The organism is Myceligenerans cantabricum, from assembly GCF_054777735.1.
Genome location: NZ_BAAHAJ010000009.1, coordinates 340,248 through 396,840 on the forward strand (window position 1 = coordinate 340,248; position 56,593 = coordinate 396,840).

52 protein-coding genes and 1 riboswitch (2 of these 53 only partly in view) are annotated in these 56,593 nt (G+C 72.5%); of the genes, 32 read left to right on the plus strand and 20 right to left on the minus strand.

The features are described from left to right. A protein-coding gene (locus tag ACYU96_RS10690; RefSeq protein ID WP_460754572.1) for an MFS transporter crosses the window boundary here: on the minus strand, positions 1 to 519 show its start. 867 nt of this gene lie to the left of the window's left edge; 519 of the gene's 1,386 nt are visible here — the first part of the coding sequence; it begins with the start codon at positions 517 to 519; its stop codon lies off the left edge, out of view. Between the two features lie 261 nt (positions 520 to 780). On the opposite strand from ACYU96_RS10690, the gene ACYU96_RS10695 reads away from it, so the two are divergent. Further along, positions 781 to 1,683: a helix-turn-helix domain-containing protein gene (locus tag ACYU96_RS10695; protein WP_460752797.1), complete on the plus strand. Its 903-nt coding sequence runs from the start codon at positions 781 to 783 to the stop codon at positions 1,681 to 1,683. An 80-nt stretch (positions 1,684 to 1,763) separates the two neighbouring features. On the opposite strand, the gene ACYU96_RS10700 is transcribed toward ACYU96_RS10695, so the two are convergent. The 6 genes from ACYU96_RS10700 to ACYU96_RS10725 form a co-directional block, all read right to left on the minus strand. Next, positions 1,764 to 2,939, minus strand: coding sequence for an acyltransferase family protein (locus ACYU96_RS10700; protein WP_460752800.1), 1,176 nt, complete (start codon positions 2,937 to 2,939; stop codon positions 1,764 to 1,766). Further along, the gene (locus ACYU96_RS10705; protein ID WP_460752802.1) at positions 2,936 to 4,669 is read right to left on the minus strand and encodes an FAD-dependent oxidoreductase; all 1,734 of its coding nucleotides are present in this window, start codon (positions 4,667 to 4,669) and stop codon (positions 2,936 to 2,938) included. Before ACYU96_RS10705 ends, ACYU96_RS10700 begins: the two co-directional genes overlap by 4 nt. A gap of 1 nt (position 4,670) precedes the next feature. Then, positions 4,671 to 5,939 (minus strand): FG-GAP repeat domain-containing protein, encoded by a 1,269-nt coding sequence (locus ACYU96_RS10710; RefSeq protein ID WP_460752805.1) that lies wholly within the window; start codon positions 5,937 to 5,939, stop codon positions 4,671 to 4,673. 18 nt (positions 5,940 to 5,957) lie between these two features. After that, the gene (locus ACYU96_RS10715) at positions 5,958 to 7,160 is read right to left on the minus strand and encodes an MFS transporter (RefSeq protein WP_460754575.1); all 1,203 of its coding nucleotides are present in this window, start codon (positions 7,158 to 7,160) and stop codon (positions 5,958 to 5,960) included. A 14-nt stretch (positions 7,161 to 7,174) separates the two neighbouring features. After that, positions 7,175 to 8,341, minus strand: coding sequence for a non-hydrolyzing UDP-N-acetylglucosamine 2-epimerase (gene wecB, locus ACYU96_RS10720; RefSeq protein WP_460752809.1), 1,167 nt, complete (start codon positions 8,339 to 8,341; stop codon positions 7,175 to 7,177). A 138-nt stretch (positions 8,342 to 8,479) separates the two neighbouring features. Further along, a complete protein-coding gene (locus ACYU96_RS10725; RefSeq protein WP_460752810.1) occupies positions 8,480 to 9,172 on the minus strand; it encodes a hypothetical protein in 693 nt (230 codons plus the stop codon). Between the two features lie 380 nt (positions 9,173 to 9,552). Between ACYU96_RS10725 and ACYU96_RS10730 the strand changes: the two genes are divergently transcribed. From ACYU96_RS10730 to ACYU96_RS10755, 6 genes are read left to right on the plus strand one after another with little or no spacing between them, the layout of a single operon-like run. Further along, entirely contained in the window at positions 9,553 to 10,338 is a 786-nt protein-coding gene (locus ACYU96_RS10730; protein WP_460752813.1) for an SDR family NAD(P)-dependent oxidoreductase, read from the plus strand. Positions 10,339 to 10,346: 8 nt separating this feature from the next. Beyond that, positions 10,347 to 11,123, plus strand: coding sequence for an alpha/beta hydrolase (locus tag ACYU96_RS10735; protein ID WP_460752816.1), 777 nt, complete (start codon positions 10,347 to 10,349; stop codon positions 11,121 to 11,123). Then, entirely contained in the window at positions 11,120 to 11,650 is a 531-nt protein-coding gene (locus ACYU96_RS10740) for a hypothetical protein (protein ID WP_460752818.1), read from the plus strand. Before ACYU96_RS10735 ends, ACYU96_RS10740 begins: the two co-directional genes overlap by 4 nt. Further along, a complete protein-coding gene (locus ACYU96_RS10745) occupies positions 11,647 to 12,594 on the plus strand; it encodes an MsnO8 family LLM class oxidoreductase (RefSeq protein WP_460752821.1) in 948 nt (315 codons plus the stop codon). Before ACYU96_RS10740 ends, ACYU96_RS10745 begins: the two co-directional genes overlap by 4 nt. A gap of 9 nt (positions 12,595 to 12,603) precedes the next feature. Next, entirely contained in the window at positions 12,604 to 13,569 is a 966-nt protein-coding gene (gene fmt / locus ACYU96_RS10750) for a methionyl-tRNA formyltransferase (protein ID WP_460752824.1), read from the plus strand. Then, complete coding sequence (locus tag ACYU96_RS10755) at positions 13,566 to 15,158, plus strand: RsmB/NOP family class I SAM-dependent RNA methyltransferase (protein WP_460752826.1); 1,593 nt, start codon at positions 13,566 to 13,568, stop codon at positions 15,156 to 15,158. Before fmt ends, ACYU96_RS10755 begins: the two co-directional genes overlap by 4 nt. Positions 15,159 to 15,225: 67 nt before the next feature. Here the strand turns inward: ACYU96_RS10755 and ACYU96_RS10760 are convergent, their stop codons facing one another. Next, on the minus strand, positions 15,226 to 15,771 hold the full coding sequence (locus ACYU96_RS10760) for a DUF421 domain-containing protein (RefSeq protein WP_460752829.1): 546 nt from the start codon (positions 15,769 to 15,771) through the stop codon (positions 15,226 to 15,228). Between the two features lie 74 nt (positions 15,772 to 15,845). On the opposite strand from ACYU96_RS10760, the gene rpe reads away from it, so the two are divergent. The 7 genes from rpe to ACYU96_RS10795 all read left to right on the plus strand — a co-directional run bounded on the left by rpe (position 15,846) and on the right by ACYU96_RS10795 (position 21,276). Further along, positions 15,846 to 16,508, plus strand: a complete 663-nt coding sequence (gene rpe, locus ACYU96_RS10765) for a ribulose-phosphate 3-epimerase (protein ID WP_460752832.1) — start codon at positions 15,846 to 15,848, stop codon at positions 16,506 to 16,508. Positions 16,509 to 16,612: 104 nt separating this feature from the next. Next, a riboswitch (FMN riboswitch) is annotated at positions 16,613 to 16,748 on the plus strand. Between the two features lie 152 nt (positions 16,749 to 16,900). Further along, the gene (locus tag ACYU96_RS10770; RefSeq protein WP_460752835.1) at positions 16,901 to 17,626 is read left to right on the plus strand and encodes a riboflavin synthase; all 726 of its coding nucleotides are present in this window, start codon (positions 16,901 to 16,903) and stop codon (positions 17,624 to 17,626) included. Next, positions 17,623 to 19,074, plus strand: a complete 1,452-nt coding sequence (ribB, locus tag ACYU96_RS10775) for a 3,4-dihydroxy-2-butanone-4-phosphate synthase (RefSeq protein WP_460752838.1) — start codon at positions 17,623 to 17,625, stop codon at positions 19,072 to 19,074. Before ACYU96_RS10770 ends, ribB begins: the two co-directional genes overlap by 4 nt. Further along, entirely contained in the window at positions 19,071 to 19,559 is a 489-nt protein-coding gene (gene ribH / locus ACYU96_RS10780; RefSeq protein ID WP_460752841.1) for a 6,7-dimethyl-8-ribityllumazine synthase, read from the plus strand. Before ribB ends, ribH begins: the two co-directional genes overlap by 4 nt. Beyond that, complete coding sequence (locus tag ACYU96_RS10785; RefSeq protein ID WP_460752843.1) at positions 19,556 to 19,819, plus strand: phosphoribosyl-ATP diphosphatase; 264 nt, start codon at positions 19,556 to 19,558, stop codon at positions 19,817 to 19,819. Before ribH ends, ACYU96_RS10785 begins: the two co-directional genes overlap by 4 nt. Positions 19,820 to 19,887: 68 nt before the next feature. Next, positions 19,888 to 20,736 carry an ATP phosphoribosyltransferase gene (hisG, locus tag ACYU96_RS10790; protein ID WP_460752846.1) on the plus strand — a complete coding sequence of 283 codons (849 nt, stop codon included), beginning with the start codon at positions 19,888 to 19,890 and terminating at the stop codon, positions 20,734 to 20,736. A gap of 12 nt (positions 20,737 to 20,748) precedes the next feature. Next, positions 20,749 to 21,276, plus strand: a complete 528-nt coding sequence (locus ACYU96_RS10795; RefSeq protein ID WP_460752849.1) for a PH domain-containing protein — start codon at positions 20,749 to 20,751, stop codon at positions 21,274 to 21,276. On the opposite strand, the gene ACYU96_RS10800 is transcribed toward ACYU96_RS10795, so the two are convergent. Continuing rightward, a complete protein-coding gene (locus ACYU96_RS10800) occupies positions 21,215 to 23,320 on the minus strand; it encodes a DEAD/DEAH box helicase (protein ID WP_460752851.1) in 2,106 nt (701 codons plus the stop codon). The genes ACYU96_RS10795 and ACYU96_RS10800 overlap by 62 nt on opposite strands. Before the next feature lie 393 nt (positions 23,321 to 23,713). Between ACYU96_RS10800 and ACYU96_RS10805 the strand changes: the two genes are divergently transcribed. From ACYU96_RS10805 to ACYU96_RS10840, 8 genes are all read left to right on the plus strand, one after another. Further along, positions 23,714 to 24,286, plus strand: a complete 573-nt coding sequence (locus tag ACYU96_RS10805) for a CDP-alcohol phosphatidyltransferase family protein (RefSeq protein ID WP_460752854.1) — start codon at positions 23,714 to 23,716, stop codon at positions 24,284 to 24,286. Between the two features lie 59 nt (positions 24,287 to 24,345). Further along, complete coding sequence (locus ACYU96_RS10810; RefSeq protein ID WP_460752857.1) at positions 24,346 to 25,242, plus strand: DUF881 domain-containing protein; 897 nt, start codon at positions 24,346 to 24,348, stop codon at positions 25,240 to 25,242. Then, entirely contained in the window at positions 25,239 to 25,571 is a 333-nt protein-coding gene (locus ACYU96_RS10815; RefSeq protein ID WP_460752860.1) for a small basic family protein, read from the plus strand. Before ACYU96_RS10810 ends, ACYU96_RS10815 begins: the two co-directional genes overlap by 4 nt. A gap of 3 nt (positions 25,572 to 25,574) precedes the next feature. Then, positions 25,575 to 26,879 carry a DUF881 domain-containing protein gene (locus ACYU96_RS10820; protein WP_460752862.1) on the plus strand — a complete coding sequence of 435 codons (1,305 nt, stop codon included), beginning with the start codon at positions 25,575 to 25,577 and terminating at the stop codon, positions 26,877 to 26,879. A gap of 132 nt (positions 26,880 to 27,011) precedes the next feature. Continuing rightward, the gene (locus ACYU96_RS10825; RefSeq protein WP_460752865.1) at positions 27,012 to 27,503 is read left to right on the plus strand and encodes an FHA domain-containing protein; all 492 of its coding nucleotides are present in this window, start codon (positions 27,012 to 27,014) and stop codon (positions 27,501 to 27,503) included. After that, positions 27,500 to 28,261 (plus strand): transcriptional regulator FtsR, encoded by a 762-nt coding sequence (gene ftsR / locus ACYU96_RS10830; RefSeq protein WP_460752867.1) that lies wholly within the window; start codon positions 27,500 to 27,502, stop codon positions 28,259 to 28,261. Before ACYU96_RS10825 ends, ftsR begins: the two co-directional genes overlap by 4 nt. A 39-nt stretch (positions 28,262 to 28,300) precedes the next feature. Continuing rightward, positions 28,301 to 28,783 (plus strand): bifunctional nuclease family protein, encoded by a 483-nt coding sequence (locus ACYU96_RS10835; RefSeq protein ID WP_460754577.1) that lies wholly within the window; start codon positions 28,301 to 28,303, stop codon positions 28,781 to 28,783. Between the two features lie 75 nt (positions 28,784 to 28,858). Further along, the gene (locus tag ACYU96_RS10840; protein ID WP_460752870.1) at positions 28,859 to 29,494 is read left to right on the plus strand and encodes a MerR family transcriptional regulator; all 636 of its coding nucleotides are present in this window, start codon (positions 28,859 to 28,861) and stop codon (positions 29,492 to 29,494) included. Positions 29,495 to 29,502: 8 nt separating this feature from the next. Here ACYU96_RS10840 and ACYU96_RS10845 read toward each other — a convergent pair whose 3' ends face one another. From ACYU96_RS10845 to ACYU96_RS10875, 7 genes are all read right to left on the minus strand, one after another. After that, positions 29,503 to 30,783 (minus strand): phospholipase D-like domain-containing protein, encoded by a 1,281-nt coding sequence (locus tag ACYU96_RS10845; RefSeq protein ID WP_460752873.1) that lies wholly within the window; start codon positions 30,781 to 30,783, stop codon positions 29,503 to 29,505. A gap of 95 nt (positions 30,784 to 30,878) precedes the next feature. After that, on the minus strand, positions 30,879 to 31,907 hold the full coding sequence (locus tag ACYU96_RS10850) for a tyrosine-type recombinase/integrase (protein WP_460752876.1): 1,029 nt from the start codon (positions 31,905 to 31,907) through the stop codon (positions 30,879 to 30,881). Positions 31,908 to 32,458: 551 nt separating this feature from the next. Next, positions 32,459 to 33,514, minus strand: a complete 1,056-nt coding sequence (locus ACYU96_RS10855) for a proline racemase family protein (protein WP_460752879.1) — start codon at positions 33,512 to 33,514, stop codon at positions 32,459 to 32,461. Then, positions 33,501 to 34,613, minus strand: coding sequence for an alcohol dehydrogenase family protein (locus tag ACYU96_RS10860; RefSeq protein ID WP_460752881.1), 1,113 nt, complete (start codon positions 34,611 to 34,613; stop codon positions 33,501 to 33,503). Before ACYU96_RS10860 ends, ACYU96_RS10855 begins: the two co-directional genes overlap by 14 nt. A 46-nt stretch (positions 34,614 to 34,659) precedes the next feature. Beyond that, complete coding sequence (locus ACYU96_RS10865) at positions 34,660 to 37,068, minus strand: ATP-binding cassette domain-containing protein (protein ID WP_460752884.1); 2,409 nt, start codon at positions 37,066 to 37,068, stop codon at positions 34,660 to 34,662. 178 nt (positions 37,069 to 37,246) lie between these two features. Further along, positions 37,247 to 37,657, minus strand: coding sequence for a VOC family protein (locus ACYU96_RS10870; protein WP_460752887.1), 411 nt, complete (start codon positions 37,655 to 37,657; stop codon positions 37,247 to 37,249). A gap of 10 nt (positions 37,658 to 37,667) precedes the next feature. Further along, positions 37,668 to 38,168, minus strand: a complete 501-nt coding sequence (locus tag ACYU96_RS10875; RefSeq protein ID WP_460752890.1) for a helix-turn-helix transcriptional regulator — start codon at positions 38,166 to 38,168, stop codon at positions 37,668 to 37,670. Positions 38,169 to 38,447: 279 nt separating this feature from the next. Between ACYU96_RS10875 and ACYU96_RS10880 the strand changes: the two genes are divergently transcribed. Genes ACYU96_RS10880 through ACYU96_RS10890 form a run of 3 tightly spaced genes read left to right on the plus strand, consistent with a single transcriptional unit; the run spans position 38,448 to position 40,981 of the window. Beyond that, entirely contained in the window at positions 38,448 to 39,107 is a 660-nt protein-coding gene (locus ACYU96_RS10880; RefSeq protein WP_460752893.1) for an ABC transporter permease, read from the plus strand. 21 nt (positions 39,108 to 39,128) lie between these two features. Beyond that, positions 39,129 to 40,154: an ABC transporter ATP-binding protein gene (locus tag ACYU96_RS10885; protein WP_460752896.1), complete on the plus strand. Its 1,026-nt coding sequence runs from the start codon at positions 39,129 to 39,131 to the stop codon at positions 40,152 to 40,154. Next, positions 40,151 to 40,981 carry an ABC transporter permease gene (locus ACYU96_RS10890; protein WP_460752899.1) on the plus strand — a complete coding sequence of 277 codons (831 nt, stop codon included), beginning with the start codon at positions 40,151 to 40,153 and terminating at the stop codon, positions 40,979 to 40,981. Before ACYU96_RS10885 ends, ACYU96_RS10890 begins: the two co-directional genes overlap by 4 nt. Before the next feature lie 87 nt (positions 40,982 to 41,068). Here the strand turns inward: ACYU96_RS10890 and ACYU96_RS10895 are convergent, their stop codons facing one another. After that, positions 41,069 to 42,016 (minus strand): glycine betaine ABC transporter substrate-binding protein, encoded by a 948-nt coding sequence (locus ACYU96_RS10895; RefSeq protein WP_460752902.1) that lies wholly within the window; start codon positions 42,014 to 42,016, stop codon positions 41,069 to 41,071. A gap of 449 nt (positions 42,017 to 42,465) precedes the next feature. Between ACYU96_RS10895 and ACYU96_RS10900 the strand changes: the two genes are divergently transcribed. Then, complete coding sequence (locus ACYU96_RS10900) at positions 42,466 to 42,672, plus strand: hypothetical protein (protein ID WP_460752905.1); 207 nt, start codon at positions 42,466 to 42,468, stop codon at positions 42,670 to 42,672. A 51-nt stretch (positions 42,673 to 42,723) separates the two neighbouring features. Here ACYU96_RS10900 and ACYU96_RS10905 read toward each other — a convergent pair whose 3' ends face one another. Further along, positions 42,724 to 43,101, minus strand: coding sequence for a hypothetical protein (locus ACYU96_RS10905; RefSeq protein ID WP_460752908.1), 378 nt, complete (start codon positions 43,099 to 43,101; stop codon positions 42,724 to 42,726). 328 nt (positions 43,102 to 43,429) lie between these two features. Here ACYU96_RS10905 and ACYU96_RS10910 point away from each other — a divergent pair, with 328 nt between their 5' ends. Further along, entirely contained in the window at positions 43,430 to 44,590 is a 1,161-nt protein-coding gene (locus ACYU96_RS10910) for a hypothetical protein (RefSeq protein ID WP_460752911.1), read from the plus strand. A gap of 4 nt (positions 44,591 to 44,594) precedes the next feature. Here the strand turns inward: ACYU96_RS10910 and ACYU96_RS10915 are convergent, their stop codons facing one another. Then, positions 44,595 to 45,911 (minus strand): hypothetical protein, encoded by a 1,317-nt coding sequence (locus ACYU96_RS10915; protein WP_460752914.1) that lies wholly within the window; start codon positions 45,909 to 45,911, stop codon positions 44,595 to 44,597. A gap of 64 nt (positions 45,912 to 45,975) precedes the next feature. Then, positions 45,976 to 46,998 carry a UDP-glucose 4-epimerase GalE gene (gene galE / locus ACYU96_RS10920; protein ID WP_460752917.1) on the minus strand — a complete coding sequence of 341 codons (1,023 nt, stop codon included), beginning with the start codon at positions 46,996 to 46,998 and terminating at the stop codon, positions 45,976 to 45,978. Positions 46,999 to 47,238: 240 nt separating this feature from the next. Between galE and ACYU96_RS10925 the strand changes: the two genes are divergently transcribed. The 5 genes from ACYU96_RS10925 to ACYU96_RS10945 all read left to right on the plus strand — a co-directional run. Beyond that, the gene (locus ACYU96_RS10925; RefSeq protein ID WP_460752920.1) at positions 47,239 to 48,621 is read left to right on the plus strand and encodes a malic enzyme-like NAD(P)-binding protein; all 1,383 of its coding nucleotides are present in this window, start codon (positions 47,239 to 47,241) and stop codon (positions 48,619 to 48,621) included. A 171-nt stretch (positions 48,622 to 48,792) separates the two neighbouring features. Next, positions 48,793 to 50,292: a tyrosine-type recombinase/integrase gene (locus ACYU96_RS10930; RefSeq protein WP_460752922.1), complete on the plus strand. Its 1,500-nt coding sequence runs from the start codon at positions 48,793 to 48,795 to the stop codon at positions 50,290 to 50,292. Positions 50,293 to 50,833: 541 nt separating this feature from the next. Then, positions 50,834 to 54,034, plus strand: a complete 3,201-nt coding sequence (locus tag ACYU96_RS10935) for a discoidin domain-containing protein (protein WP_460752925.1) — start codon at positions 50,834 to 50,836, stop codon at positions 54,032 to 54,034. A gap of 325 nt (positions 54,035 to 54,359) precedes the next feature. Further along, a complete protein-coding gene (locus ACYU96_RS10940) occupies positions 54,360 to 55,394 on the plus strand; it encodes a DNA-binding protein (protein WP_460752928.1) in 1,035 nt (344 codons plus the stop codon). 9 nt (positions 55,395 to 55,403) lie between these two features. Then, positions 55,404 to 56,593, plus strand: partial view of a CehA/McbA family metallohydrolase gene (locus tag ACYU96_RS10945; protein ID WP_460752930.1) — the 5' portion only. The gene runs 49 nt beyond the window's last position; the window shows 1,190 of its 1,239 coding nt (coding positions 1-1,190); it begins with the start codon at positions 55,404 to 55,406; its stop codon lies off the right edge, out of view.

Here is a 56,593-nt window from a genome sequence, read left to right on the forward strand (position 1 = left end):
GACGGCGATCGGGACGTTGATGAAGAACGCCCACCGCCAGGACAGCAGATCCGTGAGCAGGCCGCCGAGGATCGCACCCGTGGTGAACCCGGCCGCCATGAGGGACCCGTTCAGCCCCAGCGCCTTGTCTCGTGCGCGGCCCTCCGCGAAGGTCCCGATGAGCAGGGCGAGCGCGGCAGGGACCACGATGGCGGTGGCGAAACCCTGCGCCACGCGCGCGACGAGCAGTACCGCGGGGCTCGTGGCCAGCCCGCCGGCGAGGGAGCCCGCGCCGAGGAGCACCATCCCGACCAGGAACATGCGACGGCGCCCGGCGATGTCGGCGACGCGCCCCATGAGCAGGGTGAAGCCCGCGGCGCAGAGGGCGAAGGCGGTGGCGATCCACTGCAGGTTGGCGATGCCGAAGCCGACGTCGGCGCCGATGGTGGGCAGAGCGACGTTGAGGATGGAGAAATCGACGGCGAGCGTGAAGCTCGCGGTGAGCAGTACGACGAGCGCGGTGCGCTGCCGGCCGGTCATCCGCGTGCTTCCGGTCGAGGTGTCCTCGCCGGCGGTCTCGGATGCGGGTGCTTGGTCCGTAGTCACGATGCCTCTTTCGATGCGGTGTATTCGATGCGGTGTACGAGTGGGTTCGTCCGTGGCGGACGGGTGCGGTCTCCACCATGCGGGGGTTCACTATCGACAACCACACCCCCTGGCTCCTGTCACCGGCAGTGACAGGAGCCAGGCAGTCACTGAGGGGGACAGGACGAACGCTGCGATCCGGGTGAGAATGGTCGTATGAGCGGCTCGAACGAACTGGGAGAATTCCTTCGTTCCCGGCGTGCGGTTCTGCGGCCGGAGGACGTGGGTATCCAGGGTTATGGTGTCCGGCGGGTTCCCGGCCTGCGGCGGGAGGAGCTCGCGATGCTGGCCGGCGTGAGCCCCACCTACTACGCCCGGCTGGAACAAGGACTGAGCACGAACGCGTCGGAGGCGGTGATCGCCTCGCTCGCCCAGGCCCTGCAGCTCGGGACCGACGAGCAGGCGCACCTGTTCAACCTCGCCCGGCCGAAGCGGTCGGCACGGCGGCGCGCGCCGATCAAGCACGACCATGCCCGCGAGGGCATGCTGCGGCTGGTCCACTCGATCTCCGACACGCCCGCCGTCATTCTCGGACGGCGCAGCGAGGTGCTCGGGTGGAACGAGCTCGGGCACCGGCTCGTGGCCGGGCACCTCGCCTTCGACGGCCCCGAGCACGTCCCGGACCGCCCGAACATGACCAGGATGCTGTTCCTCGACGAGCACACGAAGGAGCTGTACCGGGAGTGGGACGAGGAGGCGGAGCGTGCCGTCGCCTCGCTGCGGGTCCTGAGCGGCAGGAACCAGGACGACCCGGAGCTCGCCGCACTCGTCGGTGAGCTGACCGTGAAGAGTCCCGAGTTCTGCCGGCTGTGGGCCCGCCACCCGGTGGACCGCTGCGTGTCGGGCATGAAGCTCTTCCAGCATCCCGAGGTGGGGGAGCTCGACCTCGGTTTCGAGGTGCTCACGCCGCCGGACGACTCCGGCCACCGGATCCTCATGTACACGGCCGTGTCGGCCGTGGCCGCGAGCGCCCTCGAGCTGTTGGCCCGCGAGGGGGCGCAGCGGTCGGTGCGGTCCGCGGCCGGGGCGTCGCACGGGATCCGCCGGTTCCGCTCGTGATCCGCTGATCCGCGCTCGGGCGGGTGGCCCCCACGGGGTGCGTGGGAGCCATCCGCCCGAGCGTGGTACCGGCACGGGGGTCAGACGAGCTGTCCGGCGCGGTCGCCGGGCCGGAGGGTGGGCTTGCGCCGCGGTCTGGCGAACCGGTCCATCATGGGCTTCTCGACCAGCGTGTACAGCGCCCATCCGCCGCCCAGGGTCAGCAGGAGGTGCCCTGCGATGACGAGCAGTGCGACCGGGGTGGAGAAGGTCGCGTTGTCCATCATCTGGCGCATCCAGAAGATCGTCACGCCCTGGCACAGGTAGAACCCGAACGACGTGTCACCCAGCCACTGCATCGGGCGGGACCGCAGGAAGGTGTGCTCTCCGGCGTGGTCGGCGGCTGCGACCGCGGTGACGAGCATCGCGATCGGGATGATCGTGGCCACGTTGAACGTCCACACGAACGGCACCACGTTCGCCAGTGCGTAGCCGGCGACGCAGGCGACCAGGGCGTGCCAGATCCGGATGGCCGGCCACCGTCCTTCGAGGACGATGCGGGCCATGATCGACCCGAGCACGAACTCGAACAGCCGCGAGGGCGGGAAGATGTAGCCGAACCAGAACTGGTACGAGGACACGGGCGTGAGCGCGGACCGTGGCGTGTCGGGGATGACGGTGAGGACTGCCACCTGCACCAGGACCATCCCGGCCAGCATGAGTCCTGCCCAGAGCCAGAGGCTGCGCACCGGGATGCGCCGGATGCCGGCGATCAGGAACGGGAACAGCATGTAGAACAGCAGCTCCACGCTCAGGGTCCAGGACGGGGGGTTGACCGCGACGTTGACCGCGCCGTCGGGGGAGTAGGCGCTCAGCAGGAAGAAGTTCAGCGCCCACGCGTGTGCGGGGGTGATCGCGGCGGCGAACAGCACCATCGCCAGCACCCACATCACCAGGTGGTTCGGGAAGATCTTCACGATGCGACGGCGCCAGAAGGACACCAGGCCGTCGCCCGGCTTGGACGCCCAGGCGAGGAGGAACCCGCTGAGGACGAAGAAGAAGGAGACTCCGATGTATCCGGTGGTCAGGAAGATCTTCTCGGAGGCCGCGGCGACCGACTCGTGCGCGAACGGGTTGATCGGGTCGTTCGGCGGGATCGGTGAGGCCGAGAGGGTGATGTGGAACCCGAAGACCAGCAGCGCGGCGAAGAAGCGCAGTCCGGTCAGTGAGGGCAGGCGGGACGGTGCGCCGGGTGGGGGGACGGGGGTGCTGGTCATCGTCGCGCCTCCTCGGGCAGTTCGACGCCGAGGCTGTGCGTGAAGAAGTTCCTGGGGTCCCACTGCTGCTTGGCGCGCTGCAGCCGCGGGTAGTTGTCCTTGTAGTAGAGCGTCGACCACGGGACGCCGGAGCGGTTGCGTTCCGGGTCGGCCATGTCGGTGTCGGGGTAGTTGATGTAGCAGCCGTCCACGGTGTCGTCCGGGACGGGCACGCCGCCGGAGTGGGCGAACATGGCCTCGAACGTCTCGCGCTCCCATCCCAGGTAGAACTCGTCGTCCGACCGGTCCTGCCAGAAGGTCTGCAGGCAGATCTTGAAGATCGAGTCGCGCTGCACGTTCGCCGTCGCGTCGCGGGGCACGGCGTTCACCTGCCCGCCGAACGAGAAGACGACCATCATCGTGTCGGGGTTGGTGAAGTCCGGGCGGGTGAGCTGCTCCCACATCACGTCGAGCTGGCGGGGCGTGAAGCCCTTCCGGAAGTAGGCCGACTTGTGCATGCCGCGGCTGGTCGGGCTGTTGATCGTCGGGTTGTTCGTGGCGACCGTCCGGGTGGCCTGCATCCAGGACAGCTCCTGGGTGTCGTAGAACTCGGGCATCGCGGCGAGCTCGCCGGACGGGGCGGTCATGGGAGCGGTGGCGACCTCGACGCCGTCGGTGATCTTCGCGATGAACCGCCGCAGCACCCCCGTGGCGTCGGGGGCGTCGGCGTCGATCTGGGTGAACATGCCCAGGCTGCCGTGCGCCTTGTGGTTGAGGTTGAACAGGCTGGACAGGTGCGACTCCGGCGTGCCGGGTGAGCGGTGCCGCTCGTGCCACTCGTTCCAGTTCGTCATCAGGCGGTCGAACGCGGTGCGGTCGACCTCGTCCCACGGGAAGCTCAAGGCGCTGACGAGCACCCGTGACGGCGCCTTGACGAGCTGCTCGGCCGCGTCCGTGCCGCGTGCCTGCGGGGAGCGGAACCAGTACTTGGTGACGATCCCGAAGTTGCCGCCGCCGCCGCCGGTGTGCGCCCACCACAGGTCGCCGAGCGCGCCGCGGGAGTCCCGCCGTGCGACGTGGGTCCGTACCCGGCCGCGCGCGTCCACGGTGACGACCTCGACGGCGTACAGGTGGTCCACCACCAGGCCGTGCGAGCGGGACAGCAGGCCGTAGCCTCCGCCGGCGATGTGTCCACCGGCGCCGACGCCGTAGCAGATGCCGCCCGGGATGGTGACTCCCCATCCCTTGAACAGCTTCTCGTACACCTGCAGCAGCCGTGCACCGGGCTCGACGGCGAAGGCACGCATGTCGTCGTCGTAGTAGACGTCCGTCATGGTCGACAGGTCGAGGATGACCTCGACGTCCGGGTTGCAGACGAAGTCGGCGAAGCAGTGCCCGCCGCTGCGGACCGAGACCTTCTTGCCGGCCCGTACGGCCGCGCGGACCGCGTTCTCGGCGTCCCGCGCGTCGCTGATGAGGCGCACGTAGTCGGGCTCGGCGACGAACCGCGCGTTGTTCCCGGTCATCAGGTCGAGGTAGCGGGAGTCCTCGGCGGTCACGATCGGGTCCGAGGGCGGTGCGGCGCGGCCGCCCGTCATCGCGGTGCCGGCCGCGACGGCGGGCAGGGCGGGGTCGAGTGCGACGACGGCACCGGCCGCGACGGTTCCCGCGGCGCCGAGCAGGAAGCTGCGGCGCCCGGCTGTCGGCTGGTCCTGTGCCTCCGGAGGCACGCTGGTGGGGTTGCTGGCCATGTCAGTCGTCCTCCGGGGTGATGAGGTTCGGGTGCAGCGTGATCTCCGCCTTCGGTGCGACGAAGTAGTGCTGCACGGAGTAGGAGATGGTGGCGTAGTCGTCCACGCCCCGGTTGCCGAAGTCGCCCGCGACGATGCGGGCGATCGACTCGCCCGACACCTTCCACTTGACGAACAGGCCCTTCTCGAGGTCGACCACCTTGTAGTAGTAGGCGCCCTGCCACGGCTCGGGGCCACGCAGGCCGATGAGGAACTCGTCGTCCCCGTCACCGTCGAAGTCGCGGCACATCACCGTGTGCCCCGGGCCCTCGCCGTTCTCGTTCGGGTCGCCGTAGACGTCCAGCAGGTGGCGGCGCCAGCCGGGCCCCTCCACGTCGTCGGAGCCGCGTGTGTAGACCGCGACGGTGTTGCCGTGGAACGGCTCGATCGCGGCGACGTAGGCGAGCGGGTCGTCGCCGACCCGACCGCCGTCGATGTCGCCCGAGCCCTTGAAGCCGGTCTGCTCGAACTGCCCGTTCTCGCCGTCGCCGATGTGCTCCCAGGTGAAGGTTCCGGCGGCCTCGTCGTAGTAGAGCCACGTGGCGCCCTCGTCGGACGCCATGAGGATCGAGTCGAGGTCCGAGCCGGCGACGAGACCGGGCTTGCGGGCCACACCGTGGATCATGCGGAAGTCGGTCCGGGAGATCACCTCGGCGTCCCACTCCTGCGTCGGGTCGTCGGGCTGGGTGAACAGCATGACCGGAAGGACGGCGTGCACGTCCTCGACCGCCACGATGGGGAAGCCCATGATCTGGACGCGGTCCGTGCGGGAGAAGTGCCCGACGCGCAGGCGGTGCATCCCGGTGGCACGGCCCACGTAGTGCCGCTTCCAGTTCTCGCCGGAGGTGGCGGGGTCGCCCGGGTTCTCCAGCCAGTCGATCTTGCCGCCCTCGCCGTCGGCGTGGTGGATCGTGCCGCCGGGGCCGTAGAGCTGGTAGCAGACCACGAGGTCGGGCAGGCCGTTGCCGGTGATGTCACCGAAGTCGGCGCCCACCGGCTCCTTGATCTTGTCGAGCACGAGGTGCTTGCGCCAGGTGGGGTTCTGGTACCAGTAGATCTCGCCGACCTTGAGGCCGTAGCCCACCAGGTCGAGGTTGCCGTCCCCGTCGATGTCGCAGGCCTCGAGCCAGTACCCGTCGCGCAGGTGGTCGGTGACGGTCTCCTGGCCGAACGTCGGCTCGGTGACGTCGAGCGTCGGTGCGGGGCGGTGGTGCAGTGCTGGAGTGGTCATGTCAGGTCCCTTCGGTGATCAGACGGTGGTGCCGGTCAGGGAGGTGGGTTCCAGGGATGCCGGGTCGGGTCGCGACCGGCGGTGGGAGAGCGTGGCCGTAGCCATCAGCACGAGGGCCACGAGGGCGAGCGCCGTGCCTACCAGGAGGGGTGAGCGGTATCCGAACCCGGCGGCGATCGTCAGACCGCCGAGCCATGCGCCGATCGCGTTGCCGAGGTTGAAGGCGCTGATGTTCACCCCGGAGGCGAGCGTCGGCGCCGAGGAGGCGAAGCGGAGCACGCGCATCTGCATGCCGGGTACCGAGGCGAAGCCGACCGAGCCGAGCAGGAACAGCGCCCCCGCGGCGGCCCACGGGTGGCCGGCGACCAGGGCGAAGCCACCCAGGACGACGGCGAGCGAGCCGAGCAGCGTCAGCAGCGTCCGGTCGAGGTGCCGGTCCGCCGCCTTGCCACCGGCGAGGTTGCCGGCGAACAGCCCCACCCCGAACACGACCAGCAGCCAGGGCACGGCGCCCGACGGGAAGCCGGCGACGTCGGTCAGGAGTGGTGCGACGTAGGTGAAGGCGCCGAACATCGCGCCGAACCCGAACACCGTGACCAGGATCGACAGCCACACCTGGCCCGAGGCGAAGGCCGCCAGCTCGCGCCGGAGCTGGCCGGGCTGCCGGTCGTGGGCCGCGCGGTCGGGGATGAACAGCAGGAGCCCGGCCAGGGCGGCGACGCCGATGACGGTGATCGTCCAGAACGTCGAGCGCCACCCGAGGTTCTGTCCGAGCAGGGTGCCCAGCGGGACGCCGAGCACGTTCGCGAGCGTGAGTCCGGCGAACATGATCGCGATCGCCTGTGCCGCACGGCGGGGCGGGACCAGGGAGGTGGCGAGCACCGAGCCGATCCCGAAGAACGCCCCGTGGCAGAGAGCGGCCACGACTCGGCCGGCCATCATCACCGCGTAGGTGTCCGCGATCGCCGACAGGAAGTTCCCCGCGATGAAGAACACCATGAGCCAGACCAGGACCCGCTTGGGGCGCATCGCGGCAGTTCCCGCGGTGACCAGCACGCCGCCGACGGCGACGCTCAGCGCGTACCCGGACACGAGGTGCCCCGCCTGGGGGATCGTCACCCGGAAGTCCGTGGCAATCTCCGGGAGGAGGCCCAGGATGACGAACTCGGTCAGCCCGATGCCGAACCCGCCCAGGGCCAGCGCGAGGAGCCCGGCCGGCAGGCCGCGAGCGCTGCTCATGCGACGGACCGCACGGGTTCGGCACCCGGGACGAAGGGCAGGACGGCGGGGCCGAGCCCGAAGAAGTGCGCGATCGCGGCCACGGTCCGGTCGGTGGCGCGCCCGTCGCCGTAGGGGTTGATCGCCCCGGCCATCTCCGCGTAGGCCTCGGGGTCGTTGAGCAGGCGCTGCACCTCGGCCACGATCTGCCCACGGGACCGGCTGACCAGACGCGCGGCACCGGTCAGCACCGATTCGCCGCGCTCGGTGATCTCCCGGAGCACGAGGGTGGGCTTGCCGAGCGCCGGCCCCTCCTCCTCGGCCCCCGAGCTGTCGGACAGGATGAGGTCGCTGCGGCGCAGGAGGCGGCAGAACGACAGGTAGGGCAGGGGCGCGACCAGGTCGACGTTGGCGATGCCCGAGAGCACGGGGCGCATCACGGCCTGGACCTTCGGGTTCAGGTGCAGGGGGACGACGATCCGCACGTCGTCGCGCGTGGCGATGTCGGCCAGGGCGTCGGCGATCTCCTGCATGGGGCGGCCGTGGCTCTCGCGCCGGTGGGTGGTCGACAGGATGACGCGGCGCGGGTCCTCGTCGAGGTCCTCCAGCCGGGGGTCGCCGTAGCCGCCGAGGTTGCGCATCCCCTGGCCGAGGGCGTCGACGATGGTGTTGCCGGTCACGACGATCGAGTGTTCGCGCACTCCCTCGCGGATCAGGTTCGCGTGGTTGCCCGGTGTCGGTGCCAGGTGCAGCGCGGCGATCTGCGCGACGAGCTTGCGGTTCGCCTCCTCCGGGTACGGCGAGTGGTTGCTCCCGCTGCGCAGGCCCGCCTCGACGTGGATGATCGGGACCTGGGCGTGCAGGCCGGCCAGGGCTCCGGCGAGCGTCGTGGCGGTGTCGCCGTGCACGAGCACGGCGTCGAGGCCCTCGAGGTGCCGGCCGGTCGACATCCCTTCCAGGATGCGGTGGGTGACGTCGGCCAGGGTCTGGCCCTCGCGCATGACCCGGAGGTCGACGTCGGGCGCGATCGAGAACTCGCGCAGCGTGCTGTCGAGCATCTCCCGGTGCTGGCCGGTGGAGATCAGGACGGTCTCGAAGCGCGGGTCGTCCTGGAGGGCGTGGATGAGCGGGGCGAACTTGACGGCTTCGGGACGGGTCCCGAAGACGATGCCGATGGTCTTCATGGGGTTTCTCCTGGGCTGCTTGTCGTGGGCATGCCGAGCAACCGGCGTCGCCGGTCGGCGGGTCGGTGGAGAGAGATCGGGTGGAGGGCAGCAGCGGCTCACCCGGTCACGGGACCGGGCCGGTGGCCGTCCGCGGTGTCAGGGGCGCTGGGCCCGGTGGTACTCCACGGCGAGCCAGACGCAGTCGGTGTCGGCGCGGTACTGGTGCCATGGGTAGACCAGCTCGCCGTCCCGTTCGCGACAGAACGGGACCGGGTTGGTCACGCCCGGGCTCAGCTGCTGGTCCTCGTAGAGGGTCGTGAGGTCCTTCGAGGCGAACTTCTGCATGCGGCCGAGCCCGGAGATCTGCGTGTGCACCTCGATGAAGGGGTGCATGTTGTGCAGGCCGCAGTCGGTCCCGGCCGGGCTGTACCAGAGGTTGACCTTGACGTCGTGCGGCTCCGCGCCGGGCGCGAGCTCCTCCTGGTGGAGGACCGCACGGCGGTCGAGCAGGACGGTCCCGGCCGTGTCCTGGGGAGACCTGAGCAGGACCGGACCGTCGCTGCCGTAGAAGTCCTCCCAGCCGTGCTCCCGCGCGAGGGGGCCCGGGTCAGCGGCCTCGTCGGTGGTGATCACCAGCACGAGGGCGCCGGTCACGGTGCCGCCGGTGACGACGGTGGAGCTGAGCGGCGGCAGCGGTGACGGCTGGGTGAGCTCGGTGAAGGCGTCGGTGGTGCCGAGGTTGACGATGACGCTGCGTGTCGTGACGGGCTCGTCCACGGCCTCGTGCAGGACGGTGGCTCCCGCGACGTGGCCGTCGAAGCCTGGTCGGCGGGTGGTGAGGGTGCTCATGGGGTTCCCCAATGCTCGTTCTGGGTCGGGCAGGATCTCAGAGCAGCCACCTCGTTGTGGTCAGGCGAGCAGGTGCCGCCGCCGAGCGCGCACCTCCCCGTTCCTGACCCGTATCTCAGCAGGTTCGGGACGAACCCAGCCACACCCTGACAAGGTGCGGGTGAAACGATGTGAGAACGCTGGAATTTCCTTGACACTCGCCGCGAGAAACCTGTATTTGTCCGAAAGGTCCCCTTCCGTGTGGCATCCCTCCGGTGCCTCACCAGGGTGTCCTCGCCGGTGATAGGCAGCCCAGGGGGATGGCTACCCGCCGGCTCCTGTCCGAGCCTGGGAGTGCCCGCGGGACTCCGTGGGTGCCGACCGGCATGCTGAGGAGCGTCATGGATCTGGACCTTGCGGGGAAGGTCGTCGTCGTCACCGGAGGGACCAGCGGCATCGGGCTCGCCGCCGCCCGGGAGCTGGCGGCCGAGGGAGCCCGGGTCGTCGTCGCCGCCCGGACCGCACCTGCCGAGGGGACCCTTCCCGGCGACTCGGTCCTCGTCGCCGTCGACCTCGCCGACGGCGACGGCGCGGACACGCTCGTCGCGCAGACCCTGGACCGCTACGGGCGCATCGACGGACTCGTCAACAACGCGGCGTACTTCACGACCCGGCCCACCTTCGCCGACCTCGACGACGACGTGTGGCGCGCCACCTTCGAGCTCAACGTGCTCGCGGTCGCACGGCTCTCCCGTGCCGTGATCGCCCCGATGCGGGCGGGCGGCGGGGGGAGCATCGTCCACGTCGCGAGCGAGGCGGCGCGGATGCCCGACCCGACCATGGCGGCGTACGCCGCCTCCAAGGCGGCCGTCCTGTCGATCTCGAAGTCGCTCGCCGCGGACCTCGGTCCCGACGGCGTCCGCTCCAACGTGGTCTCCCCGGGACCGACCCGGACCGCACTGTTCGACGCCCCGGGCGGGTTCGCCGAGCAGCTCGGCGCGCGCTTCGGCACCGACCCCGACACGGCGGTCCACCGCTTCGTCACGGAGGAGCGCCGGCTGCCCACCGGCAGGATCGGCACCCCGCAGGACGTGGCCGGAGTGATCGCCTACCTGCTCTCGCCCCGTGCGGGACAGGTCACCGGCGCCGAGTGGGCGGTCGACGGGGGCGCCCTGCGGCAGCTCTGAGCACTGCGATGACACACGTGGTGAACGACCGGTGGAGCACCGTCCGCGCCGACGACGGCGTCGCGGTACAGGTGCTGACGCACGAGCTGGACGCCCCGCCGCGGGGGCGGCTCGTCTGGGCGCACGGAGGCTCCTGGCAGCGCGGCGGCGCCGCCCAGTGGGCACCGGTGACGCGCAGGCTCGCCGCGGCGAGCGGCTGGGCCGTCAGCTCGGTGGACTACCGGCTCGCCCCGCAGCACCCGTTCCCGGCGGCCGTCCATGACGTGCTCGCCGCCGTGGACCAGGTGGCGGGAGCGGCGCCGGACGCCCCGCTCGCCGTCGGCGGCGACAGCGCCGGCGGCACGATCGCGGCGGCGAGCGCCCTGGTCCGCCGGGACCGCGGGGAACGGGTCCCCGTGCAGCTCCTTGCCTACCCGCCCCTCGACCCCACCTGCTCACGGCCGTCCTACGGGCCGGGCGACTTTCCCCGGCCCGGCGAGCTGCGGCGTGCCTGGCAGCTCTGGCTGCGCCACGCCGACCCGCACACCGCGCTGCGCCCCTCGCCGCTGCAGGTCCCCGACCTGTCGGGCCTGGCGCCGGTGGCCCTGGCGGTCGGCGACCACGACCCCGTGCGTGACGACGTGGCCGAGTACGCCCGCCGTCTCGCCGCCGACGGCGTGCTGGTGACGCACCGCGTGCTGCCGGGCGTCCCGCACGCCGAGCTGCTGCGCTCGTCGAGCCGCGTCCTGGGCGCGCTCGCCGAGGCGCTGAACGAGTACACCGACCACGAGAGGACGACGCCATGACGCAACCACCTCCGATCGACGCGCTGATCCGGCACTTCGCAGACCTTCGCGACGGCAACCACTTCGGGCACGTCACCCGCGGCGCGAAGGAGCAGGCGTTCGGCCGGGCCGTCGGGCTCCTGGACCCGGTCGCCCGGCGGGTCCTGGCCGAGTTCGACCAGGGGCTGCTGCGCGGGACGGGCACGATCGACGTCCAGGACCTCACCCGCGACGAGCACGGCGGGCTCGTCGCGACCTGGCTCCTGACCTGGCCCGAGCAGCGTGCCACCGGTATTCCGCCCATCAGCCTCATCGCCACGTTCGGCGCCGGCTTCCATCACCCGCACCTGCGCGGCGCGACGATCGGCGAGTGGCCCCTGAACGTGGCCACCCCTGAGCATGCCGAGGAGCTCCTGCCGACGCTGCGCGCGGTCGCCGGGTCGGACCTGCACAACCTCGTCTTCTACCGCGACTGGCGGATCGTCCCGGAACTCACCGCGACGAGCGGCCAGGACGCGGGGACCGTCGCGCCGGGGACCCCCGGATGAGGCTCTCGATCCTCGACCAGGTCCCCGTGACCGAGCACACGCCACGATCCTCGGCCGTCACCAGCGGGCTCCGGCTCGCGGCCGAGGCCGAGGAGCTCGGCTACCACCGGATCTGGTTCGCCGAGCACCACCTGTCCTCGGCCTTCGCCGGCACGGCGCCCGAGATCATGACCGCCCTGGCGCTGGAACGGACCCGGACCGTCCGGGTCGGCACCGGCGGCATCCTGCTGCCGCTGTACCCGGTGAGCAAGGTGCGCGAGGTCATGACCCTGCTGGACGAGGCCCACCCCGGACGCGTCGATCTCGGCGTCGGCCGGGCTGCGTTCGACGACCCGCAGTACGGCGAGAAGATCGCCCTCCTGTCCTCGCTGCTGCCGGCGCACGCCACCGCCGGGGACCAGCCCGCAGGACGCGTGTGGGTGCTCGGCGCCGGCGGGACCGCGGCCGGGCTCGCCGGCGCGCTCGGTACCGGCTACGCCCACGGACACTTCTTCGTCCCCGACGGCGGCGAACGGGCCACCGGTGCCTACCACCAGGCCGCGGCACAGGCCGGGCACCGCACCCACACCGTCGTCGCCGTCCGTGCCGTCACCGCACCCAGCGATGCCGGAGCCACCGCCCTCGGCCATGCGATGCTGCTGTGGCGGGCGCGCAAGGACCTCGGCGAGGAGGGCCCGGTCCCGTCCGTCGAGACCGTGCGGCGGCACCGGTGGAGCGAGGCGGAACGCGCCCGGGCCCGGGCCCGCGCCCGCGGCGTCGTCTTCGGTACGCCCCAGGAGGTGGCCACCGAGCTCCGCGCGCTCGCCACGTCGCACGGCGCGGACGAGATCGTGGTCAACACGCTGGTGAGCGACCCTGAGGACCGGCAGCTCTCCTACCGCCTGCTCGCCGAGCAGTTCCGCGGCGATCTCCCTGAGGAGCCCCGGTCCGTCGATGGCTCGTAGAATTGCGCGGTGCGCCTTCTGTTTGCCGGAACCCCCGAACCTGCCGTCGCCTCGCTGGAGGCGCTGATCTCCTCCCGCCACGAGGTGGTCGCCGTGCTCACCCGCGCCGACGCGCCCGCGGGCCGGGGAAGGAGGCTCGCACCGAGCCCCGTGCGGGTCCGGGCCGAGGCGGCAGGCATCCCCGTGATCACCGACCGGCCGCGTGGTGAGGAGTTCCTCGGCAGGCTCGGCGAGCTCGACGTCGACGCCGCACCCGTGGTCGCCTACGGGCACCTCCTGCGTCCCGACGTCCTCGCCGTCCCGCGCCTGGGCTGGATCAACCTGCACTTCTCCGTCCTGCCCGCCTGGCGCGGCGCGGCGCCCGTGCAGCACGCCGTCATGGCGGGGGACGAGGTGACCGGCGCCACCACCTTCCTCCTCGACGAGGGCATGGACACCGGCCCCGTCCTCGGGACCACCACCGAACCGGTCGGGCCCACCGACACCTCGGGCGATCTGCTCGACCGGCTCGCCGTCTCCGGCGCCGAGCTCCTCGTGCGCACGCTCGACGCCCTGGAGGACGGCACCCTGGCCCCGCGGCCCCAGCCCGCCGACGGCGTCTCGACCGCCCCGAAGCTCACCCCCGCGGACGCCGCGATCCGCTGGGACCTGCCCGCCACCGCGATCGACCGCAGGATCCGCGGCTGCACGCCCGCTCCCGGGGCATGGACCAGGCTGCCCGACGCCGCAGGCGGCGACGCCCGTCTGGGGCTGGGCCCGGTCACGCCGGTCCCGGACGTCGTCGACCTGGCACCCGGCCAGGTCCGTGCCGAGAAGAAGCGCATCCTGGCCGGCACCGCCACGCACGCCGTCGCGCTGGGAGACGTCACACCGCCGGGCAGGAAGCCCATGCCGGCTCCCGACTGGGCGCGTGGTGCCGGGCGCCCGCTGATCGAGGCCGGCCTCGTGCTCGGTGGCTCGCAGGTGCGCGCATGAGCGCCCACCACGGCGACGGGCACCGCCGCGACGCCCGCGGCCGCCAGCGGTCGGCCGCCCGTGTGCGGGGAGAACGGCCGACCTCACGGCAGGCGCCCGGGCAGCGTGCCAAGCGTGCCGATCCCGCGCGCACCGCCGCGTTCGACGTGCTGCGCGAGGTCGAGGAGTCGGACGCCTACGCGAACCTCGTCCTGCCCCCGCTGCTCGCCGACCGGCGCATCCGCGGCCGGGACGCCGGGTTCGCGACCGAGCTGACCTACGGCACGCTGCGCATGCGCGGCCGCTACGACGCCGTCCTGGCCGAGTGCGTGGACCGGTCCCTCGACGAGCTCGACGCGGGCGTGCTCGACGTGCTGCGTCTGGGGGCGCACCAGCTCCTGGGGATGCGCGTGCCCGCGCACGCCGCCGTGTCCGAGACGGTGGCGCTCGCCCGGGCCGGCGTGGGTGCCGGCCCGGCGCAGTTCGTCAACGCGGTGCTGCGCCGCGTCTCGGAGGTGGGCCTGGACGAGTGGCTGGAACGGATCAGCGCCGGAGCCCCGGACGAGCTGACCGGTCTGGCCGTCACGCACTCCCATCCGAGGTGGGTCGTGCGGTCGCTGCGTGAGGCGCTGGCCGGCCACGGACGCGACCCGGGCGAGATCGGTGAGGTCCTGGCCGCCGACAACGTGTCGCCACGGGTCACCCTCGTCGCCCGGCCGGGCCTCGTGGACGTCTCCGACGACGACGCCTGGCACGACGCCGACCTGGTCCCCGGCCGCTGGGCTCCGAGCGCGCTGGTGCTCGACGGCAGCGACCCGGGAGCTGTCCCCGCCGTGCGCGACGGACGGGCAGGGGTGCAGGACGAGGGGTCCCAGCTGGTCACGCTCGCGCTGGCGGGCGTGACGCTGGACGATCCGCCGGAGAGGGTGGTGGCGTCCTCCCGCGCGGCGGGTCCCGCCCCGGCGTCCGCCGGGGCCCGGTCCGAGCGCTGGCTCGACCTGTGCGCCGGTCCCGGCGGGAAGGCGGCACTGCTGGCCGCGCTGGCCGCGCAGCAGGGCGCCACCCTGGTCGCGAACGAGGTGCAGCCGCACCGCGCCCGTCTCGTGGAGCGGGCACTGGCGGCGATCCCGGACGGCGTGGTCGAGCAGGTGCGTGTCGGCGACGGCCGCGAGGTGGGCTCCGACGAGCCCGGTGCCTACGACCGGGTGCTCGTCGACGCACCCTGCACCGGTCTGGGCGCGCTGCGCCGCCGGCCCGAGTCCCGCTGGCGCCGCACGCCCGCGGACCTGGCGACCCTGACGGGCCTGCAGCGCGAGCTCCTGGCCTCGGCGCTGGACGCCGTCCGGCCCGGCGGGGTGGTCGCCTACGTCACCTGCTCACCGGTCCTGGCCGAGACGCAGCTCGTGGTGACGGACGTGCTGCGCACGCGGGACGACGTCGAACGTCTCGACGCCCCGCACGCCCTGCGGGCGGTGCTGCGCCGCGCAGCCGACGGCGCGACGCCGGACCCGCTGCTGCCGACAGGCTCCGCCACCCGCGACGACGTCCAGCTGTGGCCGCACGTGCACGGCACGGACGCGATGCACCTGACCCTGCTGCGCAAGGGCTGAGGTCCCGGGACACGCGTTCCGGCGGCGTGCACACGTCCGGCCGCCCCCGGCGCGGACCCCGCGGCCGCTACTCGGGGGGCCGGCGCAGCGCGTCGCGGACCAGCTCTGCGCCGTCCACCCCGTCGAGGAGGAACGGGGAGACCGGCTCGCCGCGCCGGGTGACGCTGATGGTGCCCGACGGTTCCAGCACCGCCATCGCGACCTCCTCGACGCCGCGGATCCCGGCCTGCCGCAGCCTGCCCGCCAGCTCGTGCGGGGCGATGCGGCAGCGCTTCAGGTTGCGCTCGACGACGACCGGCCCCGCCATCAGCACCACGGGACGGGTGGTGATCGCGCGAGCGCCCCAGCCGCCGATGCGGCTGGTCACCACCTGGCACGCGGCCAGGGTCGCCAGGGCGATGATGCCGCCCGCGAGCCGTGGCGCCTCACCGAGAGCGGCGCGGCCCATGATGGAGCCGATGCCGATGATCGCCGCGAGGTCGAAGGCCGACAGCCCGGCGAGCATGCGCTGCCCGAGCAGCCGCACCAGCACGACCAGTGCGGTGTACATGCCCATGGTCGCCAGGACGACGGCGGCCGCCTCCAGCGGCGTGATCCCCAGAAGTTCACTCACGCCGCACGATTGTGCCCTGCCGGAGTCCCGTGCGGGCCCGTCGCTCGCGTGCCGGGCGCCCTAGGCTGGGCCGCATGAGCGCCCTCATCGCACCGAGCATCCTGTCGGCCGACTTCATGAATCTCGAGAGCGAGCTGCGCCGCATCGCCGACGCCGACCTCGCCCACGTGGACGTCATGGACAACCACTTCGTGCCGAACCTGACCCTGGGCCTGCCCGTGTTCGAACGGCTGACCAAGGTGTCTCCCGTGCCGGTGGACGCGCACCTGATGATCGAGGACCCTGACCGGTGGGCGCCCGCCTACGCCGAAGCAGGCGCCGCGTCCGTGACGTTCCACGCGGAGGCCGCCCGGGCGCCCGTCCGCCTGGCGCGCGAGCTGCACCGCCTCGGCGCGCGCGCGGGCGTCGCACTGCGGCCCGCGACGCCGGTCGAGCCGTTCCTCGACCTGCTCGCCGAGGTCGACATGATCCTCGTCATGACGGTCGAGCCCGGGTTCGGCGGCCAGTCCTTCATCGACGGGACGCTCCCCAAGATCCGCCGCGCCCGGCAGGCGATCGGCGAGTCCGGCCTCGACGTGTGGATCCAGGTCGACGGCGGCATCTCCCGCGACACCATCGACCGCGCGGCCGACGCCGGCGCGAACGTGTTCGTCGCCGGCTCGGCCGTCTACGGGGCCGACGACGTCGCCGGCGAGATCGCGACCCTCCGCGACCTCGCGTCCGCGCACACCCACTGAGCGTCCCCCGCCCCGGTCGACCTGGTGCGATTCCGGCGAGACGCATGTCACTCCTCCCGCACGGGCAGGGTGTGGCAGGCTTGGCGCTGCAAGCAGCAACGCACGAACGTGCTCCGGGGTCGGTGTAATTCCGAACCGGCGGTGACAGCCCGCGACCCGCGCCCTGCCTCACGGCAGGCCGGTTGACCTGGTGCAATTCCAGGGCCGACGGTGAAAGTCCGGATGGGAGGAAGCACGTGCGACCGCGGTGTGCGGGCGCACCCTGACGGGTGGGCCCGTGTTCGTGGTCGGCGCCGTCGTCTGCGCCCCGTCCGGGGAGGGCCCCCGGACCGGTGGGCGTGCGACCTCCCGGCGAACCCCCGGAGCACCGACGCTCTGGGAGGAAACCGCAGATGTTCACCGGCATCGTCGAGGAGACCGGCACCGTCCGCTCCCTCGTCCACCCCGACGCGGCAGGCGCCGACGCGGTCCTGACCGTCGTCGCGCCCCTGGCCGCGTCCGACGCCAGCCCCGGCGACTCCATCGCCGTCGACGGCGTCTGCCTCACCGTCACGCACGTGTCCGGCGACCCGGTGCCCGGCCCGCAGCCCGTCGACGCGGGGCCCGAGCGCACCGTCACCTTCGAGGTCATGCCCGAGACGCTGCGACGCAGCACCGTCGGGACCCTCACGCCGGGCGCGCGCGTCAACCTCGAGCGCGCCCTGCCCGCGAACGGGCGCCTCGGCGGGCACGTCGTGCAGGGCCACGTCGACGGCGCCGCCACGCTCACCCGCCGGGATCCCGGCCCGCGCTGGGACGAGCTGACCTTCTCCGCCGGCCCGCGGCTGCTGCGCTACGTCGCCGAGAAGGGCTCGATCGCCCTGAACGGCGTCTCCCTCACGGTCACGCACGTGTCCGACGGCCCCGACGACGGCGCCGGGCCCGGCCCGGGCACCTTCGGCGTCTCCCTCGTCCCCACCACGCTCGCGGCCACGAACCTCGGCGACCTGATGCCCGGCGCCCCGGTGAACGTCGAGGTGGACGTGCTGGCCAAGTACGCCGAACGGCTCCTGACCGCACCGGGAGCAGCGGCGGTGCCGCCGGCGGACCTCGCCGCGTCGACAGGAGCGCACGCATGACCGCCGTCGAGCACGACACCGCGAAGGGTTCCCGCGCCGAGGAGCTCCCGGCCACCGGCGCCGGCCGCACGGTCGCCGACGCCCTCGATGCCCTCCGGGCGGGCCGCCCCGTCCTCGTCGCGGACGACGCGGCGCGCGAGAACGAGGTCGACGTCGTGCTGCCCGCCGCGCTCGCCACCACCGAGTGGCTGGCCTGGACGGTGCGGCACACGTCCGGCTACCTGTGCGCGCCCCTGCCCGCCGAGCGCGCCGACGCGCTCGGCCTGCCCCTGATGTGGGAGAACAGCGAGGACCCGCACCGCACCGCGTACACCGTCTCGGTCGACGCGCGGGGCGTCGGCACCGGCATCAGCGCCGCGGACCGCGCCCTGACGCTGCGCACCCTCGCGGACCCGGCCACCCGGGACACCGACCTGATCCGGCCCGGCCACGTGCTGCCGCTGCGGGCCCGTCCCGGCGGGGTCCTCGAGCGCCGCGGCCACACCGAGGCCGCCGCCGACCTCGTCCGGCTCGCCGGGACGGGCCCCGTCGCCGCCATCGCCGAGCTCGTGGCCGACGACGGAGAGGTGCTCCGGTACGACGGCGCGGCCCGGCTCGCCGACACGCACGGCCTGGTGCTCGTGACGGTGTCGGACGTCGTCGACCACGTGACCGGCGCCGGCACCTCGGCCGAGGCGCCGGCCGCGGCCACCGCCCCCGCGGCCACCGCCCCCGCGGCCGGCGCGCCCCACGCACCACGCGCGACCCGGGTCGCCGAGGCGTCGCTGCCCACGTCCCACGGGACGTTCCACGTCACCTCCTACCGCGACACCGCCACCGGCGCGGAGCACCTCGCGCTCGTCCCGGACCCGGCCGTGCCCGCGAGCGCCGGACGCGGTACCGGGACGGCCCTGTCCGGGGCGCCGGAGACCGCCGTGCCCGAGACCGCGGGCGCCGCCGCAGGCCGGCCGGTGCCGGCCTCGGAGCTGCCGGCGCTGGTGCGCCTGCACTCGGAGTGCCTGACGGGTGACGCGCTGGGTTCGCTGCGCTGCGACTGCGGGCCGCAGCTGACGGCCTCGCTGGAGGCCGTGGCGGCGGCCGCGGCCGAGGGGCGTGCGGGGGCCGTCGTCTACCTGCGGGGGCACGAGGGCCGGGGGATCGGCCTGGCGGACAAGATCGCGGCGTACGCGTTGCAGGACGGCGGGCTGGACACGGTGGATGCGAACGCGTCGCTGGGCCTGCCGGTGGACGCGCGGGAGTACGGCGCGGCGGCTGCGATCCTGCGGGACCTGGGGATCGGCCGGGTGGAGCTGCTGACGAACAACCCGGCGAAGACGTCGGGTCTGCGGGACGCGGGCACGGACGTCGTGGGGCGGCGTCCGCTGCAGGTCGGCGCGGGGCCGCACAACGAGACATATCTGAGTACGAAGCGGGACCGGATGGGACACCTGTTGGAGGTGGCACGATGAGTGGAGCGGGATCGCCGACGTTGACGGTGGACGGCCGGGGCCTGTCCGTGGTGGTGGTCGCGGCGAGCTGGCACACGCGGGTGATGGAGGGGCTGCTGGACGGGGCGCGGCGGGCGTTGCGGGAGTCCGGGGCGGAGTGGAGCGAGGTGCGGGTGCCGGGGTCGTTCGAGCTGCCGGTGGCGGTCTCGCGGGTGGCGACGCCGCCGGCGGGTCGTCCGGACGCGGTCGTGGCGCTCGGTGTCGTGATCCGGGGTGGCACGCCGCACTTCGACTACGTGTGCCAGGCGGCGACGAGCGGTCTGGTGGACGTGAGCGTGCGCACGGGCATCCCCGTGGGGTTCGGGCTGCTGACCTGTGATGACGAGGCGCAGGCGCTGGACCGTGCCGGGCTGGCGGACAGCCGGGAGGACAAGGGGCGGGAGGCTGTCCAGGCTGCGGTCGCGACGGCGGTGACGCTGGGGGACCAACTAGGCTCGGTGTCGTGAAGACCTTCGAGTCCCTGTTCGCCGAGCTCTCCGAGAAGGCCGAGTCCCGTCCCGCGGGCTCGGGCACCGTGGCGCAGCTGGACGCGGGCGTGCATGCCATCGGCAAGAAGGTGGTGGAGGAGGCCGCCGAGGTGTGGATGGCCGCGGAGTACCAGTCGGACGCCGAGACGGCCGAGGAGATCTCCCAGCTCCTGTACCACCTGCAGGTGATCATGCTGGCGAAGGGGCTCACTCTCGAGGACGTGTACGCGCATCTGTAGCGGGCAGCGCGCCGCCGGCGCGCCCCGCTCGCCGTCCCGTCGTACACCTGGAGAGGAAAGACAAGACCATGCTGCGTATCGCCGTCCCCAACAAGGGTTCCCTGTCGGAGCCCGCGTCCGAGATGCTGCGCGAGGCGGGCTACCGGCAGCGCCGGTCCAGCCGTGACCTGGTGCTCGCCGATCCCGACAACTCCTGCGAGTTCTTCTTCCTGCGTCCGCGCGACGTCGCGGTCTACGTCGGTGCCGGCACCGTGCACGCGGGGATCACGGGCCGGGACCTGCTGCTGGACTCGGGCGCGAACGCCGTCGAGCACCTGGGGCTCGGGTTCGCTCGGTCCACGTTCCGGTTCGCCGCGCCCGCCGGCACGGTGGGTGCGGTGAGCGAGATCGCGGGACGGCGGGTGGCGTCGTCGTACACGACGCTCGTGGCGGGCCACCTGGCGAAGCAGGGTGTGGAGCCGTCGGAGCTGGTGCACCTGGACGGCGCGGTGGAGAGCTCGGTGGGGCTCGGGGTCGCGGACCTCATCGCGGACGTCGTGGAGACCGGCAGCACGCTCAGGGCCGCGGGCCTGGAGGTGTTCGGCGACCCGATCCTCACGAGCGAGGCGGTGCTGATCCGGCAGGCCGACGCGGACGTCCCGCCCGGTGTGCGGACGCTGACGCGCCGTCTGGAAGGCGTGCTGACCGCCCGCGCGTACGTCCTGATGGACTACGTGGTGCCGAACGAGCTCTTGGAGCGGGCGGTGGCGATCACGCCGGGCTTCGAGTCGCCGACCGTCTCGCCGCAGCACCACCGTGACGCGTCGGCCGTGCGGGTCATGGTGCCGCGCGGGGACACGAACCGGGTGATGGACGCATTGCACGACGCCGGCGCGCGCGCCATCATCGTCACGTCCATCCACGCCAGCCGTATGTGAGGTGAGGTCGCGGTGAGCACCCCCGCGCACGACGACGGCGGCCGGGGCGACGGCGGCCCGGCCGGGCCGCCCGCCGCCCGCTATCGCACGTTCCGCGGCCGGTTCACCACGCCCACCGCCTGGTCGATGGGCGTGACCCTGGCGGTGGGCTGCGTGTTCATCGCGCTCGTGGCGACCGGGCCGGGCGCGGCCAGCGTCGTGAACCGGGTCTCGATCATCGTGGTCGGGCTGTTCTTCGTGCTGCTCACGCTCCGGTTCGCCGCGGTGCGTGCCGAACCGGACCCGGACGGACTGACGGTCGTGAACTACGCACGGCGACGACGGCTCGACTGGGCCGAGATCGTCGCCGTGCGGTTCGGGTCAGGCGACCCGTGGGTGCACCTGGACCTCGCCGACGGGACCGTGCTCGCCGTCATGGCCGTCCAGCGGGCCGACGGCGAGCACGGGATGGCCGAGGCGCGGCGCCTCGTGACGCTGATCAGCGAGCACGGTGAGGCCGCGGACCCCGATCTCCCCGGCCGCCACCCTCGCGGCGGTTGAAGCTGCCGCTGCGGCGGTCGTCGTCGAACCGCTCGCGGCGGGCGGGGGCGCCCCGGTCCACCTGGATGCGCAGCGGACGGCCCGCGACACGGGCACGGCCGAGCCGGTCCATGGTCGGCTCGTCGAGCGACGCCGAGATGTCGACCAGCGAGAACGACCCGAAGATGTCGATCTTGCCGACGTCGGACCCGGTCAGGCCGCCCTCGTTGGTGAGCGCGCCCACGATGCCGCCCGGGTTGACCCCGTGCGTGTGGCCCACGGCGACGCGGTAGCGGGTGCCCGACCGGCCCTGGTCCCGGCCGCGGCCGCCACCCCGGTGACCGGTGCGGTCCCCGGACCGGTCGTGCCGCTCCCCGTCGCGCGTGGCGCGCCGGTTCGCGGCGGCCTTGGCCTGCGCCTGCTCGCGCTCGTACTCCTCCTGCTCGGCACGCAGCCGGGGGCCGTCGTCGCCGACCGCCATCGCCGCGAGCGCCGCCGCGACCTGGATGAACTCGTCGTCGACGGGCACGGTGCGGGCGGGTGCCGCGTCGGTGGCCGGTGTGTCGTCGGCCGCGGGCTCGTCCGCGCCGTGGACGGCCGGTGCCGCCGCGGGCCCGGTGAGGTGGTCGCGCAGCATGCTCGCGTACAGGTCGAGACGGCCGGCCTCGCGGCGGTCCGGGACCTTCTTCAGGAGAGTGGCGAACTTGTGCGCGGACACGTCGCGGGGGGAGGGGATGTCCGCCTCCTCCAGGCGGGTGCGGACGGTGCGCTCGATGCGGCGCAGCAGGCCGCGCTCCTGCGGGGTGACGAACGTGAGGGCCTCGCCGCTGCGGCCGGCACGGCCGGTGCGGCCGATGCGGTGCACGTAGGCCTCGGGCTCGCGGGGCAGGTCGAAGTTGACGACGAGGCCGATGCGGTCGACGTCCAGGCCTCGGGCGGCGACGTCGGTCGCGACCAGCACGTCCAGGGCGCCGGAGCGGAGCCGCTCGACGATCTTCTCGCGCTCCTTCTGCGCGACGTCGCCGGAGATGGTGGCGGCGGAGATGCCGCGCTCGAGGAGCGCGGAGCCCACGTCCTCGGCGGAACCGCGGGTGCGGGTGAACACGATCGCGGCGTCGGCGTCGGACGTGGCCAGGACGCGCACGAGCGAGCCGGTCTTGTGCCGGAAGGGGACGACGGCGTAGGTCTGGCGCACGGACGTCACGGTGGAGGACTGCCGGGTGACGGCGATCTCGACCGGGTCGTTCAGGTGCTGGTCGGCGACCTTGCGGATCGCGGGCGGCATGGTCGCGGAGAACAGGGCGACCTGACGCTCGCGGGGCGCGGTGGAGAAGATCTTCTCGACGTCCTCGGCGAAGCCCATGCGGAGCATCTCGTCGGCCTCGTCCAGGACGAGGAACTTCACGTCGTCGAGCACGAGCGAGCCGCGCTCCATGTGGTCCATGACGCGGCCGGGGGTGCCGACCACGACGTGCACGCCGTCGCGCAGGGCGCGCTGCTGGGGCATGTAGGGGGCGCCGCCGTACACCGGCAGGACGCGCATGCCGGGCAGGTGGGTGGCGAAGGACTCGATGGCGTCGGCGACCTGCATGGCCAGCTCGCGGGTGGGGGCCAGCACGAGCGCCTGCACGCGCCCGCGGGTGACGTCGGCGTCGGGGGCGACGGCGGCCAGCAGCGGCAGGCCGAACGCGGCGGTCTTGCCGGTGCCGGTCTGTGCGACGCCGGTGATGTCGCGGCCCTCCAGCAGGGGCGGGATGGCGGCGGCCTGGATGTCCGACGGGGTCGTGAAGCCCAGGTCGTGCGTGGCGGCCAGGAGCGCGGCCGGGAGGGGGAGCGTGTCGAACCGCGGCTGCGGCTCGGCGTCGGGGGCGACGGCGGTGCCGTCGGCCGCAGGACTCTCCGTGGCCGGAGCCTCGGTGGCCGGAGCGGGCGCGGCGAGGGCCGCGGGCGGGGTGGTCGTGCCTGTCGGGACCGCGTCGGACGACGGCTCCTCAGGAAGGTCCGCCTCGGAGGCAGGAAGGTTCGCCTCGGAGGACGCAGGCGTGGTCAGGGCAGCAGCGGGCATAGAAAGAGCAACCGTTCGTCGTCGAGAGGGAGTCCGGACCTCTGGGCACCACGGGCGCCCGGCCCCGGTCGCTCGCTCGGCGAACACACACTCGCTCCGGCTCGAAACTGCCGACACGCGCAGAAAGGCGACCAACTCCAGGGGGGATCAGGCACCATCCTACGTGCCGAGCCCCGGGCCAGGCCAGACGGCCGGGGGGTGACGTGCGGCACCACATGCCGGGACGGGACGCGCCCGGAATACCTGTGCGGATCCGCACCACCGGGCCCGTAGTATGACAAGGACTGCAAATTTCTTGCTGATGCTCCTCGGGTTCCGCTCCGGGCGCGTGGCTCGTGCCCGCACCTCGCAGCATCTCGCCGCATCAGAATCGACGGGCGTGAGGCGGTGCAAGTGTCCACGGGACAGGAGATGAGCTCCCGGGTCCTGACGGTCCCCAATGCCATCAGCATGGTACGGCTGGCGCTCGTCCCCGTCTTCGCGGTGCTGATCGGCGCGCACGAGGACATGTGGGCGCTGGCCGTCCTGGCGATATCGGGCTTCACCGACTGGCTCGACGGCGTGCTGGCCAGGTCCCTGCACCAGATCACCCGGCTCGGGCAGATCCTCGACCCGCTTGCCGACCGCCTCTTCATCTTCGTCACCTTGCTCGGCCTCGCGTGGCGCGAGATCGTGCCGCTCTGGCTGGTCGCCGCGATCGTCGCCCGCGACCTCATGCTCGCCCTGACCGTGCCCGTGCTCGCCCGCCTCGGCTACGGCACCCTGAACGTCAGCCAGGTCGGCAAGGTCGCGACCTTCGCCCTCCTGTACGCGTTCCCGCTGCTCCTGCTCGCCGAGGCCGGCGGCGCCCTCGGGACGGTCGCGCACGTCGCCGGCTGGGCGTTCACCGGCTGGGGGGTCGCCCTGTACTGGCTCGCCGGCCTGCAGTACGTGCTGCAGGTGCGCCGGCTGGCGGTGCACGGGTGAACGCGTCGCCCGGGCCCCGTCGTCGTCCCGACGCGTCGATGACCCTCCTCAACGAGGTCATGAGACGCCCCCTCGACCCAGGCTACGCCGCCGCCGCGAAGCGCCGCGCCGAACGCGCCGCGGCGGGGAAGAGCACCGAGCCGCGCATCCCGGGGATCGTCGTGGCCATGCTCGTGGCCGTCGGGCTCGGCCTTGTCGTCGCCGTGTCGGTCACGCACCTGCGTGCGCCCGCACCCGCCGTCGCCCAGGCCCGCACCGTGCTCACCGACCAGCTCACCGAGCGCAGCATGCAGCTCGAAGAGCTCACCGAGCAGTCGGTGGCGCTCGCCGGCCAGGTCGAGGACCTGGAACGGGCCGGCACCCTGCCCAGCTCCCTGCGGGAGGCCAACGACCTCGACAAGCTCGCCAACGGCACCACCGCGGTCACGGGGCCCGGCCTCGCCGTCACCCTGACCGACGGCGGCCTCGCGGGCGACGACCCGGCCGAGGGCAACGAGCAGCGCGTCTACGACCGGGACCTGCAGTTCGTCGTGAACGCGCTGTGGGCCTCGGGAGCGGAGGCGATCGCCATCGACGGGCAGCGGCTCACCGCCGTGAGCGCGATCCGCGACGCCGGGGACGCGGTGCTCGTCGACCTGCAGCCCCTGAACGGGCCGTCCTACCGCGTCGAGGCGATCGGGGACTCCGAGCACCTCGAGGTCGAGTTCGCCCGGACCAGCGGGCCCGCGTTCCTCCAGGTACTCGCCTCCCAGGGGATCGAGTCGTCCGTCGATCCGGCCGACGAGCTGAGGCTGCCCGCCGGCCGGCCGCAGACGCTGCGCTGGGCCGCCACGCCGAAGCAGGAGCAGGAACGGGAGCAGGAGCAGCAGCCGAGCGGGACCCCAGGCACCGAGCAGAACGACAGCACCGAGCAGAACGACACAGCGCAGAACGACACAGCGGAGGACGGAGCATGATCCCAGTCATCGGCCTCGTGGTCGGCGTCATCGCCGGCCTCATCCTGCAGCCCACCGTGCCGGTGGTGCTGCAGCCCTACCTGCCGATCGCCGTCGTCGCCGCGCTCGACGCCCTGGCCGGCGGCCTGCGGGCCGCGCTCGAGGGGATGTTCGACGACAAGGTCTTCCTCACCTCGTTCCTCTTCAACATCCTCATCGCCGCGTTCATCGTGTTCCTCGGCGACCAGCTGGGCGTCGGCTCACAGCTGTCCACCGCCGTCATCGTCGTGCTCGGCATCCGGATCTTCTCCAACGCCGCGTCCATCCGACGCGCGGTGTTCAAGGCATAGGGCATGAACGACCAGCACCACGACCACGACGCGGGCGACGACGCCCGGGACGACCAGCCCGACGAGGCGGCGACGGAGCATGCGGCCGCGGAGGAGACCACAATCCCGGAGGAGACGGTCGCCCCGGAGGAGACGGTCCCCCCGGGAGAGAGGGCCGCCCCGGAGGAGACCGCTGCCGTCCCGGAGGGCGCCGCTGCGGTGCCGTCCGCGGCTTCGGCGGACGCCGCCGCAGCGGGTGAGTCTGAGGGAGGCACCCGGACGGACCGGGCTGCCGAGGACGACGTCCCCGAGTCGCTGCCCGCACCGGCCACGGCCCCGGACCCGTCACCGGACGAGGAGGCCGACCCCGCCCCGGACGACGAGGGGACGGATGCCGACGAGGCCGTGCCGGCGTCCGCGCCCCAGGCGGGTCCCGCCGCCGAGACCATGCTCGCTCCTGCCGCGGACGAACCCGGCACCGGAGACGACGCCGCTGACGACGCCGCTCCTGTCACCGAGGACGAGGCACCGCACGGACCGGCCGATCCGGATCCCGGGACGACGCCGGACGGGAACGAACCGCGGGCCGCCGCCGAGCCCGCCGCCGTCGGCGGACGCCGTCGGCTCTGGCACCTGTTCGCACCCCGCAACCGTCGTGCCGAGTACATCACCGCCGCGCTGTGCGTCGCGTTCGGGTTCGCGCTCGCCGTCCAGGTGGCGCAGTCGACGGGAGACCAGCTCGCCTCCCTGCGACAGGACGAGCTCGTGCGCCTGCTCGACGAGGTCACCCAGCGCGGCGAGCAGCTCGACGACGAGGTGGCGAACCTCACCGAGACGCGTGACGACCTGCTCTCGGCCGACGGTCAGGACCGCGCCGCGCGCGAGGCGGCCGAGCAGCGCGCCGAGTACGAGGGGATCCTGTCGGGCCGTCTGCCCGCCGAGGGCCCTGGCGTCACCGTCGAGATCCAGGCCGAGCCCGGCACCGTCTCCGCGGCCAACATGTTCAACATGCTCGAGGAGCTGCGCAACGCCGGCGTCGAGGCGCAGCAGGTCAACGACGTGCGGGTCGTCACCAGCAGCCACTTCGAGGAGACCGTCGACGACGCCTCACGCATCCTCCTGGACGGCAACCTGCTCGAGGCGCCGTACACGTGGGTCGCCATCGGTGACCCCGAGACGGTCGACCGTGCGCTCGAGATCCCAGGCGGCGCCCTGCCCACGCTGCGCGACGTCGGAGCGACGGTGGAGGTCACCCGACGGGACCACGTCACCATCGACGCGACCCGCACGCCGGACGACCCGGAGCATGCCGACGCGGGCGAAGAGTAGCCGACCCCGGCCGGTGCCATGTAAGTTGGTTCGGACCGGGCTACCCCGTGAACCCGCACGTGACAGCACCCGTGCCGCCGCCCGGCGTCACCTGGCGAGACCTTCGAACCCATCCCACACCGAGGAGACCCGATGACCGACCCCAGCGGCCAGCCTCATCCGGGCCCCGACCCCCTGACCACCACGGCCAACATCGGCCGCGTCGTCTTCCCGACCGGGGACGAGGCCTCGGCGGCGGGACGGACCGCGCTCAGCCCGGAGGAGGCGGCGGCAGTCGCCGCGCTGCCCCGTCAGTCCGCGCTGCTCGTCGTGCAGCGGGGACCGGGCTTCGGTGCCCGCTTCCTCCTGGACACCGACCGCTGCGTGGCCGGGCGCAGCGAACAGGCGGACATCTTCCTCGACGACGTCACGGTCTCCCGCAAGCACGCTGAGTTCGTGCGCCACGGCGAGTCGTTCACCGTGCGCGACATCGGGTCGCTGAACGGGACGTACGTCAACCGGGAACGGATCGACGGCGCCACCCTCTCCACGGGCGACGAGGTGCAGATCGGCAAGTTCCGGCTCACCTTCCACGCCAGCCCGCAGGCGACGCCGCAGGCCGGCCCGGGGGTGCCGCAGCAGTGACCTCCGGGGCCGCCCGCCGGGCCGCGAACGACCCGCGACCTGCCGAGCGAGCCACCTCATCGGGTACCGAGACCGAGCCGTGGCCGCGGGGCATCTCGCGCCAGGCCACGATGCGCATCAGCGACGTGCTGCGCGCGCTCGCGCCCGAGTTCGGCGACGTGTCGCACTCCAAGCTGCGCTTCCTCGAGGAGCAGGGGCTGATCCGGCCGGTGCGCACGCCGTCGGGCTACCGGCAGTACAGCCAGGCCGACATCGAACGGCTGCGCTACGTCCTGACCGAGCAGCGCGACTCCTACCTGCCCCTCAAGGTCATCAAGGAACGCCTCGCCGCGATGGACGCGGGCGACGACGAGGCTCGTCCTGCCCCGCGGCTCGCACCCGAGGAGCCGTCGGCGCGCCGGCGCTGGACGCGCGAGCAGGTCGCCGAGGCGGCCGGCGCGCCGCCCGAGCTCGTCGACGACCTGGTGCAGGTCGGGGCCGTCGAGCAGACGTCCGGAGGGCAGCTGCAGGCCGGGTCGGTCGAGGTCGTCCGCATCGCGGTCGCGCTGGCCGAGCACGGTATCGAGCCGCGCCACCTGCGCGCGCCACGCAGCGCCGCGGACCGGCAGGTGGCCTTGGCCGACCAGGTGGTGGCGCCGTGGCGCGGCCGCCAGGCCTCCAGCGCGCACGGTCACGCCGCCGCGATGGCCGCCGAGATCGGCGAGCTCCTCGCACGACTGCACACGGTCTGGGTGCGCCAGGGTGTGGCGGATCTCTGACGCGCGTCATACCGTGAAACGGTGACGTCCGACGTGCCGATGGTCCCCGTGGAGATCCTCGGTGTCCGCCAGCAGCAGCGCGATCAGGAGATCGTCGTCCTGCTGCTGGACACCGCTGCGGATCTCGCGGTCCCGATCGTCATCGGGCCGCGGGAGGCGAGTGCCATCGCGATGGCGCAGGCCGGGCTGTCCACACCCCGCCCCATGACGCACGACCTGCTCCGCGACGTGCTCGCGGCGGTCGGCGTCGGGCTGGAGCGGGTCGAGATCGTCGCCCTGGAGGGCGGCATCTACTTCGCCGAGCTGATCCTCGACACCGGGGTACGGCTCGACTCGCGCGCGTCCGACGCGATCGCGCTCGCCGTGCGCACCGGCAGCCCCGTGCTGTGCTCCGCCGAGATCGTGGCGCTGGCCGGCGTCGAGATCGTGGACGTGGAGCAGCGCGAGGAGATGGAGAAGTTCCGTGCCTTCCTGGACCACGTCAGCCCGGAGGACTTCTCCGGTCCACCACCGGGCCAGTGAGCCACACCACCGACGACTGGGCGACACGCCGAGCCGCTTGGCGGCCCGAACCGGTCCGGCAGCCCTAGCGTGGTCATGACACTTCCAGGAGGCACAGTGAACACCCATGGTGAGGTCAGAGCTGCCGGCGCACCGATCCCGCACGGCGCTCAGGGTCTCCTCTTCGGCGAGGACCTGACCGAGCGGGACGCGACGACCGGCTACCGCGGCACCACGGCGTGCAGCGTCGCCGGGATCACGTACCGCCAGCTCGACTACTGGGCACGCACCGGCCTGGTCGAGCCGAGCATCAAGCCGGCCACCGGCTCGGGCACGCACCGGTTGTACAGCTTCCGCGACATCCTCGTGCTCAAGGTCGTCAAGCGGCTGCTCGACACGGGGGTCTCCCTCCAGCAGATCCGCACCGCGGTCACCCACCTGCGCGAGCGCGGCGTCGAGGACCTCGCGCAGATCACCCTGATGTCCGACGGCGCGTCCGTGTACGAGTGCATGTCCGCGGACGAGGTCGTGGATCTTGTGCAGGGGGGCCAAGGAGTGTTCGGCATCGCCGTCGGCCGGGTGTGGCGCGAGATCGAGGGGACGCTGTCCGAGCTCCCCACGGAGTCGTTCGGGCCCGTCGCCGGGCAGGGCGACGACGACGGTCTCACCGGCAGCGACGACGAGTTCACGCGCCGCCGCCGCGAGCGCGACAAGACCCGCAACGCGGGCTGAGAGCCAAGCTAGAGCAGGGGTCGCAGCGGGGAGATGAGAGCCTCCCCGACCTTCGCGAGCCGCGAGCGCCGTGACCACTGGTCGAGGGTGAGCTCGCGGGCGTTGGTGAGGTCGAGGCGGAACACGTCCTCCATGCGGGCGGCGAGCGGGGCGTCGACGATCTCGAGGTTGACCTCGTAGTTGCCGGTGAGGCTGAGGCGGTCGATGTTGGCGGTCCCGATGGTGGTCCAGCGGCCGTCGATGGTGGCGGTCTTGGCGTGCACCATGGCGTCCTGGTACAGGAAGATGCGCACGCCGCCGCGCAGCAGCGACGTGTACTGGCCGCGGGCCAGCCAGTCGGCGACGACGTGGTTGGAACGGTGGGGGACCAGGACGCGGACGTCGACGCCGCGGGCGGAGGCGGCCAGCAGGGCGTCGTGGATGTCGTGGTCGGGGATGAAGTAGGCCTGCGTGATGTAGACGTGGTCGGTGGCGCGGTCGATGGCGTCGAGGTAGAGCCCGCGGATGGGGAACACGAGCTCGGACGGCGCGTTGCGGGCAGCCTTGAGGTGGGGCAGCCAGCTCACGGAGCCGACGTCGGTCAGCAGCGGCAGGCGGCCGGTGCGGTGCCGGTTCCAGAAGTCGACGAACGCGTTGCGCAGCTCCCAGACGGCGGGGCCCTCGAGGCGGATGTGGGTGTCGCGCCACTGGGTGGCGTACATGGAGCCGATGTTGTAGCCGCCGACGTACCCGATCCGGTCGTCGACGACGAGGATCTTGCGGTGGTCGCGTCCGGACTTGCGGATGTTGAGGGCGGCCATGCCCGGGCGGAGCACGGGGAAGCTCAGCAGGTGCACGTCGCCCGGGAAGCGGAAGAAGCTCGGGGGCACCACGAGGTTCGCGAAGCCGTCCACGATGACGTAGACCTTGACGCCACGGGCGGAGGCATCGATGAGAGCCTGCTTGAAGTGCTGCCCTACCTGGTCGTTCTTCCAGATGTAGGTCTCGAGCATGACGGTGTGCTCGGCGGCGCGGATGGCTTCCAGCATGGAGTCGTACAGGTCGGCGCCGTACGTGTAGAGGGTGGTGGCGGTCTCGTCGACGTACTCGGTGAGCGGCTTCTCCGTCGGGAAGGTCGCCGTGAGCGGGTGCATGCGGCGGCGGATCGCGTCCGTGACGGTCAGCGCGGCGGCGAGCGTCACGGGTGCGGCGGCGGCGGCGAGCCCGGCACGCAGCGCGAACCTCCGCGCCCGGCGGAGGAGGTCGGGCGCGATGTCGATGGTCAGTCCGGGGATGTTGCGTGACGGCACAGGCTCACGTTACCGGCAGGTGGGGAATGTCGCGGCACAACGGGGCGCGTGGGGACCGTGCAGCCGGGCTCCGGGCGGTGGTCGCAGGGTGCGGGTCAGGGTGAGTCCTGGGTGAGCGGGTGCGCGCGCACCGCGGCGGCGAGCTCGCCGTCGATCCGGTCGAGGTAGACGCCCGTGGTCGCTATCGACGCGTGGCCGAGGAGCTCGGCGACGACCTTGACGTCCCAGCCCTCGGCGACCAGCAGGGTCGCGGTGGTGTGGCGCAGCGCGTGCGGGGTGGCCTCGCGGCGCGTGCGGGAGGGCATGCGGTCGACGGCGCGGCGCAGCAGGCCGCGGATCGCCTGGGTGTCCACGCGCCGGCCGCGCCAGGACAGCAGGAGGGCGCGCTGGGCGTCGGTGTCGTCGGGGCGGCGGGCGGCGAGGCCGGGCCGGAGGGTGGTCAGGTACTCGTCCAGCGCGGCGGCGAGCGGCGGGCTGAGCGCGACGGTGCGGGTGCTGCCGCCCTTGCCGCGGATCCGCCAGACGGTGTGGTCGTCCCCGCGGGTGAGGTCGGTCACGTCGGCGCGCGCCAGCTCGGAGACTCGCGGGCCGACGACCAGCAGGAGCGCGAGGACGAGCCGGTCGCGGGCGGCGAGGTTCTGGTCGGTGCGCGCCGGGGCGGCGGCGTCGGCCGTGAGCAGGGACCGGGCCGCGCCGGCGGACAGCGCGGTGCGGGCGGAGCGCAGCGGTGCGCGGTTCTTGGCCGGGGGAGAGGCCCACTGCATGGGGTCGGCCTGGACCCAGCACTCGCGGGCCGCGTGGGTGAAGAACCGTGAGACGGACTGGCGGAACCGGTTGACGGTCGCGGTGGAGCGGCCGGGGCCGGGCTTGACGCCGGGGTCGGTGAACCGGGCGTCGGGTGCGGACTGGTAGCGCACCAGGAGGGCGTCCACGTCGGAGCCGCTGATGTCGTCGAGCACCGTGGCGGGGCCGGCCAGCCGTGCGAACTCGCGCACGTCGCGCGAGTAGCTGCGGGCGGTGGCGGGGGAGAGGACCTCCCGGACGGCGTCGACCTCGACGACGGCCAGGTATCGGGCCGCCGCTTCCGAGACGGTGATGCGTTCCAGACGTGGTGGTGCAACCATGCAGGTCAGAGTATGTGGAGACACTGACATCCGACGGGCGGGGCAGTGAATCGGGTGCCTGTCGGACCGGGTGCCGGAGATGATGTCCGAGAAGAGTGGCAAGACCGTTGTGTTGCGCTATACACCGTTGTATACCGTCAGAGGCCGGGAGGGGCGGTGCGGGGCGCCGGGCGGGAGCTCGCGAGCGCCGGTGTGAACCCGGCGGCACCGTCGTGCGCCGTCGGCGTGCGTGCGACCTTCCCGCGGCATGCCTGCGGCAGCCGTCCGTGGATCGTCGAGACGATCTGCCGACGCCCGCAGACTGATCCCGGGGCTGCCGACCGGAGCCCGGAGCGACACCGGCGTCCGGACAGTTGACGGCGCGTCGCGCTGCGCTGCGGGTGCGCGACGCGCCGGGGCCGAAGGGGAGGTCGTGGACGATCTCGCCACCCTCCTCGCCGCCGAAATGACATAATGTGCATTATCGGTTCACGTGATCCAGCGAAGCGTGGCCTGGCCGGACGGGCCGCCGGAGCGGCCGGTCGCGCGCCGTTCCGGAGCGGCCGCCACCCTCAGCCCGGGACCGACAGGACGTGCTCCAGGTCGGACTCGTCCACCAGCGGGTCGTCCAGGTCGACGGTGATGCGTGAGTGCGCCATCAGGCGTGCCGAGCCGGTGATCGTGGAGTGCAGCGCCGGGTAGTCGCCGACCCGCGCGTCCTCCAGGACCGTGCCGACGAACCGGCTGCCGCGCGGCGAGATCGTCTCCAGCGAGTCGCCCTCGCCGATCTGACCGTGCCGGGCCATCAGCGCGAGCCGGGCCGACGTCCCGGTCCCGGTCGGGCTGCGGCAGATCACGCCGGGGTGCACGTAGGTGGCCGACGGCGACTCGTACCGCACGTGGCCGTCGTCGGTGCGGCCGGTCTCCTGGACCGGCCCCCGGAAGTGAGCGAACGGCAGCGGGCCGACGTCGCCCAACTCCGGGTGCTCCTGGCGCAGGCCGGGCCGGGCGGCGCGGACGAAGGCGTCACCGAACGCGGCCAGCGCGATCTGCTCCTCGGACCCGAGGGTGAACCCGTGCCGTGCCGCGTCGATCAGCGCGTAGTAGGCGCCGCTCCACACGAGGTCGAACCGCACCTCGCCGTAGTGCGGCACATCGACGCTCAGGTCCTGGTCGGCCACGTACGCGGGCTCGCCCTGCGTGGTGATCGACACGACCCGCCCGTCCGTGACGCGCGCGACGATCCGCGCCAGCCCGGCGGGCGACTCCAGCACCACGTTCTGCAGGCCCTCCCGCATCGGGATCGCGCCGCTCTGCAGGAGCGCCGTGGCGGTGCAGATCGTGTTGGACCCGGAGTACAGCGGGTACCCCATCGCCTCCATGATGATGTAGCCGGCCTGTGCCTCGGGGTGCGACGGCTCCACGATCAGGTCCACCGACATCGCCGGGTCGCCGTACGGCTCGGACAGCAGCAGCCGCCGCAGCCCGTCGCCGTCGTGCTGCAGGTAGCGGGCCTTGGCCAGCACCGTGGCGCCCGGCAGCGGCTCGACGCCCGAGGTCACGATCCGGCTGACGTCTCCCCCGGACTGCGTGTCCAGCAGCTCCAGGGTCCGTTCACGATGCCGCATGCTGCGCTCCCACGGTGTTCCAGTGCCGGTCCGGCACGACGACGAGCTTGCCGATGTAGGTCTTGCTCACGAAGGTGCGCTGCGCCTCGTGGAAGTCCGACAGCCGGAACGTGCGGTCCAGCAGCGGCCGGATCTTCCCGTCCTCGATGTAGCGCACCAGCCGGCGGAACGCGGTGCGCGTCCCCTGCGACGACCCGTGCAGCTCGAGCTGCTTGAGGTACATGGTGCGCAGGTCCAGGTCGACCACCGGCCCTCCGATCGCGCCGGCCGTCGTGTAGCGGCCCTCAGGCCGCAGGATACGGAGCAGGTCGTTGAACATCGGCCCCGCGACCAGGTCGGCGACGACGTCCACGGGGCCGTCCACCATGTCCCCGACCGCGCCGACCAGGTCGGGCGCGTCGCGCCGCACGACGTCCTCGGCACCGATCCTCCGGAGCGCGTCCTCCTTGCCGGCACTGGAGACGGCGTACGGGACCGCACCGCGCACCCGTGCCAGCTGGACGATCGCCGAACCGACGCCGCCCGACGCTCCGGTCACCAGCACCCGCTCCCCCGCGCCCAGCCGCGCCCGGTCGAGCATCTGCTCGGCCGTCAGGTAGGCGCAGCAGAACGTGGCCAGCTCGGCGTCGCCGATATCGGCGGTGATCTCGTAGGCGTTCTCGGCCGGCACGGTGACGTACTCCGCGTAGCCCCCGTCGCGCCCGTGCCCGATGTAGTCGATGTCGGCGAGGCTGTCGTCGCCCTCGGGGCGGTTGTAGATGCTGAAGTCCACCATCACCCGCTCCCCGATCCGTTCCGCCGGGACGCCCGGGCCGACCCCCACGACCTCGCCGACCGTGTCCGTGCCCTGGATGCGCGGGAACGTCAGCGTGGAGCGGCCCCGCCGCCACGTGGAGACCGCCCCGGAGTCGGTCTCGGACCCGTAGGCGCCCTCGCGGACCCACACGTCGGTGTTGTTCATGCCGCAGGCGTGGACGTCGATCAGCACCTCGCCGGGCGCCGGCTCGGGCGTCGGGACGTCGTCACTGTAGACAAGCTGGTCGAGGCCCCCGTGACCGTGGAGCCGCACCGCTTTCATCACCCCTGGGATCGGCGTCATGACGCGAGCATAGGGGCTGATCCTGACACGGGCGCACCGGCGCGGGTCACGTCCCCACGTACTCCGCCAGGTGCTCCCCCGTCAGCGTCGAGCCGTCCCGCACCAGGTCCGCCGGCGTCCCCGAGAACACCACGCGCCCGCCGTCGTGCCCGGCGCCCGGTCCCAGGTCGATGATCCAGTCCGCGTGCGCCATGACCGCCTGGTGGTGCTCGATGACGATCACCGACTTCCCGGAGTCGACCAGCCGGTCCAGCAGCCGCAGCAGGTTCTCGACGTCGGCCAGGTGCAGGCCGGTCGTCGGCTCGTCCAGGACGTAGACGCCACCCTCGTCACCCATGTGCATCGCGAGCTTGAGCCGCTGGCGCTCCCCGCCGGACAGCGTGTTGAGCGGCTGCCCGAGCTTCAGGTAGCCGAGCCCGACGTCCCGCAGGTGCCCGAGGATCTTGCGTGCGGCGGGCACCTTGGACTCGGGCTCCCCGAAGTACTCGTACGCCGTGGCGACCGACAGGTCCAGCACCTCGGCGATGTTCAGCCCGCCCATCCGGTGCTCCAGCACCGCGGCCTGGAACCGCTTGCCGCCGCAGTCCTCGCAGGGCGTGGCCACGGTCTCCATGAAGCCGAGCTCCGTGAAGATCATGCCGTTGCCCTTGCAGGTGGGGCAGGCACCCTCGGAGTTCGCGCTGAACAGCGCCGGCTTGACGCCGTTCGCCTTGGCGAACGCCTTGCGGATCGGCTCCAGCATCCCGGTGTAGGTGGCGGGGTTGGAGCGGCGCGACCCCTTGATCGCGCCCTGGTCGACGACCACGACGCCCTCGCGCCCGCCCAGGTTGCCGTGGATGAGCGAGCTCTTGCCGGAGCCGGCCACCCCCGTGATGACGGCCAGCACGCCGGTCGGCACGTCGACGTCCACGCCACGCAGGTTGTTCTGGTCCGCGCCGCGGATCTCCAGCGCGCCGTCCGGCTCGCGCACGGACTCCTTGAGCTCGGCCCGGTACCCGAGGTGCTGCCCGGTGAGCGTGTCGGCGGCCTTCAGCCCGTCGACGGTCCCCTCGTAGCAGACGGTGCCGCCCTCGGACCCGGCGCGCGGGCCGAGGTCCACGACGTGGTCCGCGATCGCTATCGCCTCCGGCTTGTGCTCGACGACGAGCACCGTGTTGCCCTTGTCCCGCAGGTCCACCAGCAGGTTGTTCATCCGCTGGATGTCGTGCGGGTGCAGGCCGATCGTCGGCTCGTCGAACACGTAGGTGACGTCCGTGAGCGCCGACCCGAGGTGCCGGATCATCTTGGTGCGCTGAGCCTCTCCCCCGGACAGCGTGCCGGCGGGCCGGTCCAGCGACAGGTAGCCCAGCCCGATGTCGGTGAAGGCGTCGAACAGGTGCAGCAGGCCCCCGATCAGCGGCGCGACGCCCGGGTCGGAGACGGTGCGCGCCCACTGCGCGGCGTCCGTGATCTGCAGGGCACAGACCTCGGCGATGTTCCTGCCCTGGATCTTCGCGGACCGGGCGGACTCGTTGAGCCGCGACCCGCCGCACGCCTGGCACGGCCCGAACACGGCCGCGGCCTCGACGAACCGCCGGATGTGCGGCTGCAGCGACTCGACGTCCTTGCTGAACATCGACTCCCGGATCTTGGGGATGAGGCCCTGGTAGGTCATGTTCATCCCGAGGGCCTTGATCTTGGTCTTCTCCTTGTGCAGGAAGTCCGCGCGCTCCTGGGCCGTGTAGTCCTTGATCGCCTTGTCCGGGTCCACGAACCCGGACTCCGCGTATCCCTTCACCATCCACCCGTCCGCGGTGTAGCCGGGCACCAGGATCGCTCCGTCGTTCAGCGACCTGGACTCGTCCACGATCACGGACAGGTCGAGGTCCGAGACGCTGCCCCGTCCCTCGCACTCCGGGCACATGCCGCCCAGGTACACCTGCTTGCGCACGATGGCCTTGGAGACCGTGCCACCGGACTTCTCGGTGCTCATCACCCCGCTCGCCGTCGACGTCGGGATGTTGAAGGAGAACGCCGGCGGCGGCCCCACGTACGGCTCCCCGATCCGGCTGAACAGGCTGCGCAGCATCGCGTTGGCGTCCGTCACCGTCCCCACCGTCGAGCGCACGTTCGCGCCCAGGCGCTCCTGGTCCACCAGGATCGCCGTCGTGATCCCGGCGAGGTGGTCGACGTCGGGCCGCGGCAGGGACGGCATGAACCCCTGCACGAACGTCGAGTACGTCTCGTCGATCAGCCGCCGCGACTCCGCGGCGATCGTGCCGAACACCAGCGAGCTCTTGCCCGAGCCCGACACCCCGGTGAACACCGTGAGCCGGCGCTTCGGGATGTCGACGTCGACGGCCCGCAGGTTGTTCTCCCGCGCGCCCCGGACCCGGATCAGGTCGTGGTCGTCGGCCGGGCGGGGCGACGCCGGAGCGCCGCCCGCGCTCGGCACGGCGGACTCGGTCCTGTTCATGCTGACGTTCATGGTCTCGCTCTCCACGGCGCGGCTCCCGACTCTTGCGATGCTTCCCGCACCGTACTGCCGGACGCTGACACGACCCGCGTCAGGGTCCCGCCGACCACTCCTGGCCTGGTGCGTCGTGCGCTTCTACGCCATTGCCCGGTCGTCTCGTGCGACCGGTCGTGGCGGGTCACCTCACCTCGTTGAAGCGGACGTGGTTGCCCGCCGGGTCGCGGAACGCGCAGTCCCGGATGCCGTACGGCTGGTCGACCGGCTCCTGGACGACCTCGGCGCCCGCCGCCTGGATCCTGTCGAACGTGCCGTCGAGGTCGGTGGTGGCCAGCACGAGCGTCGCGTAGGTGCCCTTGGCCATCATCTCGGCGATGGTCCGGCGCTCGTCGTCGGTGATGCCGGGGTCCGCCGCGGGCGGCGTCAGCACCACGGAGGTGCCGGAACCGGCCGGCGCGACGGTGATCCAGCGCATCGCGCCGCCGCCGACGTCGTTGCGGACCTCGAAGCCCAGGACGTCACGGTAGAACGCGAGCGACGCCTCCGGGTCGGTGTGCGGCAGGAACGAGTGGTGAATCGTGATGGTGTCCATGCCGACGACGCTAGGCGCGGGCGGACGACGGCGCTTCTTGATTCCTGACCGGCTCGCCGGGCTGCCCGCCGGGCCTGCGACCGGCACCGTTCCGCACGGGCCGCGTCACCTGCTTCGCGATGCACGGCGGCATCCCCGCCGTGTCCTGGGCCCCGTCGGTCCGGTACACGCTCGGCGGCACGCCGACCAGCTCCGTGAACCGCGTGCTGAACGTTCCCAGCGACGAGCAGCCCACCGCGAAGCACACCTCCGTCACGCTCAGGTCTCCCCGCCGCAGCAGCGCCATCGCCCGCTCGATCCGCCGCGTCATCAGGTACGAGTACGGCGACTCCCCGTACGCCCGCCGGAACTCCCGGCTGAGGTGGCCCGCTGACAGGTGCGCCCCGCGCGCCAGGGCCTCCACGTCGAGCGGCTCCGCGTACTCCCGGTCGATCCGGTCCCGCACCCGGCGCAGCCGCACGAGGGTCCGCAGACGCTCGGCGTCGGCTTCGGCGTCGGTGGTGGTGGTCATGGTCCGATGGTCGCGGCCCGGGGCCCGGCAGTCCAGCCGGACCGTCCGGGCCCGGCCGTCCCCGTGCCCCGGCCGACGACGGTCGGTGGGAGGACGATGCCGGCGGGTGCGACGCACGATCTCGGGACGCACGATCTTGGCGCGCCGAATGGTCTCAGATGTGTCACGGCGACGTCATGTTGCAGTGTCGTTGCCACCCTTTTACATTCCGCGTGTCAGGCTTGTGTATGGTGACGACCCCAAAAGGGCCGATTGGCGGCATCCTTGTGGAAGGTACGCGTGGACGGACTCAAAAGTTGGTGGGAATACGTCGTCAAGCACGGTGACGACGTCCTGGAAGCCACCCTCGAACATGCTCAGATGACCGTGACCGTCGTGGTCCTCGCGACCGTGTTCTCCGTGGCGCTGGGGATCTACGTACAGTCACGACCTACTCAGAAGGCCATCGCGCTGGCGGTCTCGGGAATCTTCCTGACGATCCCGGCGCTCGCGCTCTTCGCGCTCTTCATCCCGCTGGTCGGGCCGGGAGACAGCCCGGCGATGATGGCACTGTTCCTCTATGCGATTCTGCCGATCCTGCGCAACACCGTCACCGGCCTCGACGAGGTGAGCCCGGCGGTGGTCGAGTCGGCCCGCGGCATGGGGATGAGCCCCGCACAGCAGCTCCTGCGCGTCCGGCTCCCCCTGGCGTGGCCGCTGATCATGACCGGCGTACGGATCTCGACGCTGCTGACCGTGGGCATCGCGGCGATCGCGATCCTCGTGGGCGGCGGCGGTCTCGGGACCTTCATCCAGGGCGGCCTGACGCGGCTCGGGCTTCCGAACAGCGTGGAGTCCGTCTGGGTCGGGACGATTTTCACCGTCGTCCTCGGCCTGGTGCTCGACGTCCTGCTGTCGCTCGTCCAGCGCTTGACCAGCTCCCGCGGCCTGCGGGCCTGAACGCGAAGGTAAGGAACTCTCATGGCAGTCGAACCGAAGATCCGACTCGACCACGTGGGCAAGATCTACCCGGGGACCAGCACCCCGGCGGTCGCGGAGCTCACTCTCGACATCGAACCCGGGGAGATCCTCGTCCTGGTGGGTCCGTCGGGCTGTGGCAAGAGCACCACGCTCCGCCTGATCAACCGGATGATCGAGCCCACGAGCGGCCGCATCTACCTGGACGGCGAGGACGTCACCGACGTGAACCCGGACCAGCTGCGCCGGCAGATCGGGTACGTGATCCAGCAGATCGGGCTGTTCCCGCACCAGACCATCGCGGAGAACGTGGCCACGGTCCCGAAGATGCTCAAGTGGGACAAGAAGAAGATCGCCGCCCGCGTCGACGAGCTGCTCGACATGGTCGGGCTCGACCCCCACGTGTACGGCGGCCGCTACCCCAAGGAGCTGTCGGGCGGGCAGGCGCAGCGGGTGGGCGTCGCCCGGGCCCTCGGCGCGGACCCGTCGATCATGCTGATGGACGAGCCGTTCGGCGCCATCGACCCGATCACTCGCGAGAGCCTGCAGAACGAGTTCCTCCGCCTGCAGGAGGAGCTGAAGAAGACCATCGTCTTCGTCACGCACGACATCGACGAGGCCATCAAGATGGGCGACCGGATCGCGATCCTCGGCAAGGAGAGCGTCGTCCACCAGGCCGACACCCCCGAGCGGATCCTCGCCTACCCGGTCGACGACTTCGTGCGCAGCTTCATCGGCGCCGGCACCGCGATGAAGGGGCTCACGTTCGAGCGCGTCGGCGACCTCGACCTCGCCCCGTTCGACGACGGCAGCACGAACGGCGACGACCTGACGGGCACGATCACCACGGACTCGACCCTCTACGAGGCCCTGGAGGAGATGCTGCGTACGGCCGACGGCAAGGCCCTGGTGGTGGACGGTGCCGGGACGCCGGCGGGCGTGGTGGAACTGAGCCACCTGAGCGACGCCCTGCGCGTCGCCCAGGACGAGGCGAAGAAGCACTACGACGAGCTCGAGGCCGCGTCATGACGGACGTTGCCCCGGCCGTCGCGAAGCTGCCCGACCCGGCCGGCACGCGGCCGGCCCCGATCGTGCGGGACGGTACCCGCGCCACCCGGCTCTGGCACCGGTACTCGCTCACCGTGGCACCTCTGCTCATCGTGGCGCTGGCGACCACCCTCTGGTTCTACTACCAGAGCCTCGGCATCGGCGACACGGCGCTGACGCAGGTCTCCTCCGCGCTGGACTGGGACACGAAGCTGCGGCCGCAGCTGACCCAGCAGCTGGAGATCGCGTTCTGGTCCACCCTGTTCGTGATCGCGACAGCGGTGCCGCTGGGCATCCTCCTGACCCGCCCGGGGGTGCGCCGGATCGGCCCCGCGGTGCTGACGGTCGCGAACGCCGGGCAGGCGCTGCCCGCGTACGGTCTGCTGGTCATCTTCCTGGCGATGATGGGCCAGGGCGGCCGCACCGTGATCGCCGCCCTGGTGGTCTACGCGATCCTGCCGGTGCTGCGGAACACGATGGTGGGCCTCGACAGCGTGGACCGCAACACGCTGGAGGCGGGCCGCGGGATGGGGATGACGCGGCGGCAGACCTTGCTGCGGATCGAGCTGCCGCTCGCGGTGCCGGTGATCGTGGCGGGCATCCGGACCGCGATGATCATCAACATCGGTATGGCCACGCTCGCGTTCCTCATCGGCGGCGGCGGGCTCGGGATCACCATCAACTCCGGGCTGAAGCTCAACCAGGACGACGTGCTGATCGTCGGTGCCGTGCTGGTCGCGCTCGTCGCGCTGACGTTCGACTGGCTCGGCGCGCTGGCCGAGAAGTTCCTTCACCCGCGAGGCCTCTGAGGGCCCGCATTCCCCTGCTCACGAGTCAGGCCCCCGCCCGGACGTTCCGGGCGGGGGCCTGACCGGTCAGGACCTGGGCGCAGCGCCTCAGGCCAGGCCCTGCTCCTCGAGGTACTCGGCCGCGACGTCCTCGACGGTCTCGCCCTCGACGTCGACCAGGCCGTTCAGCTCGGCCATCTTCGCCTCGTCGAGCGGGCTGAAGATGCCGTCGATGAGCTCGTCGTAGACCTCGGCGTTCTCCTCGTACACGTCGTTGTCGAAGGTGTAGGAGGCGTTGTAGAGGATCATGACGCCCGGGTCCTCGACCAGCTCGAGGTTGAGCGCCTCGATGCGGCCGTCGGTGGTGAAGACCTCGCCGAAGTCGCAGTTGTTGTCCGCGGTCTCCGTGTAGATCAGGCCGGTGTCGAGGATCTGGATCTGCGACTGGGGCACCTCGTAGCCGGTGGCCTCCTCGAACAGGACGAGCCCGTCGGGCCGGTCCGGGAACTCGGTCTCCATGCAGACCACGGCGTCCGGGTTGGCCTCGAGGTAGTCGGCCATCGACTGGAAGTCGAAGCCGCCCTCCTCGGCAGCCAGGTCGCCGTTGGCGGCGAAGCCGTAGGTGTCGTTGAACGGCGTGCTGCCGGCCCACAGGATGTTGTTCTTCTCGATGTCCTCGTCAGCGGTCATCTGGAAGAGCTCTTCCGGGTCGCTGCTCGGGTCGTCGTGCCCGAGGTGCACCGTCCAGCCGGTGCCGTTGTACTCGGGGTAGACGTCGATCTCCCCGGCCAGCAGCGCATCGCGCGCGACCGAGGTACCGCCGAGGTTGGTCTGCGGGGTGACGTCGGCACCCTCTGCCTGCAGGGCCTGGACGAACAGCTCCCCGAGCAGGATGTTCTCGGTAAAGTCCTTTGACCCGACCGTGATGCTGACGTCGCTGAGGCGGCCGTCGCCTCCGCCGGACGAGTCGTCACCGCCGCACGCCGTGAGTGTCAGACTGGCCCCGAGGCCGACGACGAGGCCGGCCGCGACGTTGAGCTTTCCGCGGGTTCGCATGGGCTTACTCCCTGGTCGGTTTCAGTGGTGCCTTTTGCGGGGAATTTGCCCCGCTTGAGGCGCGCCAACCGTAACCATGCAATGTTGCGCAGCAGCAACACAGCACGCGGATAGCGGCCCAATCGAGACGACACCGAAACATCAGTGACGCCACCGGCCGCCCGATCGCGCCGCGGCAGGCGTGCAGCGAACCCGCGCCCGTCGCCGTCGAGCCCGTGCACGATCGCCGGAACGGCGCGGTTCCGGGGCCCGCAGCGGGTGTCTGGGCGGCGGATTGCCCCGGGTCCCAAACATTGCCCGATTCGCTCGGCGCATCGTGATGGGACCGTGACCGCGTGACAGCAACGGTCTGCCGGGTCTCGTGCGTCTATGGAAGAGAGGCGTTCGGCAGGGAACGCATCGAGACGCCGTCGTCGGGCAGAGGCGACGGCAGCAAGGGGGTACGAGCCATGAGCAACATCACCATCGGTCGCGGGGACCTCTCCGGCCCAGGGCTCGGGTCGGGGCCCGGACCGGGGGACGACCGCTACACCGCGCCCCGCGAGATCAGCTGGTGGATCCCGCTGCTGACGTCCGCCGCCGCGCTCCTGGCGCTCGTGGTCCTCGGGAGCTGGGTGTTCGGCCGGGTGGTCACGACCGCGATCGGCGCCCTGTGAGGTGTCGCTCCGTGCACCGCGTCGCGTCGCCGGCGCGGTGCACGGACCGGCTCACGGACCAGTCCATGCGGCGTAGTAGTCGGTGCCGACGGTCCATGCCGCGACGGCGAACGCCGCGAGCATCCCGAACGCGACGATCAGGTTGATCACGGGGTAGTGCCGGTCGTCGGCAGCCCGGACCGCGGGCTCGAGGGCGAGCGCGGCGCCTCCGAGGACCAGCACCAGGGCCACGAACCAGATCGGGAACGTGAGCTCCCCGGTGCTCGTGATGTCCGCGACGGCCTCCGACCACCACTCGAGCCAGCTGGGCACGTCGCCGGTGAGGCCCGCACCGGAGGCCTGTGCCTCGGCGAGCCAGAGTGCCGCGTACGGGATCCCCAGACCGAGCGCCGCCAGCGCGCGCCAGTCGATGACCGTCAGCTTCGCCATGCCCGACCTCGCCTTCCGCGTCTCGCTCCCCGACGACGGCGAACCCGTGCGCGCCGTCGGTCGCGATTCCTTGTCCAACTTGTGACAATCCGCAAACCATTGTGCATTCACGCAGGCCAGGGCGCTACCAGTGACCGCGATCCGGGCGTGTCCGGGACACTTCGCCCCCGGGTAGCAGCGCTTTCACCGGCGATTCAACTTTCGGACTATTTGTGCTGGTGGCACGCTATGCCCGACGGCGACGCGCGGGCGGCACCACGCCCCCCTCAGGCGGCCCACGCGGCACGGCCGTCGACCCCAGGCAGCGCGGCAAGGGAGCTACGAGACGATGACACTGGCCAGGTCGGACATCGGCAAGCCCGCGTACGCCGTCCTCGGCATCACCACCACCGGGCTCGACCTGGAACGAGACACCGTCAGCGAGCTGTCCGTGCTCCGGCTCGACGAGCGCGGCGGGCTCGTCGACGAGTGGGACAGCATCCTGGACGACGGCACCTTCGCCGACCAGGGCACCCGCCTGCGCAACCTGCTGAACCAGATGGCCGTCGTCACGCACAACGGGCGCCTCGGCGTCGAGATGCTGCGCCGCATCCTGGGGCGCGCCGGATGGGACGTCCCCGCGATCGCGCAGGTCACCACCCAGGAAGCCAGCTTCACCTACCTGCCCCGGCTGGGCCGCCGCCGGCTCGCGGACTGCTGCACGGCGGCCGGCGTCACCGGCCCGGACGACACCGGACGCGGAGAGGCGCGCGCCACCGCCGAGCTCCTCGTGCGGTTCATCGCCGGTGTCGCCGGCGTCGCCCCCGTCCCCGAGCTCACCAGCGTCACGCTCCGGGCCTGGGTGTACCCGTGGCCCGAGCGACAGACCCGCGCCGCCGCCCAGCGCCAGCGCCGACGGGAGACCCCGCCCGCCGCCCCGGTGATCACCTTCGAGCACCTGAACGCCCGCCAGCTCGCCGACGGCGCCGTCGGCACGTTCGGCCACGAGCACGCCTACCTGTCCCTCCTTGCCGACGCGCTCGGCCACGGGCACATCCCGGAGCCCCCGGGCGGGAGCCGCAACGGGCGGAGGAGCACGAACGGCGCGGGGAGCGCGGCGACCCTCCGGACGCTCGGCGAGGTCGCCGCCCTCCTGCACGTGCCCGACCTCGCGCGGGTGCACCGGCTCTTCATCAACGCCCTGATCGCCCAGGCGATCGGGGAAGACCGCTACGCCCAGGAGGAACGGCGGGAGCTGTTCCGGCTCGCCACGGTGCTCGGGGTGCCGTGGTCGGTGGTGCTGGAACCCATCGTGGAGGCCACGCCGCTCGACTTCCCGAAGGTCGTGGACAACGCCGGCAGCAGCGACCGCCCGGCCGCCGCCACCGGCGCGGGCCCGAAGGCGATCCGCGCCTGGGCGGCGAACAACGGCTACGTCATCGAACCCGAGGAGAAGATCCCCTGGAACGTCGTCCGCGCGTTCGAGGAGGCCCGGGAGGAGCAGAACTGACGGCTCAGGCCCGGGTTCCCTCCCGCGCGGCGCCTCCGCGCAGGCGCGTCAACAGGCCAGGCTCGGCGCGCAGCGCACGAACCAGGGCGTCGAGGGCAGCGTCCAGCGGTACGGATGGTTCCCCAGGGAGCGTCGACAGATCGGCCAACCCCGTCTCCCGCCAGCACGGCGCCCGGCCTGTGGATCCGTCCAACCTGCTGGAGGCAACCCCTTCGCTCGAACCGGGACGAGAAGGGGCCTCCAGATCGAGCGGGGCGAAGTCGATGGTCTGCGTCCACAGGCGCTCCTCCTTGAGTAGCCCGTGGATCATCCCCTTGCGGGAGAAGTCCCGCGACGAGACGGTCAACGCGGACACGCTGAAGAACTCCGGTTTGGCACCACGGTCCAGCCAGCGCCCGTAGCCGATGACGGCCGTGGCCGCGACGGCTGCCCGCGGGATCGTGGTCTCCTCACTCAGCTCACGTTCGGCCCCCTCGCCGACAAACTCCTGCAACGTCGAGCCGGGGGTGAGGTCTCTGGGCTCCAGGGCCCCGGACCCTGACGGCGCGAGCCGACCCGAGCTTGCCTGCGACCTGGTCGATTGCAGCGTGACCACCAGATGGTCGTCCGTGGTGACCGCTAGTGTCGATGTCCCGATCGAGTTGTTGAGGTGGCTCGATTCCAGAGGGCGGAAGTTGCCCCCTTCGTCGAACAGGAACTCCTCGCGAAACCCGAACGGGCCGTCCGGGGAGGTGATGTCCCACTTCGTGAGCTCGTTGGAGCACAGGAGAGAGAAGAAGTCGCTCGCCTGGACGACGGCGGGTCGTTCCCGGTCCAGCCACGTCGCGTCGATGTTGGTGGCGAGACGCACGTTCTGCCCGTTGAACGGCCACTGGCCCTGCCCGCTACGCGCCATCACGTACCGAGAGATCCCCGCGAGACGCTCCGGCAGGTCGAACACGTCGGGAGCCATCTCCGCGCGCACCGGGGTTTCCGGGAGCCGCCGGTCGAGCGCAGGGTCGATGGCGATCGTTCCCTCCCGCGACCGGATGAGTACCGGAAGCCCCGGCACCGACGGATCACCGTCGAACTGCAACGGCAAGGATCGCGGCGCCATCACCCAGCGTGACCAGCGACGCCCCAGGACTGTCGTCTCCCGCAGGACGACCGCGAGGCTGATACCCGCGGTCGCGACAGCGAGAGTGGCATAGAGCCACACCGGCAGGCGCGGCAACGCCACCACCAGCCCGAGCAGGAACCCGAGCAAACCGAGCACGTACTGCAGCTCGGCCTGCAACAGGAACCGAAGACGGTCGGAGATGCTTCGGACTACGGCGCGCACGATGCTCCTGAACGTCGGTGGTGCGGGCGGGGCAGTCCGCCAGGTCGCCCGGTCGGGTCCCCGCTCACTCGCCCGGGTAGCCCTGCGGGTTCGCCGACTGCCAGCGCCACGTGTCCTCGCAGATCTGGTCGATCGTGCGCGTCGCCGTCCAGCCCAGCTCCGTGTTCGCCCGCGCCGGGTCCGACCAGAACGCCGCCAGGTCACCCGCCCGCCGGGGCCCCACCTCGTACGGCAGCACCTTGCCCGACGCCCGCTCGAACGCGTGCAGCATCTCCAGCACCGACGTGCCCTTGCCCGTCCCGAGGTTGTACGCCCGCACCGGCTCCTCGAAGTCCTCCAGGTGCTCCAGCGCCGCGACGTGCCCCTCAGCCAGGTCCATCACGTGGATGTAGTCCCGCTCACAGGTGCCGTCGGCCGTCGGGTAGTCGTCCCCGAACACGGTCAGGCGCTCGCGGCGGCCGACGGCGACCTGCGCGATGAACGGCATGAGGTTGTTCGGGATGCCCTGCGGGTCCTCGCCGATCGTGCCGGACGGGTGCGCCCCGACCGGGTTGAAGTACCGCAGCAGCGCGACCTTCCAGCCGTCGTTGACGGCCGCGACGTCGGCCAGCACCCGCTCGATCACGACCTTCGTCTGCCCGTACGGGGAGGAGGCCGACAGCCTGTCGTAGCCCTCCTGGTAGGGGACGGGCGCCTGCTCGCCGTACACCGTCGCCGAGGAGGAGAAGACGAACTTCGAGACCCCGCTCTTCTGCATCGCCTGCAGGAGCGAGAACGTGGCGTCGAGGTTGTTCCGGTAGTAGGCGAGCGGCTCGGAGACCGACTCCCCCACCGCCTTGAACCCGGCGAAGTGCACGACGGCGTCGAGCTGCTCGTGCAGGAACAGCTGCTCGGTCTTCTCCGTGTTCGTCAGGTCGAACGAGTGGAACGGGACGTGCTTGCCGCTGAGCGCCTCGAGACGGCCCTGGACCGTCGGCTTGCTGTTCGAGAAGTCGTCCACGACGACGACGTCGTGCCCCGCCTCGAGCAGGGCCAGGACAGTGTGGGAGCCTATGTAGCCGGCACCGCCGGAGACGAGAACGCGCATGGCGGTCAATCTACCTGGACACGCCGACGGGCTTCGCGCGACGACCTCGCAGGTGCCATCCTTGGCTCCACAAGCCTCTCTCCGTGCGCCGCCCGCAGACCCGCGACCCACGCCACGGATCTGCCTCTCTGCTCGCTTCATCACACCACGAGTCCCGTTCGTACCGTTTCGACCGCGGTCGTCGCCGACCTGCCGGCCGGCCGGTCTCGCACGCCCCGGGACCACAGGAGGAAGAGACCCTTGGCTCTGCCCAGCCCCAGCTACACCATCACCCTGCGCGTCGAGGTCCCGGCCTCGCAGCGCGCCACCAGCACCGTGGTCGGCGCCGTCGCCGATGCGGGTGCCGCCGTGACCGGCGTCGACATCGCCCACTCCACGAACGAGGGCCTCGTCGTGGACGTGACCTGCGACGCCGTCGACGCCGACCACTCGGACCGCATCGTCGCGACGCTCGACGCGCTGCCGGGCGTGCGCGTGCTCAAGGTCAGCGACTCGACGTTCCTCATGCACCTGGGCGGGAAGATCGAGGTCTCCACGAAGGCGCCGATCAGGAACCGCCGCGACCTGTCGCGCGCGTACACGCCGGGCGTTGCCCGCGTGTGCGAGGCGATCGCACGGCGCCCCGAGGACGCCCGCCACCTGACGATCAAGCGCAACACGGTCGCCGTCGTCACCGACGGCACCGCCGTGCTCGGGCTCGGCGACATCGGCCCGGCGGCGGCCCTGCCCGTCATGGAGGGCAAGGCCGCGCTGTTCAAGCAGTTCGGTGGCGTGGACGCCTGGCCCGTCTGCCTGGACACGACCGACACCGAGGAGATCATCCGCACGGTCAAGGCCCTCGCGCCCGTGTACGGCGGCGTGAACCTCGAGGACATCGCCGCGCCGCGCTGCTTCGAGATCGAGGCGCGCCTGCGCGCCGAGCTCGACATCCCCGTCTTCCACGACGACCAGCACGGCACCGCGATCGTGGTGCTCGCCGCGCTGATCAACGCGCTGAAGGTGGTGGACAAGAAGCTGCCGGAGGTGCGCATCGTCGTGTCCGGCGTCGGGGCCGCCGGGAACGCCATCATCCGTCTCCTGAAGGCGCAGGGCGCGCAGCACGTCGTCGCGTTCGGCCGGTCCGGGGCGCTGCGTGCGGGCAGCCCGAGCGGCGACCCGCACCGCGACTGGATCGCGCAGCACACCAACGCCGAGGACTTCACCGGGACCCTCGCCGAGGGCATGCAGGGCGCGGACGTGTTCATCGGCGTCTCGGCCGGCAACATCCTCACCGGCGCCGACATCGCCACCATGGCCGACGACGCCGTCGTCCTCGCCCTGGCCAACCCCACCCCCGAGGTCGACCCGATCGCGGCGAGCGAGACGGCGGCCGTCGTGGCGACCGGGCGCAGCGACTACCCGAACCAGATCAACAACGTGCTCGCGTTCCCCGGCCTGTTCCGCGGGCTGCTCGACACGGGCGCGAAGGAGATCACCACCGAGATGCTGCGCGTCGCGGCGGTGGCGATCGCGGACGTCGTCGGCGAGGACGAGCTGAACAGCGCGTTCATCATCCCGGGCGTGTTCGACCAGCGTGTCGCGGAGGCCGTGGCGGGCGCCGTGCGGAGCGTGAGCGGCAGCTAGACCGGCTCCCGCGCGCGGCGGCGAGGTCGGTCATGAGGCGCCCGGGCGCCCGTCCGGTCGGTAGTTCCTTGAGTAATCGGTCGTTCAATCTGCCGATCACTCAAGGAACTACCGACCGGACGGGCGACCGGGCGACCGGGCGACCGGGCGACGGACGATTAGTCTTCCCGCATGGCCTATACCGAGAGCCGGACCGACCGTGCCGGGCGCACCGCGCACGTGGGGCGGTACCGCGTGGACGGACGGTTGCGCAGCACCCGGCAGATGGCCTCCAGGCGGGAGGCGCTCGGCACCGCGCGGCGTCTCGAGGAGGCAGGCAAGCGGGGCGAGTGGGTGGACCCGGCAGCCTCCCGCATCACGGTGGCCGCGTGGTTCGACGCGTGGCAGGCAGGCCGCGCCGACCGCGCGCCCCGCACCCTCGAGGCCGAGCGGGAACGGTTCCGCTCCCTGGTCGCTCCCCGCTTCGGTGACGTGCCGCTGCGGCAGGTCGTCCACGAGGACGTCACCGGCTGGTCGGCCACCATGGCCTCCCCCACGACGGGCACGACGGCGTCCCCGGCACGCCGCCGCGACGCCGTGCGCCTTCTCGTCGCCCTCCTGGACGCCGCCGTCGACGCCCGCAGGCTTCCCGCGAACCCGGCCCGGTCGGCGTCGGGCAAGGTCACCGCACTCCCCCGCGCGCCGAAGACCAAGCCGCACCGCTACCTCACGCACGAGCAGCTGCGCCGCGTCGCCGACGCCACGGGCTCCCCGGGCACGCCGTCGCGCACCCTGGTCCTGCTGAGCGCCCTGACCGGCCTGCGCTGGGGCGAGGTGAGCGCCCTGACGGTGTCCGACGTCGACCCGCTGCGCGGCCGCCTCGCCGTCAGCAAGGCCTACACCCGCCTCGACGACGGCACCCTCCTGCTCGGCGACACCAAGACGCACGCACGCCGTGAGGTGCCGCTGCCCGCCGCCGTGGCCGACGACGTCGCCTCCCTCATGACCGGCCGCGCCCCAGACGACCTCCTGTTCCCCGGCAGCACCGGCACCCCGCTGCGCCGCGAGAGCTTCGACCGCTCGGCCTTCCGCCCCGCCGTCCGCGCCGCCGGCGCGGCGGTGTCGATCATCTCGGAGATCGTCGACCGGACCTCGGCCGCACCGTCCGACGCTCCGCCACCCGGCGCCGGGCCCGGCGGCCCCGTCCGCCTGCGCCCGGCAGGCCGCACCGCCTACGACGACGTCCTGGCGGAACGCGTCCGGCGGATCCAGTCAAGGCACGGCATCGAACCGACCGGCACCTGTGGACCGGACACCTGGGCGGCGCTCGCCGACCTCGACCGCGCGCACCGCGAGGGCATGACCCGCGGCCAGAAGGTCAGCCGGACCCGGCTGCTCACGACGCTGGCCCGCACCACCGTCGGCCCGGGCGCCGAGGACTTCGACACGCTCACCCTGCACGACCTGCGACACACCGCCGCGTCCCTCGCCATCGCGGGCGGCGCCAGCGTCAAGGCCGTGCAGCGCCTGCTGGGCCACGAGTCCCCGATGCTCACGCTGTCCACCTACGCGGGCCTCTTCGAGGACGACCTCGACGCGGTGGGCGACCTGATGTCGGCAGGCTTCGCGGCGGGCGCACCCGCTGCCGCACCCGCCGGAGCCCCGGCCCGGCTGCGCGCCGTGACCTCCTGACCGGATGGTGCCGCGCCGCGACGGCCGGCGCGCGGGACCGTTCCCCCGGCACACGCGGCACCACGACGGCCGGACCTGCGCCCTCGCTCGACCGTCCGTGCTCCGGACCGCCTGCGACGAAGAAGGTCGCCTGGTCGTCCCAGTACAGGACGTACCCGTTGTGGTTGCGCGTGCGGGTGGGAACCAGGCTCCCGGTACCGAGCACCACGAGCTCTCCGCGCGACACGCGGCCGTCATCGCACCGGGCCATCTCCCCCACCGCACCATTTGACCTTGCCCGGTCCTCGCGCCACGGCCACGATCCAGACGATGGTCGCCCCAGGAGACCCTGCCCACCGGACCCTGCCCCACCGACCCGGGGCCGCGCCGCCCGGCGCCGCCCCGCGGGTCGCCGGCCGGGGTCCTGGGGCGCTCGCGGTAGGCGCACGGGCCGCCGTCGTGCGCTGATGGGCTCTATCGGGACGTGGATCTCGCGGCGCGCACTGCGGTACTCTCGTGCTCACGCATTCATGACAGCGCTGTCAACAATCCGGAGGCCCTCATGCCGACCCCCCGCACCCGATCGACGAGGGCGCACCCGTTCCGCAGAGCCGTCGCCGGGCTGGCCGCCGCCGGGCTGGCGCTGCCGCTGGCCGCCGTCGCAGCGGCACCGGCCCAGGCGGTCGAAGCCCGGACCGGGGCCGTGGCGTACGCCGCCCCGGACCCGGTCGCCGCCGACTACTACGCCGCCCTCCTGCGGCACACCCGCTGGGTCGAGACCGTCTGGGACGAGTCCGCCGGGACGTACCAGGCCAAGGACATGAACTTCGCCGTCGTGCTGGGCAACGCCGTGCTCCTGACGCACGGCGAGTACGACGAGGAGCTCGCGGGCGTCCCGCAGGACGTGCTGCGGGAGCACACGCTGGCGACGATCGAGCACTACGCCGCCACCAGCCGGCTGGTCGATCCCGACGGCACGTGGGGTCAGCGGCTCTTCTGGGACTCGACGTTCCAGTCCTACTTCCTCGCGGCCGGCACGCTGCTGTGGGACGAGCTCGACGAGACGACGCGGGCCGACCTCACGACCATCGCGACCGGCCAGTCGCGGTACACCGCCGACCTCGACTTCGGGAACGACCCGATGTCGGGCAGCTGGACGGCGGAGTGGCCGGAGGGCAAGTACCAGGGCGACACCGCGCAGGAGGAGGCCGGCGTCTACACGCAGGCGCTCGCTCCCGGATTGGCCTGGGCTCCCGAGGACCCGGACGCGGACCGCTGGGCGGAGCAGCTCGCCGACTGGGGCCGCAACGCGGCGGGCCAGCCGACGGCGGACCGCAACAACCCGGCGGTCGTGGCCGGCCGGCCGGTCTCGGACAACACGATGCAGACCATCCACGACACCTACATCGTGGAGAACCACGGGTCCTTCGGCCCGCACTACCAGTCCGACTCGTGGCGTTCGGGTGCCCGCAACGCGATCCACTTCCTGCTGCACGACGAGCCGCTGCCCGAGATCCTCACCCGGCAGCCGAACTCCGCCGAGCTGTGGGAGTCGATCAAGCTGGTCATGTCGGACCAGGGCGAGCCCTTCATGCCGATGGTTGCCGACCGGGAGTTCCTCTACGGCCGCGACGTGATCCCGATGGCGTTCCTCGGCCAGGTGCTGCGCGACCCCGACGCCGCGCGCGCCGAGGCGAACCTCGCGGCGGCGCTGGCCGACTACCAGGCGTACCCGCCGGCCGACCGGCTCACCAAGTTCTCCGGCGAGCCCAAGTACGAGCCGGAGGCGCGCGCGGAGATCGCCATCTCCTACCTGCTGCACGTGGAGGCCGCCGACTCCCCGGACGGCCCGGTGGAACCGACCGCGCAGGACGTCTTCTTCGACCGGCTCTCCGGCGTGCGGGACTTCGGGGCGGGTCCCGGGCTGACGGTCCAGCAGTCCCGGCACGCCTGGGCGGCGGCCGGGAGCCGCGAGGGTTTCGTCAAGTTCCCCTGGGTGCCCGGCCACGACTCCTGGCTCTTCCACGTCTCGGGCTCGTCGCCCTATCTCTACCCGGACGCCGGCGCCACCGTGGACGCCCGGAACGTGCGCACCTACACGGACCCCCGGGACGGCTTCGAGGGCACCTCCTCGGTGTTCCGGATCGGTGACGGCTACGCGGGGCAGGCCACGCTCCCGACCGGCGCGGCGGTCTACGCGTCCACCGGTGCGGGGCCCGAGGACGCGAGCCTGTCGGTGCGCAACCTCGACATGTCCGGCTACGCCGGGCTCGACGGGTCGCGCACCTACACCACCGCCGAGGGGTCCACGACCGTCACCGCTCCCCCGAAGGACCCGGCGGACGTGAACGTGGCGCGCCTGGACACCGTCGACCTGGTCCCGCCGGGCGCGACGGAGCCGGCCCCGCTCACGGCGCGGTATGTACGGATGCAGGGCGTGCAGGGCCACCCGCAGTACGGCTACTCGCTCTACCACCTGCGCGCCTTCGCCCCGGACGGGACCGACCTGGCCGCGGGGAGGCCCGCGACGGCCTCCAGCGCCGACACGGGCCGCCCTGCGGCTGCCGTCACCGACGGCGGCCCGACGACGCGCTGGGCGGTGTCCCGTGCGGACCGCACCCGCCCGGACTCCTGGGTGCAGGTCGACCTGGGAGAGCCCGCCGAGGTGTCGCGGGTGCAGCTGGGGTGGGAGGCGGCAGCCGGGCAGCGGTACCGGGTGCAGACGTCGGCCGACGGCGTGACGTGGCACGACGCGGCGACCTACGACGCGGACGAGCCGTTGCTGACCAGCTCGGGCTCCTGGCTCGACGTCGAGGGGACGGCAGGGTTCGTGGTCCGGGACGGCGACGCGCCGATCACGGTCTCACGGGCGAGCGAGGAGCGGCACCTGGTCCGGCTCGCGGACGGCGGGACCGGCCCGCGTCTGGTCGAGATGCTGCCGGGTGACGCACGCGCGACGGCCGCCCAGGCCGCACGCCCGACACCGGCCGCGGACGCACCGGGCGTGCTGGTCAGCTCGGTGGACGGCTACCTGGTGGCGTTCAACCTGACGGGGTCGGACGCGGCCACGACCGTCACGGTGCCGCACGAGGGCGGCGCCGTGCCCGTCTTTGCGGGGATTCAGCGGATCGGTGCCCACGCCTCGACGCTCGACGTGGAGGTCCGGGCGGGCGACGCCGTGGTGCTCGCCCCCCGGGCGACCGTCGCGGCCCGGCACGGACGGACGCCGGACGGCGTCACGGTCTCGGTGGACGACGCACGCACGTTCACCGTGTCGGGCGGCCGGGGCCCGGTGACGGTGCGGCACGCGGAGACCGGACGGTCCCGCGGGGCGGCCGCCCCGCCGTCGGGCACGACCGTCCGCTTCCGGCACGGGACGCCGTTCCCCGTGGCCGACCACGCGCTGAGCACGCTGACGTTCCCCGCGTCGGTGCTGCCCGAGGGCATGACGTCACCGTCGTCCGCCGTCGACGGCGACCCGGGCACGGAGTGGGTCCCGGGTCCCGGCGGGCGGATGGTGACCGACCTGGGCGAACCGCGGGAGATCGGCCGGGTGGTGACGTCGTGGTCGCGGGGCCGGACGCCCGGCGCGGTGGTCTCGGTGAGCGACGACGGCATCACCTTCACCGAGGTGGGAAGGATCCGGCGCACGCTCGACGTCGGGCGCACGGCGCGCTACGTCGCCCTGAGCACCTCGTGGCGCACGGGCCAGGCCGGGCTGGCGTCGCTCCAGGTGCTCCCGCCGGAACGGGCTCGCCCCTGAGATCGTCCCCGTGGTCGCCGGCCGGGCGGCGGTGGCGTTCTCGCCGCTGCCCGGCCGGCGCTCCGGCCGATGTCACCGGCGACGTCACGCGGACCGACGCTCACCATGTGCTCTCGAACGGGACCATAAGGCCCATCCACCAGCAATAAAGCCCGGAATCTAGCCGATCTCTCGATTGCTGACACCCGCTCTACGAAAGCGGGTGTCATTGTTGTGAGGTCAGGAGTAGGGGTAGTATTGCACTACTACCGCTACTCCCCGAGCGGCTCGAAAACTGGGTTCGCCACGATCCCGCCGAGCCCCCCACCACACGAGAGGAACCCGCGTGCGCGACAAGGAACGCGTCGTCGAAGCCATCGAGGCGCTCGCCGCCGAAGGAGTCCCGCCCACCGTCACCACCGTGCGCGAGCGCGCCGGCTGCTCGAACGCGACAGCCACCCGCTTCCTGCGCGAGTGGCGCGACGAGCAGGCCGCGCGCGAGGCGCAGGAGTCCGAGGCCGACGCCCTGCCGGACGCCCTCGTGCGTCTCACGCAGCGCGGGACCGCCACGCTGTGGCAGGAGGCGGTCCGCACCGCGCGCGAGCAGCACGACGCCGAGCTGGCGCGCGCCCGTGACGCGCTGGAAGGTGCCGCGCGCGAGGCCGACGAGCTCGCGCGGACCGTCGACGAGCTGACGGCCGGGCTCGCCGAGGCCCGCGGCACGGCGGCGCACCTGGGCGAACGGCTGGAGCGTGCGGAAGAGGCCCGGACCGTCGCGGACGAGGAGCGCACGGCCGCCCGGTCCGCCCGCGCCCGCGCCGAGGGCGAGACCGAAGCCGTCCAGCGCACGCTCGGCGAGGTCCGCGACGAGCTGGCCCGGGCACGGACCGCCATGACCGGCCTCGAGCAGGCGCGACGCGACGCGGAGCAGGCTCGGGCCACCGCGGACGCGGAACGGGCCGCCGCCGAGGCGGCCCACGGTCAGGCCCAGGCGACCATGGGCGCGCTCCGGGAGAACCTCGACCAGGCGCGCGAGGCGGTGGCGACGGCCCGCGACGACATGCGCGCCGCCCGCGAGGAGGCCCGCGCCGCACGCGACGAGGCGGCCGTCGCCCGCGAAGCCCTGGAGACCGCGCGTGACCGGGCGAGCCACGACCTGCGCGCCGCGCACGAGCAGACCGCCGCCGAGCGTGAGGCCCGCGCCGCCGCGGAGGCCGCCCGCGCGGCGGCCGAGTCGGACCGGTCCGCCCAGGCGGCCGAGGCCGCCCGGCTCGAGGGCGAGCTCTACGCGGCCCGCGAGGCCCCGGGCGGACCGGGACAGCCCACCGGGCCGGAAGCCGCAACCGCAGCGGGAAAAGCGACCGAGGCTCGTTCCCGATAAACTCGCACGGTGGCCCACCAGGTAGAACGCCTGCTTCTGGGGATCGAGGAGCAGATCACCCAGCGGTACGTCGAGGTGCCCTTCGACGTGTCGGGCGCGTACGCGATCGAGGTGCGGGTCGCGTACGACCGGCAGGCCGCGTCGATCGACGTCGGGTGCACCGACCCGCTGCGCTGGCGCGGCTGGTCGGGCACCGCCCGCGACAGCATCGTCATCCGCCCCACCCGTGCGACCCCCGGCTACGAGCCGGGGGCGCTGCCCGACGGGGGCTGGGCCGTGGTCCTCGGCGTGCACGCGGTGACCACCGACCGGGTGCCGGTGACCGTCACGATCGCCGTGGACGACGACGCCGCCGACGTCGAGCCCGAGCCGCTCCCGCCGCCGGCGCCCAACAACGCACGTGCCTCGGAGCGCCGCCTGCCCGCACCCGAGGGGCTCACCTGGTACGCCGGCGACTTCCACGCGCACTCCACGCACTCGGACGGCAGCCTCTCGCTGCACGAGCTCACGGCGGCCGCCGCGACGCGCGGCCTGGACTTCCTCGCCGTCACGGACCACAACACGGTCTCCCACCACGCCCACCTGGCCGAGGTCGCGGCGCACTACGACGTGTGCCTCCTGCCCGGCCAGGAGCTCACCACGGAGGACGGTCACGCGAACGCGTTCGGGGACATCGGCTGGATCGACTTCCGCGCCCCGGCCGAGGAGTGGTCGCGGCAGGTGGCCGAGCGGGGTGGCGTCCTGACGGTCAACCATCCCGTGCAGGAGGACTGCGCCTGGCTGCACGACCTGTCCGACACCGCGCGCGCCCGCACCGCCTTCGAGATCTGGCACATCTCCTGGTTCCTCAACCCGGCAGCCAACGCCCCGTGGGCGTACCTCAAGGAGTGGACGCGGGGCCGGGGCGTCCCGGTGCTGCTGGGCGGCTCGGACTTCCACACGCCCGACGCGGGCTTCCCGCCCGGCACGCCGACGACCTGGGTCGCAGCCACGGACCGCACCCCCGAGGCGATCCTCGAGGCGGTGACGGCGGGCCGCACGTCGATCGCGCGGTTCCCCGGGCCGGGCGAGCCGGTCCTGCTGCGCTCGGACGGCGACCTGATCGCGGTCGACGCGCACGGCACGGTCCTGGTCGACGCCGAGGGCCGGCGGCGCCTCGTGCGCGGCGAGCGCACGGTGTTCCGGCCGGGCACCGGACC

Coding starts and splice junctions, on each gene's coding strand:
- ACYU96_RS10900 (WP_460752905.1), top strand. CDS start 42,466: ATGAGCAACATCACCATCGGTCGCGGGGACCTCTCCGGCCCAGGGCTC.
- ACYU96_RS10710 (WP_460752805.1), bottom strand. CDS start 5,939: ATGACCACTCCAGCACTGCACCACCGCCCCGCACCGACGCTCGACGTC.
- ACYU96_RS10840 (WP_460752870.1), top strand. CDS start 28,859: ATGACACTTCCAGGAGGCACAGTGAACACCCATGGTGAGGTCAGAGCT.
- ACYU96_RS10705 (WP_460752802.1), bottom strand. CDS start 4,669: ATGGCCAGCAACCCCACCAGCGTGCCTCCGGAGGCACAGGACCAGCCG.
- ACYU96_RS10770 (WP_460752835.1), top strand. CDS start 16,901: ATGTTCACCGGCATCGTCGAGGAGACCGGCACCGTCCGCTCCCTCGTC.
- ACYU96_RS10730 (WP_460752813.1), top strand. CDS start 9,553: ATGGATCTGGACCTTGCGGGGAAGGTCGTCGTCGTCACCGGAGGGACC.
- ACYU96_RS10725 (WP_460752810.1), bottom strand. CDS start 9,172: ATGAGCACCCTCACCACCCGCCGACCAGGCTTCGACGGCCACGTCGCG.
- ACYU96_RS10815 (WP_460752860.1), top strand. CDS start 25,239: ATGATCCCAGTCATCGGCCTCGTGGTCGGCGTCATCGCCGGCCTCATC.
- ACYU96_RS10885 (WP_460752896.1), top strand. CDS start 39,129: ATGGCAGTCGAACCGAAGATCCGACTCGACCACGTGGGCAAGATCTAC.
- ACYU96_RS10930 (WP_460752922.1), top strand. CDS start 48,793: ATGGCCTATACCGAGAGCCGGACCGACCGTGCCGGGCGCACCGCGCAC.
- ACYU96_RS10740 (WP_460752818.1), top strand. CDS start 11,120: ATGACGCAACCACCTCCGATCGACGCGCTGATCCGGCACTTCGCAGAC.
- galE (WP_460752917.1), bottom strand. CDS start 46,998: ATGCGCGTTCTCGTCTCCGGCGGTGCCGGCTACATAGGCTCCCACACT.
- ACYU96_RS10870 (WP_460752887.1), bottom strand. CDS start 37,657: ATGGACACCATCACGATTCACCACTCGTTCCTGCCGCACACCGACCCG.
- ACYU96_RS10810 (WP_460752857.1), top strand. CDS start 24,346: ATGAGACGCCCCCTCGACCCAGGCTACGCCGCCGCCGCGAAGCGCCGC.
- ACYU96_RS10890 (WP_460752899.1), top strand. CDS start 40,151: ATGACGGACGTTGCCCCGGCCGTCGCGAAGCTGCCCGACCCGGCCGGC.
- ACYU96_RS10755 (WP_460752826.1), top strand. CDS start 13,566: ATGAGCGCCCACCACGGCGACGGGCACCGCCGCGACGCCCGCGGCCGC.
- ACYU96_RS10865 (WP_460752884.1), bottom strand. CDS start 37,068: ATGAACAGGACCGAGTCCGCCGTGCCGAGCGCGGGCGGCGCTCCGGCG.
- ribH (WP_460752841.1), top strand. CDS start 19,071: ATGAGTGGAGCGGGATCGCCGACGTTGACGGTGGACGGCCGGGGCCTG.
- ACYU96_RS10700 (WP_460752800.1), bottom strand. CDS start 2,939: ATGACCAGCACCCCCGTCCCCCCACCCGGCGCACCGTCCCGCCTGCCC.
- ACYU96_RS10800 (WP_460752851.1), bottom strand. CDS start 23,320: ATGCCCGCTGCTGCCCTGACCACGCCTGCGTCCTCCGAGGCGAACCTT.
- ACYU96_RS10855 (WP_460752879.1), bottom strand. CDS start 33,514: ATGCGGCATCGTGAACGGACCCTGGAGCTGCTGGACACGCAGTCCGGG.
- rpe (WP_460752832.1), top strand. CDS start 15,846: ATGAGCGCCCTCATCGCACCGAGCATCCTGTCGGCCGACTTCATGAAT.
- ACYU96_RS10735 (WP_460752816.1), top strand. CDS start 10,347: ATGACACACGTGGTGAACGACCGGTGGAGCACCGTCCGCGCCGACGAC.
- ACYU96_RS10935 (WP_460752925.1), top strand. CDS start 50,834: ATGCCGACCCCCCGCACCCGATCGACGAGGGCGCACCCGTTCCGCAGA.
- ACYU96_RS10860 (WP_460752881.1), bottom strand. CDS start 34,613: ATGACGCCGATCCCAGGGGTGATGAAAGCGGTGCGGCTCCACGGTCAC.
- ACYU96_RS10875 (WP_460752890.1), bottom strand. CDS start 38,168: ATGACCACCACCACCGACGCCGAAGCCGACGCCGAGCGTCTGCGGACC.
- ACYU96_RS10910 (WP_460752911.1), top strand. CDS start 43,430: ATGACACTGGCCAGGTCGGACATCGGCAAGCCCGCGTACGCCGTCCTC.
- ACYU96_RS10895 (WP_460752902.1), bottom strand. CDS start 42,016: ATGCGAACCCGCGGAAAGCTCAACGTCGCGGCCGGCCTCGTCGTCGGC.
- ACYU96_RS10905 (WP_460752908.1), bottom strand. CDS start 43,101: ATGGCGAAGCTGACGGTCATCGACTGGCGCGCGCTGGCGGCGCTCGGT.
- ACYU96_RS10850 (WP_460752876.1), bottom strand. CDS start 31,907: ATGGTTGCACCACCACGTCTGGAACGCATCACCGTCTCGGAAGCGGCG.
- ACYU96_RS10820 (WP_460752862.1), top strand. CDS start 25,575: ATGAACGACCAGCACCACGACCACGACGCGGGCGACGACGCCCGGGAC.
- ribB (WP_460752838.1), top strand. CDS start 17,623: ATGACCGCCGTCGAGCACGACACCGCGAAGGGTTCCCGCGCCGAGGAG.
- ACYU96_RS10745 (WP_460752821.1), top strand. CDS start 11,647: ATGAGGCTCTCGATCCTCGACCAGGTCCCCGTGACCGAGCACACGCCA.
- ACYU96_RS10695 (WP_460752797.1), top strand. CDS start 781: ATGAGCGGCTCGAACGAACTGGGAGAATTCCTTCGTTCCCGGCGTGCG.
- hisG (WP_460752846.1), top strand. CDS start 19,888: ATGCTGCGTATCGCCGTCCCCAACAAGGGTTCCCTGTCGGAGCCCGCG.
- ACYU96_RS10835 (WP_460754577.1), top strand. CDS start 28,301: ATGGTCCCCGTGGAGATCCTCGGTGTCCGCCAGCAGCAGCGCGATCAG.
- ACYU96_RS10825 (WP_460752865.1), top strand. CDS start 27,012: ATGACCGACCCCAGCGGCCAGCCTCATCCGGGCCCCGACCCCCTGACC.
- wecB (WP_460752809.1), bottom strand. CDS start 8,341: ATGAAGACCATCGGCATCGTCTTCGGGACCCGTCCCGAAGCCGTCAAG.